General features: G+C 61.2%; 40 protein-coding genes, 1 tRNA gene and 1 pseudogene (1 of these 42 running past the window's edge). 17 read left to right on the top strand and 25 right to left on the bottom strand.

Translation table 11 applies throughout. The features are described from left to right. The 3 genes from rpoD to OQE62_RS09720 all read left to right on the top strand — a co-directional run. Positions 1 to 666: the end of an RNA polymerase sigma factor RpoD gene (gene rpoD / locus OQE62_RS09730; RefSeq protein WP_265721835.1), read on the top strand. It extends 1,197 nt beyond the left edge of the window; only the last 666 of its 1,863 coding nucleotides appear in the window; its start codon lies off the left edge, out of view; it ends in the stop codon at positions 664 to 666. Positions 667 to 773: 107 nt separating this feature from the next. Next, complete coding sequence (locus tag OQE62_RS09725; protein WP_265721834.1) at positions 774 to 1,160, top strand: diacylglycerol kinase; 387 nt, start codon at positions 774 to 776, stop codon at positions 1,158 to 1,160. Positions 1,161 to 1,426: 266 nt separating this feature from the next. After that, positions 1,427 to 1,503, top strand: a tRNA-Ile gene (locus tag OQE62_RS09720). A gap of 269 nt (positions 1,504 to 1,772) precedes the next feature. On the opposite strand, the gene OQE62_RS09715 is transcribed toward OQE62_RS09720, so the two are convergent. Then, positions 1,773 to 1,973 (bottom strand): DUF2061 domain-containing protein, encoded by a 201-nt coding sequence (locus tag OQE62_RS09715; protein WP_265721833.1) that lies wholly within the window; start codon positions 1,971 to 1,973, stop codon positions 1,773 to 1,775. A 240-nt stretch (positions 1,974 to 2,213) separates the two neighbouring features. Here OQE62_RS09715 and betT point away from each other — a divergent pair, with 240 nt between their 5' ends. After that, complete coding sequence (gene betT, locus OQE62_RS09710; protein ID WP_265721832.1) at positions 2,214 to 4,277, top strand: choline BCCT transporter BetT; 2,064 nt, start codon at positions 2,214 to 2,216, stop codon at positions 4,275 to 4,277. Continuing rightward, the gene (gene betA, locus OQE62_RS09705) at positions 4,277 to 5,974 is read left to right on the top strand and encodes a choline dehydrogenase (protein WP_265721831.1); all 1,698 of its coding nucleotides are present in this window, start codon (positions 4,277 to 4,279) and stop codon (positions 5,972 to 5,974) included. The genes betT and betA overlap by 1 nt, the downstream gene beginning before the upstream one ends. A gap of 195 nt (positions 5,975 to 6,169) precedes the next feature. Here betA and betB read toward each other — a convergent pair whose 3' ends face one another. Next, positions 6,170 to 7,633 carry a betaine-aldehyde dehydrogenase gene (gene betB, locus OQE62_RS09700; RefSeq protein ID WP_265721830.1) on the bottom strand — a complete coding sequence of 488 codons (1,464 nt, stop codon included), beginning with the start codon at positions 7,631 to 7,633 and terminating at the stop codon, positions 6,170 to 6,172. Between the two features lie 65 nt (positions 7,634 to 7,698). Continuing rightward, positions 7,699 to 8,235, bottom strand: a complete 537-nt coding sequence (locus OQE62_RS09695; RefSeq protein ID WP_265721829.1) for a Dps family protein — start codon at positions 8,233 to 8,235, stop codon at positions 7,699 to 7,701. Positions 8,236 to 8,666: 431 nt separating this feature from the next. Between OQE62_RS09695 and OQE62_RS09690 the strand changes: the two genes are divergently transcribed. The 7 genes from OQE62_RS09690 to OQE62_RS09660 all read left to right on the top strand — a co-directional run bounded on the left by OQE62_RS09690 (position 8,667) and on the right by OQE62_RS09660 (position 24,798). Continuing rightward, positions 8,667 to 12,344 (top strand): pectate lyase family protein, encoded by a 3,678-nt coding sequence (locus OQE62_RS09690; RefSeq protein ID WP_265721828.1) that lies wholly within the window; start codon positions 8,667 to 8,669, stop codon positions 12,342 to 12,344. Positions 12,345 to 12,676: 332 nt separating this feature from the next. Continuing rightward, entirely contained in the window at positions 12,677 to 15,331 is a 2,655-nt protein-coding gene (locus tag OQE62_RS09685; protein ID WP_265721827.1) for a pectinesterase family protein, read from the top strand. A 446-nt stretch (positions 15,332 to 15,777) separates the two neighbouring features. Then, positions 15,778 to 18,417 carry a hypothetical protein gene (locus tag OQE62_RS09680; RefSeq protein ID WP_265721826.1) on the top strand — a complete coding sequence of 880 codons (2,640 nt, stop codon included), beginning with the start codon at positions 15,778 to 15,780 and terminating at the stop codon, positions 18,415 to 18,417. A 60-nt stretch (positions 18,418 to 18,477) separates the two neighbouring features. Further along, positions 18,478 to 21,465, top strand: a complete 2,988-nt coding sequence (locus OQE62_RS09675; protein WP_265721825.1) for a TonB-dependent receptor — start codon at positions 18,478 to 18,480, stop codon at positions 21,463 to 21,465. Positions 21,466 to 21,582: 117 nt separating this feature from the next. Continuing rightward, positions 21,583 to 22,803 (top strand): pectate lyase, encoded by a 1,221-nt coding sequence (gene pelA / locus OQE62_RS09670; protein WP_265721824.1) that lies wholly within the window; start codon positions 21,583 to 21,585, stop codon positions 22,801 to 22,803. A 63-nt stretch (positions 22,804 to 22,866) separates the two neighbouring features. Then, the gene (locus OQE62_RS09665; RefSeq protein ID WP_265721823.1) at positions 22,867 to 23,619 is read left to right on the top strand and encodes a rhamnogalacturonan acetylesterase; all 753 of its coding nucleotides are present in this window, start codon (positions 22,867 to 22,869) and stop codon (positions 23,617 to 23,619) included. Between the two features lie 87 nt (positions 23,620 to 23,706). Then, the gene (locus OQE62_RS09660) at positions 23,707 to 24,798 is read left to right on the top strand and encodes a pectinesterase family protein (protein ID WP_265721822.1); all 1,092 of its coding nucleotides are present in this window, start codon (positions 23,707 to 23,709) and stop codon (positions 24,796 to 24,798) included. Between the two features lie 18 nt (positions 24,799 to 24,816). On the opposite strand, the gene OQE62_RS09655 is transcribed toward OQE62_RS09660, so the two are convergent. From OQE62_RS09655 to OQE62_RS09635, 5 genes are all read right to left on the bottom strand, one after another. Further along, the gene (locus OQE62_RS09655; RefSeq protein WP_265721821.1) at positions 24,817 to 25,806 is read right to left on the bottom strand and encodes a family 43 glycosylhydrolase; all 990 of its coding nucleotides are present in this window, start codon (positions 25,804 to 25,806) and stop codon (positions 24,817 to 24,819) included. Between the two features lie 94 nt (positions 25,807 to 25,900). After that, positions 25,901 to 27,202 carry a TRAP transporter large permease gene (locus tag OQE62_RS09650; protein ID WP_265721820.1) on the bottom strand — a complete coding sequence of 434 codons (1,302 nt, stop codon included), beginning with the start codon at positions 27,200 to 27,202 and terminating at the stop codon, positions 25,901 to 25,903. Between the two features lie 9 nt (positions 27,203 to 27,211). Beyond that, positions 27,212 to 27,739 (bottom strand): TRAP transporter small permease, encoded by a 528-nt coding sequence (locus tag OQE62_RS09645; RefSeq protein WP_265721819.1) that lies wholly within the window; start codon positions 27,737 to 27,739, stop codon positions 27,212 to 27,214. A 99-nt stretch (positions 27,740 to 27,838) separates the two neighbouring features. Beyond that, positions 27,839 to 28,819 carry a TRAP transporter substrate-binding protein gene (locus OQE62_RS09640; protein ID WP_265721818.1) on the bottom strand — a complete coding sequence of 327 codons (981 nt, stop codon included), beginning with the start codon at positions 28,817 to 28,819 and terminating at the stop codon, positions 27,839 to 27,841. A gap of 159 nt (positions 28,820 to 28,978) precedes the next feature. Next, positions 28,979 to 29,938 (bottom strand): sugar kinase, encoded by a 960-nt coding sequence (locus OQE62_RS09635; RefSeq protein WP_265721817.1) that lies wholly within the window; start codon positions 29,936 to 29,938, stop codon positions 28,979 to 28,981. Positions 29,939 to 30,187: 249 nt separating this feature from the next. On the opposite strand from OQE62_RS09635, the gene uxaC reads away from it, so the two are divergent. Both uxaC and OQE62_RS09625 read left to right on the top strand, forming a co-directional pair. Then, the gene (uxaC, locus tag OQE62_RS09630) at positions 30,188 to 31,603 is read left to right on the top strand and encodes a glucuronate isomerase (protein WP_265721816.1); all 1,416 of its coding nucleotides are present in this window, start codon (positions 30,188 to 30,190) and stop codon (positions 31,601 to 31,603) included. A gap of 142 nt (positions 31,604 to 31,745) precedes the next feature. Continuing rightward, positions 31,746 to 33,239, top strand: a complete 1,494-nt coding sequence (locus tag OQE62_RS09625) for a mannitol dehydrogenase family protein (protein ID WP_265721815.1) — start codon at positions 31,746 to 31,748, stop codon at positions 33,237 to 33,239. A gap of 403 nt (positions 33,240 to 33,642) precedes the next feature. Here OQE62_RS09625 and OQE62_RS09620 read toward each other — a convergent pair whose 3' ends face one another. The 7 genes from OQE62_RS09620 to OQE62_RS09590 form a co-directional block, all read right to left on the bottom strand. Next, on the bottom strand, positions 33,643 to 36,474 hold the full coding sequence (locus tag OQE62_RS09620) for a TonB-dependent receptor (RefSeq protein ID WP_265721814.1): 2,832 nt from the start codon (positions 36,472 to 36,474) through the stop codon (positions 33,643 to 33,645). A gap of 67 nt (positions 36,475 to 36,541) precedes the next feature. Beyond that, positions 36,542 to 37,906, bottom strand: a complete 1,365-nt coding sequence (locus OQE62_RS09615; RefSeq protein ID WP_265721813.1) for a glycoside hydrolase family 28 protein — start codon at positions 37,904 to 37,906, stop codon at positions 36,542 to 36,544. 85 nt (positions 37,907 to 37,991) lie between these two features. Continuing rightward, complete coding sequence (locus OQE62_RS09610) at positions 37,992 to 38,783, bottom strand: gluconate 5-dehydrogenase (protein WP_265721812.1); 792 nt, start codon at positions 38,781 to 38,783, stop codon at positions 37,992 to 37,994. A 98-nt stretch (positions 38,784 to 38,881) separates the two neighbouring features. After that, on the bottom strand, positions 38,882 to 39,724 hold the full coding sequence (gene kduI / locus OQE62_RS09605) for a 5-dehydro-4-deoxy-D-glucuronate isomerase (protein WP_265721811.1): 843 nt from the start codon (positions 39,722 to 39,724) through the stop codon (positions 38,882 to 38,884). 23 nt (positions 39,725 to 39,747) lie between these two features. Next, the gene (locus tag OQE62_RS09600; RefSeq protein ID WP_407665942.1) at positions 39,748 to 42,246 is read right to left on the bottom strand and encodes a DUF4861 family protein; all 2,499 of its coding nucleotides are present in this window, start codon (positions 42,244 to 42,246) and stop codon (positions 39,748 to 39,750) included. 185 nt (positions 42,247 to 42,431) lie between these two features. After that, the gene (locus OQE62_RS09595; protein WP_265721809.1) at positions 42,432 to 43,847 is read right to left on the bottom strand and encodes a glycoside hydrolase family 28 protein; all 1,416 of its coding nucleotides are present in this window, start codon (positions 43,845 to 43,847) and stop codon (positions 42,432 to 42,434) included. Positions 43,848 to 44,055: 208 nt separating this feature from the next. Then, entirely contained in the window at positions 44,056 to 44,793 is a 738-nt protein-coding gene (locus OQE62_RS09590) for a FadR/GntR family transcriptional regulator (RefSeq protein ID WP_265721808.1), read from the bottom strand. Positions 44,794 to 45,084: 291 nt separating this feature from the next. On the opposite strand from OQE62_RS09590, the gene OQE62_RS09585 reads away from it, so the two are divergent. Continuing rightward, the gene (locus OQE62_RS09585; RefSeq protein ID WP_265721807.1) at positions 45,085 to 46,608 is read left to right on the top strand and encodes a UxaA family hydrolase; all 1,524 of its coding nucleotides are present in this window, start codon (positions 45,085 to 45,087) and stop codon (positions 46,606 to 46,608) included. Between the two features lie 110 nt (positions 46,609 to 46,718). Here OQE62_RS09585 and OQE62_RS09580 read toward each other — a convergent pair whose 3' ends face one another. From OQE62_RS09580 to pepB, 4 genes are all read right to left on the bottom strand, one after another. Beyond that, positions 46,719 to 46,895, bottom strand: coding sequence for a periplasmic nitrate reductase, NapE protein (locus OQE62_RS09580; protein ID WP_377535382.1), 177 nt, complete (start codon positions 46,893 to 46,895; stop codon positions 46,719 to 46,721). A gap of 106 nt (positions 46,896 to 47,001) precedes the next feature. Continuing rightward, the gene (locus OQE62_RS09575) at positions 47,002 to 48,147 is read right to left on the bottom strand and encodes a DUF3667 domain-containing protein (RefSeq protein ID WP_265721806.1); all 1,146 of its coding nucleotides are present in this window, start codon (positions 48,145 to 48,147) and stop codon (positions 47,002 to 47,004) included. 42 nt (positions 48,148 to 48,189) lie between these two features. Continuing rightward, complete coding sequence (locus tag OQE62_RS09570; RefSeq protein ID WP_265721805.1) at positions 48,190 to 49,875, bottom strand: hydrogenase maturation protein; 1,686 nt, start codon at positions 49,873 to 49,875, stop codon at positions 48,190 to 48,192. Between the two features lie 188 nt (positions 49,876 to 50,063). Further along, complete coding sequence (pepB, locus tag OQE62_RS09565; RefSeq protein WP_265721804.1) at positions 50,064 to 51,356, bottom strand: aminopeptidase PepB; 1,293 nt, start codon at positions 51,354 to 51,356, stop codon at positions 50,064 to 50,066. Between the two features lie 328 nt (positions 51,357 to 51,684). On the opposite strand from pepB, the gene OQE62_RS09560 reads away from it, so the two are divergent. Together OQE62_RS09560 and OQE62_RS09555 are read left to right on the top strand one after the other, a co-directional pair. Beyond that, the gene (locus OQE62_RS09560; RefSeq protein ID WP_265721803.1) at positions 51,685 to 53,103 is read left to right on the top strand and encodes a tetratricopeptide repeat protein; all 1,419 of its coding nucleotides are present in this window, start codon (positions 51,685 to 51,687) and stop codon (positions 53,101 to 53,103) included. Between the two features lie 24 nt (positions 53,104 to 53,127). Next, complete coding sequence (locus OQE62_RS09555; RefSeq protein ID WP_265721802.1) at positions 53,128 to 53,667, top strand: demethoxyubiquinone hydroxylase family protein; 540 nt, start codon at positions 53,128 to 53,130, stop codon at positions 53,665 to 53,667. Between the two features lie 129 nt (positions 53,668 to 53,796). Here the strand turns inward: OQE62_RS09555 and OQE62_RS09550 are convergent, their stop codons facing one another. From OQE62_RS09550 to OQE62_RS09535, 6 genes and pseudogenes are all read right to left on the bottom strand, one after another. Further along, a complete protein-coding gene (locus OQE62_RS09550; protein ID WP_265721801.1) occupies positions 53,797 to 55,557 on the bottom strand; it encodes a hypothetical protein in 1,761 nt (586 codons plus the stop codon). Positions 55,558 to 55,593: 36 nt separating this feature from the next. Continuing rightward, a complete protein-coding gene (locus OQE62_RS09545; protein WP_265721800.1) occupies positions 55,594 to 56,019 on the bottom strand; it encodes a hypothetical protein in 426 nt (141 codons plus the stop codon). Between the two features lie 210 nt (positions 56,020 to 56,229). Continuing rightward, a pseudogene (locus OQE62_RS19495) lies at positions 56,230 to 56,574 on the bottom strand (helix-turn-helix domain-containing protein); the annotation flags it as partial. Between the two features lie 24 nt (positions 56,575 to 56,598). Next, entirely contained in the window at positions 56,599 to 56,862 is a 264-nt protein-coding gene (locus OQE62_RS19490; protein ID WP_377535381.1) for a transposase, read from the bottom strand. 210 nt (positions 56,863 to 57,072) lie between these two features. Beyond that, positions 57,073 to 57,306, bottom strand: a complete 234-nt coding sequence (locus OQE62_RS09540) for a hypothetical protein (RefSeq protein ID WP_265721799.1) — start codon at positions 57,304 to 57,306, stop codon at positions 57,073 to 57,075. Beyond that, positions 57,299 to 57,671, bottom strand: a 373-nt coding sequence (locus OQE62_RS09535; protein WP_265721798.1) for a hypothetical protein, incomplete at its 5' end; no start/stop codon positions are given. The genes OQE62_RS09540 and OQE62_RS09535, both read right to left, overlap by 8 nt.

Below are 57,671 nucleotides of genomic sequence, written 5' to 3'. Positions count from 1 at the left end.
ACCAACCGCGGCCTGCAGTTCCTGGACCTGATCCAGGAGGGCAACATCGGCCTGATGAAGGCGGTGGACAAGTTCGAATACCGCCGCGGCTACAAGTTCTCGACTTACGCCACCTGGTGGATCCGCCAGGCGATCACCCGCTCCATCGCGGACCAGGCGCGCACCATCCGCATCCCGGTGCACATGATCGAGACCATCAACAAGCTCAACCGCATCAGCCGCCAGATGCTGCAGGAAATGGGCCGCGAGCCGACCCCGGAAGAGCTGGGCGAGCGCATGGAAATGCCGGAAGACAAGGTGCGCAAGGTACTCAAGATCGCCAAGGAACCCATCTCCATGGAGACCCCCATCGGCGACGACGAGGACTCCCACCTGGGCGACTTCATCGAGGACGGCAACCAGGACTCGCCGGTGGATACCGCCACCCAGACCGGCCTGCACGACGCCACCCGCTCCGTGCTAGGCGGCCTGACCGCGCGCGAGGCCAAAGTGCTGCGCATGCGTTTCGGTATCGACATGAACACCGATCACACCCTGGAAGAGGTGGGCAAGCAGTTCGATGTCACCCGCGAGCGCATCCGCCAGATAGAGGCCAAGGCGCTGCGCAAGCTGCGCCACCCATCGCGCTCGGAGCACCTCCGCAGCTTCCTCGACGAGGGCAGCTAAGCGCTATACTGAAAGCCCGGCAACGCCGGGCTTTTTTATGTGACAGTGAAATGACAGCCCACCCACTGCGGGACCGGGCAAGCAAAATCCGCCACAAGAAACACACCATGCAGGAAGAATTTGTCAACAAACCGGGCAAGACCGGCCTCTCCCGCCTGATCGACGCCACCAGCTACTCTTGGCACGGCCTCCTGGCCACCTGGCGCAACGAGGCCGCCTTCCGCCAGGAAGTGACCCTCGCCATTTTCCTGATACCGCTGGCGCTGTGGCTGGGCGAGAGTGGCATCGAGCGGGCAATCCTGATCGGCGCCACCCTGCTGGTGATGATTGTCGAGCTGCTCAACAGCGCCGTGGAAGCCGCAATCGACCGTATCAGCCCGGAAAAACACCCGCTGTCGAAAATCGCCAAGGACACCGGCTCCGCCGCCGTCTCCATCTCCCTGCTGCTGTGGCTTATTACCTGGGGCTGCATCCTGCTGCCGCGCTGGATCTGACGGTGCAAACACAACCCCTTCCTCAACGACCTGTTTCTCAGACCTGATCGCGACCTTCCGACCCGGAGATGGGGCGCCCCTCCCACCGCACCGGGCGCCGGCGCCAACCTGGACCTCGATCTCAACTGTTGACGCATCATCCCCCTCTCCCACTCGGTAGAGCGTTTGTGAGAGAGAGCCATAGGCACCCGGGAAGCCGTTGATTCCCAAGGAGAAATCGGGTACTTTGCGCTACCGACTGCGGCTTCCCGCTGTCGCCTGTCTTTGGGCCTTTAGCTCAGTTGGTTAGAGCAATCGACTCATAATCGATTGGTCGCTGGTTCAAGTCCAGCAAGGCCCACCATTCTTTCCCCGTTTGTCCGAAGTGTGCCAGCAGGCGATTCCAGTTGACCCGCGAAGATCAGGTCCGAAAATTCCACCCGCTCCCCTGGAGCGCACACGACAGGAATGCAATTCCCTCCCTGCTGCACGAAGATGTCACCTTTTGCGGCTCTCTAAGGCCTCGAAGAACAGTCGATTGAGAACAGGCGCTGACCGGAATTGCGCAGTGTGCACCGAACACTCCGGAGCCTGTGCCGATCCCGCCCCGGTGCGCACGGCGCCCCCTGCCTGTTATGCCGGCACGGCACTGTCGTGAACCCGCCGGCTGTCCAGCCGCTTCCAGACCTTTTCGTGGAAGTAGTAGGCCACGGTGTTGCACAGTGGCTCCACCAGCGCCAGGGTACTGCCCACTAGGAGATCCCCGGTCATGACAAAACCGACGCCGAAGGCGACCGTCATGTGGACGATGGCGAAGCTGATTGTCTTGAGCATGGTACTGTCCCGCCCTGCTGAAACTTGCCACTATTATTGCGAACAGTTCTCATTTTCAGAAATCAAATAAACTCCTGAACTTCATAGCGACAGCCAATCATCCCGCTTTCAGCCACCACAGTGGTCCCCCGGTCACAGTGGGCCCATATCCCGGGGCGCAAAATACTTTTTGTCTATTCTGTTTGATATCAGAATTATTTTTCGCCAATTTCACCCCAAAACGGATTTCTGGAGTGCAGGATGCACGAAGCAAAACCCTCACAAGACGCTTCCAAAGCGACAGAGGCAGAGGCACATATCAAGCCTCTGGTCTTCTACGGTTCCATTATCGGCATCGCGCTGTTTTCACTGTGGGCGATGTTTTTTACCGAGGCGGCGGGCAAACTGATCAACGGCGTGCTGGCCTGGATTTCTTCCGGTTTTGGCTGGTTCTACTTCCTTGCGGTAGTCGCCTACCTGGTCTTCGTCATCGTCGTGGCCATCTCGAGATACGGCAACATCAAACTGGGGCCGGACCACGCCGAACCGGAATTCAACGTGGTCACCTGGGCGGCGATGCTGTTCAGTGCCGGCATCGGTATCGACCTGATTTTCTACTGTATCGTCGAGCCGCTGACGCAATTCATGGAACCGCCGGTGGGTGAAGGCGGTACCGTGGAGGCAGCGCGTCACGCGATGGAACTGACTTTCCTGCACTGGGGCTTGTCCGGTTGGGGGGTCTATACGCTGGTGGGGATGGCGTTGGCATTTTTCAGTTACCGCCACGGCCTGCCGCTGACCATCCGCTCGTCACTGTACTCACTGTTCGGCAAGCGTATCAACGGCCCGCTCGGGGATACCGTGGACATCGCCGCGGTGCTGGGCACCGTGTTCGGCGTGGCCACCAGCCTGGGCATCGGCATCATCCAGCTCAATTTCGGCCTCAAGTATATGTTCGGCGTCCCCGAGGGCACACTGACCCAGGCAGCGCTGGCGGTGTTTATCGTGATCTTCTCCGCCATCTCCGCTGCCACCGGGGTGGAGCGCGGCATCCGGCGGCTGTCGGAATTCAATATGTTGCTGGCGGTGCTGTTGATGTTGTTCGTGCTGGTCACCGGCCAGACGCGTTTCCTGCTGGATGCTTTCGTCACCAATCTCGGCGACTACCTGCAGAACTTTATCTCTCTATCCTTCAATACCTATGCCTTTGATCCGCCCACGGATTGGCTCAATGCCTGGACGCTGTTTTTCTGGGCCTGGTGGATCGCCTGGGGTCCGTTCGTGGGATTGTTCCTGGCGCGTATTTCCCGCGGGCGCACCATCCGCGCCTTTGTCACCGGCACACTGATCCTGCCGTTTACTTTCATGGCCGCATGGATGGCGACCATGGGAAACTCCGCCATCGATATGGTGATGGGGGGCGCAGTCGAATTCGGACAGCAGGCGGTGCAGAATCCGGGCTCGGCAATCTACACTTTCCTGGAGCAAATGCCCTGGACCTGGCTCACTACCATCGTGGTGACAATTCTCTCCATCGTCTTTTTCGTCACCTCCGGTGACTCCGGTTCACTGGTACTCTCCAACCTTACCAGCCGTATTGAGGACCCGAACCACGATGCGCCACCGTGGATGCGTATCGTGTGGGCGGCAATCATCGGCATCATCACCATCGCACTGCTGATGACCGGCGGCCTGTCGGCACTGCAGGGGGCGGTAGTGATCATGGGTTTGCCATTCACCTTCGTGCTGATCCTGATGATGATGAGCCTGCTGCGGGCGCTGCGCCTGGAAGGCATGAAAACCGACAGCATGCAGGACGCCCTCTCCGGTCACCTGTCCGGCCGCATGTCCCGCGAAGGCGCCAGCAACTGGACCCAGCGCCTGTCGCGCGCGATCCATTTCCCCACCGGCAAACAGGTGGATCAGTTTATCGAACGCACTGTGCGGCCCGCCTTCGAGGCGGTCAAAGAGAAACTCAGGGAAGAGGGCTACCCGGTGGAAATCAGCGGCGATACCGGCGACCAACTGCACCTGTCGCTGGATGTGGACCTGGGTGGCGAAGTGGATTTCACCTACCAGGTCTGGCCACGCCAGTGCAGCATGCCGGCATTTACCCTGCTCGCGGAGAAATCCCGCTCCAGTTATTACCGACTGGAACCACACCTGCGCGAGGGTGGCCTGACCTACGACCTGATGGGCTACAGCCGCGAACAGGTGATCGGCGATATCGTCGACCACTTTGAAGCACACCTCCAGTACCTGCATATGCGCCGGGAGATGAGCTCGCATACGCCGGGTGAAGAGGGACAGCCGGGAGCAAGCTGATGAGCACGGAAGAATACGACCAGACTTACGACTACATCATCGTTGGCGCCGGCTCCGCCGGTGCCGTGCTGGCCAACCGCCTCACCGATGGCACAAAATACAATGTGCTGTTACTGGAGTTCGGCGGCCGCGACAACTCCATCTATATCAAGATGCCGACGGCCTTTTCCATTCCGCTGAATATGCCCAAGTTCGACTGGGGCTTTCACACGGAACCGGAACCGGGACTGCACGGCCGGCGCATTCACCAGGCGAGAGGCAAGGTGATCGGCGGCTCCTCGTCGATCAACGGCATGGCCTACGTGCGCGGCTGTGCCGGGGATTTCGAGGAGTGGGAGGAACAGGGTGCGAGCGGCTGGAGCTACGCCGATGTACTGCCCTATTTCCGGCGTTCCGAGAACTGCGTCTACGGCGGCGATGAATACCGCGGCGCGGACGGCCCCACCACCACCTGCAACGGCAACAATATGGAAAACCCGCTCTACCGCGCCTTTATCGAGGCCGGCGAGCAGGCAGGCTACGGCTATACCGAAGACTACAACGGCTACCGCCAGGAGGGATTCGGGCGCATGGACATGACAGTGCGCGACGGCGTGCGTTGCTCCACTGCACTGGCCTACCTGAAACCCGCGCGCCTGCGCGACAACCTGGACCTGAAAATGCACGCGCTGACCACCCGCGTGATCATGGAGGGCAAAAAGGCCGTGGGCGTGGAATACCGACAGCACGGCAAGACTTTTCGCGCAAAGGCCAACAAGGAAGTCATCCTGTCGGCCAGTTCCTTCAATTCCCCAAAGCTTCTGATGCTGTCGGGTATCGGCCCGGAGGAACACCTGAAAGAGCACGGCATCCCGGTGGTGCACAACCTGCCCGGTGTGGGCCAGAATCTGCAGGACCACCTGGAGTGCTGGGTGCAGCAGGAATGCACACAGAAAATCACCCTCAACGGCACACTGGGACCACTATCCAAGGCCTGGATCGGCATCAACTGGCTGCTGTTCAAACGCGGCCTGGGGATCTCGAACCAGTTTGAATCCAACGGCTATATCCGCAGTCACGCGGGGTTGAAATACCCGGATATCCAGTACCACTTCCTTGCCGGCGCCATCGCCTACGACGGCTCCAGCGCAGTTAAGGGCCACGGCTTCCAGGCGCACCTGGGCGCGAACAAGCCGCTGAGCCGCGGCTGGGTGAAACTGAAGTCCGCCGATCCGGAGGATGCCCCGGAGATGGTCTTCAACTACCTGTCCCAAGAGGAAGACAAGCAGGCGTTCCGCGCCGGCCTGCATTTCACACGCGAGATTTTCGCCCAGCGGGCGATGGATCCCTATCGCGGGAAGGAGATTTCACCGGGGCCGGAAGTGCAGAGCGACGACGAGATCGACAACTGGCTCGCGGAAACCTGCGAAACTGCCTACCACCCCGCTGGCAGTTGCCGCATGGGCAACGACGACATGGCGGTGGTGGACCCGGAATGCCGGGTCCGTGGCGTGGAAAACCTGCGGGTAATCGACTCCTCGATAATGCCCACCCTCACCAACGGCAACCTGAATGCACCCACCATCATGATCGGCGAAAAGGGCGCGGACCATGTACTCGGCCGCGGAATGCTGCAGCCATCGACTGCAGAGAGTTATGCGGCGAAGGACTGGGAGAATTCGCAGCGGGAAGGGGAGCCGGACAAGCCGCTGGGGTGAAGGTTTTTATGCACTGTGGCGGACGTTAAGCACGGGGCCCGTCCTTCCCCCCTCCCCCGCCCCCTCTCCCGGTGGGATAGGGGAGCTCAGCCGGAGGCATTACAAGTCCGAAGATAGCCACCGGGCTCCATTGAAGCTCATACCAGTTCCCTCTCCCTCCGGGAGAGGGGGGCCTTCGCATTCCGTATTCCGTATTCAATAAGGCGCCTCCACATCCCCCTGCGCCACATAAACCGTTTTCAACCGCGCGTAGTGCTCGAACGCCCGACGGCTGTTCTCCTTGCCGATACCGGACTGCTTGAAACCGCCGAACGGCATTTCCACCGGTGTGATGTTGTAGTGGTTGATCCACACAATCCCCGCATCGATCCGATCGGCGACACGGTGTGCGCGTTGCACATCGCGGGTGAAAACACCGCCGGCGAGGCCGAACTCGGTATTGTTGGCCCGCTGCAGCACTTCCTTTTCGCCGCTGAAACTGAGCAGTGACAGCACCGGCCCGAAAATCTCCTCGCGCACGATGGCCATATCATCCTTGAGGCCATCGAACACCGTCGGCTGGACAAAATTGCCCTTTTCAAACCCCGGAACTTCCGCCCGGTCTCCCCCCACCAGTACCCGGCCGCCCTCCTGTTTGCCCTTTTCCAGGTAACCGAGCACATGCTGCAGGTGATCGGCACTCACCAATGGGCCCACGTCGGTATCCGGGTCCAGCGGATCGCCGAGTTTCATTTTTTCCACCCGCGCAACCAGCTTGTCGATAAATTGTTCCTTGATCGATTCGTGCAGGAATACCCGGGTGCTGTTGGTGCAGATCTGGCCCTGGGTATAGAAATTGCCGAGCATGGCCGCACTCACGGCGTTGTCCAGGTCGGCGTCGTCGAACACGATCAGCGGCGACTTGCCGCCCAGCTCCAGGGTCACGGATTTCAATGTGTCGGCGGCCGCGCGCATCACGGCCTTGCCGGTGCCCACCTCACCCGTGAGCGAAATCTTGGCGATCTGTGGGTGTCCAGTCATCGCCTGGCCGGTTTCAGCGAAGCCCTGTACCACATTGAAGACACCGTCCGGCAGCCCCGCCTCCTGGAACAACTCCGCCAGCCGCAGTGCAGTCAGCGGCGTCAGCTCCGCCGGCTTGAAAATCATCGCATTCCCTGCCGCCAGCGCCGGAGCGGATTTCCAGGCGGCGATCTGTATCGGGTAATTCCAGGCTCCGATACCGGCACAGATACCCAGCGGCTCCGGCCGGGTATAAAAGAAGCCGCCGGGCACCGGCTGGTACTCCCCCTGAAGGGAGGCCGCCTGGCCACCGAAAAATTCCAAGCAGTCCGCGGCAGAGCCCACGTCCGCCTCCGGTGTCTCCGCGATCGGTTTGCCGCCGTCGAGGGATTCCAGCCGCGCGACCTCATCGCAGTACTGGCGCAGAAGCCGGGCGGTGCGCGTCAGTACGCGGCCCCGCTCGGCACCGCTCATGGCCGCCCATTCCGCCTGGCCGATTTTTGCCGCCGACACCGCTTTGTCCACATCGTTGGCACTGGCTTTCGCCACCCGGCAGATCACCTCTCCGGTGGCGGGATTGACGGTATCGAAAAAAGCCTCTCCTTCGGCGGCGACATACTGTCCGCCGATCCAGAGCAGGCGATCGTCCAGTTGAGCCATGGTGCTCTCCTATCGCTGGCCCGCCGGCTGTTGACGATGGGATTCCAGCGGTTTGTACAGTGAAGTCAGTGCATGGTGCCGCTGCTGCGGCTGGCCTCGAACAGGAACCAGGCGCGTTTTTCCGCCTGGTCGATAAATTCTTCGAGTATCGAGGCGGTGCCCACATCTCGATGTTCATCGCACAGGTCATGGGTTTCACGCATACGCGCCAGTAGCTCCCGGTTGTCCTCCCGCAGTTCCGCCAGCATATCCTGCGGATCCACATATTCGGCGTCGTTGTCGGAAGAGCGCTGCAATCGGGAGATATGCCCGATGGATCGCAACGTCGAACCGCCGAGCCGGCGCACCCGCTCGGCGAGTTCGTCGGTCATGTTAAAAATCTGCGCAGCCTGCTCGTCGAACAGCAGATGGTAGTCGCGAAAATGCGGGCCACTGACATGCCAGTGAAAATTCTTGGTTTTCATGTACAGGGAGAAGGTATCCGCCAGCAGGGCATTTACCGCTCCGGAAATATCCTCGCGCGCGCGTTCGCCCAGGTCGGTGGGCGTATTGATGCGCGCGCGCTCACTGCTGCGCACTTCTGACTTGGCAGTCTTGCTCATGGTGATCCTCTCGAATTAAAGCGGAAGCATTTCTCGGGCGGGCAGAAATACGCGCCACACTATCCAGCCTAGACAGAGGTTGCCCGACGCGCCATTGCAGCCCCTCACTTCCACTGACCCACCGGCCCACCGGGGCGCCTGAAAGCACGTATTTGCGCGACTCAGTCCACATCCGGCCCGCAACTCCTGTTCCATTGCAAGGTGTGACCCGCTTATAGGCTTTACAAGAAACCGCATCCTGACTAACCTCTTTCTGACTTTTGGTATTGCCAATTTAATTAACGGCAGACCAAAAGCCCCGCCCCAGAAGCTGTCGGGCTGCGGGACAGCTGTTCAGCGATGATGATTGGCCGGCTGCGCCCTCGCAGTATCCGGGCCAGCCGCAGCACTGATCATCTTTCCACTAATAATCAATAACGATGGAAAGTCCTATGAAAACGAGAGTGAAAATACCGGTAATGCTAGGCGCATTGCTGGGCAGTCTGCTGGTGCCCGCCTGGGCGTCGGCACAGGCGGACGGTTACGCCACATTGAATGGTGGCACTACCGGTGGTGCGGGCGGCGATGTGGTCTACGCCACCAGCGGCACCGAAATTCACGCGGCGCTGTGCGACCGCCCCTCCAGCGACACCCCCATCGTCATCCAGGTTGAGGGCACCATCAATCACGGCAACACCAGTAAGGTTTCCGGTGACAGTTGCAATACCGATGACGACCGGATCGAGATCAAGGAAGTCAGCAATGTCTCGATCATCGGCGTAGGCAACGGTGCGCTGTTCGACGAACTGGGTATTCACCTGCGCAGCTCGTCCAACATCATTCTGCAGAACCTGCATGTGCGCAATGTGAAAAAGTCCGGCTCGCCCACTTCCAACGGTGGCGATGCCATCGGCATGGAGAGCGGTGTCTACAACGTCTGGGCCGATCACCTGACCCTGGAAGCCTCCGGCGGCGAGGACGACGGCTACGACGCGCTCTTCGATATCAAGAACGACACCAAGTATGTAACCCTTTCCTACAGCATCCTGCGCAATTCCGGGCGCGGCGGCCTGGTGGGTTCCAGCAGCGGGGATACCGGCAACGGCCCCATAACTTTTCACCACAACCTGTATGAAAACATCGGCTCCCGCACGCCGCTGTTGCGCGGCGGCACCGGGCATGCGTACAACAACCACTATACCGGTATTTACAAATCCGGCATGAACCCTCGCGTGGGCGGGCAGATAAAGGCGGAGAACAACTACTTCGAAAACTCCAAGGACCCCCTGGGCACCTTCTACACCAACGATATGGGCTCCTGGGATATCAGCGGCAATATCTGGTCCAATATCACCTGGACAGCGGATGACGACGACAACCATCCGGCCGGCCCCAACCCGGTGTCCACCACGTCCATCAGCATTCCCTACGGTTACGCACTGGACGACGCCGGCTGCGTACCGCAGATAGTGCTGGCCACCGCCGGCGCCGACACCGGCCTGCTGGTATCCGACGGCAACTGCCAGAGCCAGGGCGGCTCCTCCAGCAGTTCTTCCAGCAGCAGCTCCTCCAGTAGTTCCAGTTCCTCCAGCAGCTCTTCGAGCAGTTCCTCCTCGAGCGGCGGCGCCCCCGGCGAACTGGGTCCGAACCTGGCGCTGTCCGGCGATGCGGACGGTAGCAGCAAGGGCAACGGCACCAGCTACGGCAACGCGGTCGACGGCGATACCGACAGCTACTGGCAACCAGATTCGGCCAGCGGCGAGCGGATTTCGGCGAAGCGGTTCGGGGGCAACTTCAACACCGTGATCATTCGCGAGATCGGCAGTGCAGTCCAGAACTGGCGCCTGGTCAACCACGACAACGGCGACGAACTGGCATCTGGTACCGGCATCGGCCCGGCCATGCAGGTCTGGCTCGGCGATGTGAACATGGAGAAGATCGACCTGATGATCGACAGCGCCAGCAGCGCGCCGCAGATTGCCGAATTCGAGGTGTACGATGCGAGCGGCAGCGGTTCCTCGTCGAGTAGTTCTTCTTCCAGCAGCAGCTCCAGTTCCTCGTCGAGCAGCAGTTCCAGCTCCAGTTCCTCCAGCAGCGGCGGCGACAGCCAGTACACGCTGACGCTCGAGGAAAACGCGGCGGGCTTCTGTTCCGTGGACGGCGATGTGGAAAGTGAACACGCCGGCTTCAGCGGCAGCGGTTACGCCAATACCATCAACGAAGACGGCATGGCGGTAGAGTGGTCCGTGGTGGTGCCGGAAGCCGGTATCTATACACTGCAGTGGCGCTTCGCCAACGGTTCCAGTGATCGCGGGGCCCAAGTGATCGTCAACGGCAATAACGACACCTCCGTCAATATGGCGGGCACCGGCGACTGGACCAACTACGTCGACAGCAACGCCATCACCGTTGCGCTGGCGGCCGGTCACAACACCCTGCGCCTGGAGGCCTCCGGCGGCTCCGGCCTGGCGAATATCGACCGGCTGGAAATCACCGGTATCGACCCCGTGGCCGGCGACTGCAACGGCGGCAGCGACGGCGGTTCTTCCAGCTCATCCAGCAGCTCTTCGTCCAGCAGTTCCTCGACCGGTAGCAGCGGCGGTTCCGGCAGCTCTTCATCCAGTAGCTCGTCCAGCTCCAGCAGCTCATCCAGCTCCGGTGGCAGCAGCTCCGGCTCCTCCTCCGGCGGGGGCAGCGGTGGTATCAGCAACGCCTGCTACACCCTCGCCACGGACCCGAACGTCAACTGGCGCGATTCCGCCGAGCTGGATACCGATCAGGAAATCATCGAGTGCCTGCACGACACCCTCGGCAGCCCGGTAGGTTACGGTGAAGACGCCGACGGCGGCTACGACCCCAACGGCAACAGCAACCTGGTGGTGATCAAGAAGAACCAGACCCAATCTGTTGAACAGCAGATCCTCGATGCCATCGACAGCGATGCACACAACTGGATCGTGTTCGACAAGTTCGATTTCGCCTCTGTTGGTGGAGGGGAAAACGAAGTGGCCATGTACCGCACCCACTGCGGCGATTCCGAAGTGCAGTCCGCCATCGGCGGCACCGAAGCCCAGTGCGTGGACTACCGTCAGTGGTGCTCCAGCAACGGCTACGGTTCCGGCGAATCCTGCCTGCAGGAGTTCTTCAACAACCGCCTGAACGACAACGACCTGCCCATCCGCAACCCGGCGATCGGTGCCAACACCACCATCGATGGCCGCATGAGCGATGCCTACTTCCGCTTCAGCGGCTTCAAGATTGGCGCGGACAGCTCCGGCCAGCCGACGCGGACTTCGGACAATGTGATCCTCACCCACCTGGATTTCCGCGGTGCGGGCCACACCGAAGACCACGGCCTGGACCCGGACATGATCCGCGCCACCGGCGCCTCGCGGGATATCTGGATTCACAAGAACGTCTTCGATACCACCGGTGATTCGGCCTTCGACGTGAAGGTGGGCGCACACCACATCACCATTTCCTTCAACCGGGTGAAGAATGTGAAGCGCGCTTCCCTGCACGGTTCCAGCGACAGCCGCGAGATCAACGCGCAGATTCGCACCACCATGCACCACAACGCCTTCGTCACCACCGATGACCACTACTTCGACCTGGGCAATACCCTGCGACGCATCCCGCTGATCCGCCGCGGCACCTCGCATATGTTCAACAACTTCTTCATGAACTATCGCAAGGACATCCTCAGCGTGCGCGTGGGAGCCAGTGTGCTCTGGGAGGACAACGCCATGATGATCAACCGCGAATTCCAGGAGAAGGACGACCCGGACGCGGCCCTGGACGAGCGGCAGGAGACGCTGGCCCGCGACTTCCGCAGCGACACCAGCTTCCGCTCGGAAGGCTCCTGGCTGTGGTTCTCCGATGCCCAGTGCAACCTGGACCCGAATTTCGCCCGCGAAATCACCGCCTCCGCGGGCTCGGTGGGCGACCTGAGCATGGATTACAGCCAGGCCTCCCGCGACACCATCCTCGACAACTGGCTGCCCGCCGGCCAGGACCTGGCGGATTACGTCAGCGCCACCGCGGGCAAGAACGGGGAAATGCCGTTCAACTCGCCACTGGCCCACGACATCAACTATGTACTGGGACTGGGCCAGGCGGCCTGTCAGTAATCCCGGAAACGCCGAGCCCAGCTCGGCAAAGCGGGCCAAAGGCCCGTTTCCCGGGAACGCGGAGCTATTTTCAGGAGCGCTGAAGGCTCCAGCTCCGCAGGGTGGGCCAGGGGCCCGCCTCCCAAATCAACACATCCACTCAGGCAGGCGCCCCCGGGGCGCCTTTTTCTTTCAGACCTGCCCACTTAGACCTTAGTCCAAATTTGGCATACCAAACTGGACTGTCCAAATATCAAAATGTATTCTTTCCCGGCAATTTGGCCGGACCAATAATCATAAACCGACCTGAGGTATTGCTCTCGAGAAAAATAAAGGATGAGAGGAGCATAACCATGAGACGATCCCCCCTGTGCGCGCTGCTGCTGATCAGCGGCATCCTCGGCGCCTGCAGCGACAGCGACGACACCCCCACGCCCCTCCCGGATCCGGTCGAACAGTNCCCCACGCCCCTCCCGGATCCGGTCGAACAGTCAGACCCAGACCCAGACCCAGACCCAGACCCAGACCCAGACCCAGACCCAGACCCAGACCCAGAACCAGAACCGGAACCCGGGCCCGAGCCGGAACCGAGCAGCGTCTTTACCTGCCCCGAAGACGGCAGCCTCTATTTCTGCGACGACTTCGAAGACGGCGAATTTGCCAGCACCTGGAACGCCATCATCGAGGACTACGGTCTCCCCGACCCCGGCCACTTCGATATCCTCGACGAGGGTGAAGCGGGCAAGTCCCTGCGTTTTACCGCCGGCACCCGCGGCGAAAACCTCAACCAGGGGGAGCTGATCCTGGTAAAGGAGAGCGCCTTCAACGTCTCCACCCCGGACTACTTCGTGGAGTACCGCATACGCCCGCGGGACAACAGCAACACCGGCAATAAATACCTCTACGGTATCGGCCGCTACCAGGGCCCGCTCGCCTGGTACTTCGGCGGTCTCAACATGCAGAGCAGCCCGGAATCCACCCGGGTGGAAACCGGCCTCGCCACCAGCGGCGGCATCGACCGCCAGGTACAGGGGAACAAGCCTCTCTACCTGGGCAGCGAGGGCGGTACCGACGGTACCTGGTACACGGTGCGCTACGACCTGCTGGGCCCCGACCTCACTGTCTACCTGGACGGCGAAGAAATCGGCAGCTTCACCGACGACAGCGCCCTCTACCAGAGCGCCGGCACTATCGGCTTCTTCACCTACAACCGCTCCTTCGAAGTGGACTATGTGAAAGTGGGCGACCCCGCCACCAAGCCGGTACAGCTCACCCTCGACTACGCCGAATCCGACTGGAGCACCACCGCCGGAGACCCGGCCCTGGAAATCGAGGTCACCGCCATCCAGAGCGATGGCGTCACCGCCGACAGCTTCAGCGCCGTCTCCAGCGACGACGCCGTGGTCCCGGTAGCGGTGGACGGCAACACCGTCAGCCTCACCCCGCTGACCCGGGGCGAGGCCACCGTCACCTTCACCAGCGGCTCCGATCCCAGCCTGCAGCGCCGTATCGACGTGAGCGTGGCCAAGGCGTTTGAAATGCCTACCGCCACCTACGGCGACCTGACTACGGTGACGCCCGCCGTCGGCGCCACCGGCACCCGGGAGGACACCCGCCTCGCGATCGAATTCGACAGCGAACCGACCCTGGGCGAACTCGGTTCGGTGCGACTCTTCCGCACCGACAACGACGAGGAAGTGGACACCATCCGCCCCGGCGGCGAAACCGATACCATCGGCACCGAGAGCGACCACCGCATCCTCAACGTCAATCCGTTCGAGATCGCCGGCAATACCCTCTTCATCTCCCCGCACAGCGGCGTACTGGAGCAGGGCGTGGAATACTACGTGGCCATCGGCAGTGGCTTCGTCACCGGTGCGAAGCTGAACGGTAAAGACTTCACCGGCCTCGGCAAAAACGCCGGCTGGACCTTCACCACCCGCGCCGCCGCCCCCGCGGCCACCGACATGACCGTGGACTCGAGCGGCGGCGGGGATTTCAACACGGTGCAGGGCGCCCTCAACCATGTGATGGAAAACAGCGCCCACGGCGCCACCATCACCGTCAATGGCGGTTTCTACCGCGAACCCCTCTACCTCAGCGGTATCGACGAGCTGACCATCCTCGGCAACGGCGATCCCGTCATCCACTACCGGAACTACGAGGGACTCAACGGCGGTACCGAGGGGCGCGCCCTCTTCCTGGTGAAAGATGCCGACCTGCTCACCCTGGACGGCATCACCATCGAGAACACCCACTTGCGTACCGGTGGCGGCGACCAGGCGGAAACCCTCTATTTCAACAGCAGTGGCCGGCTGGTGGTGAAGAATTCCATCTTCCGCTCCGAGCAGGACACACTGCTGCTGAAAGGCTACAACTGGTTCTACGACTCGCTTGTCGCCGGCAATGTGGACTTTATCTGGGGCTACAGCAACGCCACCGTGTTCGAGAACTCCGAAATCCGCTCCCTGGGCGATTCCAAGAGCGACACCGGCACCAGCAGCGGCGGCTATGTGCTGCAGGCCCGCACCCCCAGCGAAAGCAACCCCGGTTTCGTGTTCCTCAACGCCACCCTCACCCAGGGTGCCAGCACCACCGGTGTCACTATCGAACCGGGCAGCACGCACCTGGCGCGCAGCGGCGGCAGCGCCAGCTACTACGACAACGTCACCTTCATCAACACCAGGATGGACAGCCACCTTGCCGATATCGGCTGGGCCTACGAGGGTATCAACGACCAGCCCGCTCCCAACCCCGCCACCGCCAGTGCCGACGCCGGTTGGCGTGAGTACAACAGCATGGACCTGAGCGGCGGCGCCCTGGATATGTCCAGCCGCTGCGGCAACAGCGGCAACTGCTACCAGCTCACCGAAGCGGAATATATGGAACGCTTCTGCTCCCGCGCACAGATCTTCGCCGGCTGGAACGGCGGAGAGGGCTGGGATCCCTATCCGGAAGACACCGCCGACGACAGCTGCCCGGCGCCGGAGGCTCCGGACGGGACCTGAAGCGGCAACGGCCGACCCGGGCGACTCCACCGCCACCCTGGCCAGCGGCAGCATCGACGCGCAGACCGACACCGCCGTCACCTTCACCGGCCTGTCGGAGACGCTACAGGTGGGCTCCTTAGTCTTCCGGAGCTCCAGCTCCGCAGGCGGACCGCAGAGCCCGCCATCCCGGCCTTTGCAATTCACCGGCAATACCCCGGCCTCCCGAATTCGGGAAATTGCACACCTTTTCCGGGAAGCATATTAGTTATTATGGTAATACAAAAATGAGAAATGAACTGACAACCAGATCTCGATCACAGGGTTTGACCAAATCCACAAACATATTGCAATGGTCAAACCAATTTATTTAAACTGCCTATCCAATAATAAAAGGTTCCGGACTGAGCCTCTGTGTACTCGAAGCTCAATAACAATAACTAGCGATGACAAAGAGAGGACGAGCCATGAGACCCTGGCACCACAAAGCCACATCTTTAATTCTGCTTTCCAGCCTGAGTGTCCTGACCGCCTGTAGCGGCGGTGGCGCCGATTCCAACAACGAAGGCGATATCATCGCCATGGATCCACCGGCGGAAGAGCCGCCGTCGGAGGAGCCCAGCGGCATCGCCAACACGCCGCTGCCCTTTCACGAGGATTTCGGCGACAACCTGCTCAATAACTTCGACCAGGAAGACACCAAGTACTTTTTCAGCCCCGAGTACAAGAGCCTGGCCACGGCGGAGGAAAACGCGGAATACGAAGATCCCTACCCCGCCTTCTGGTACCCCACCTGCTGCTTTTTCGGCGACGACTACAACCCGGATCCCGCCGATATCACCGTGGATCACGAGAACCGCCTGGGGATCGCCAGCGACGATGGCAATCCCTCCCTGCTGATCAGCAACGCGCGGGTCAGTATCGGCCAGACGCGCTCCGAGCTGGCCGACCCCAAGGCCAAGACGGCGGAAAACACCGACCCGAAAAAAGACTCCAGCGCCGGCAGCGCCACCCGCGATAACGGCAGTTGGGGGGAGCTGGATCTGAGCCAGCCCTACCGGGTGTCCTTCTGCGTGAAGGCGGTGCGCGGCGGCGCCGGCAGTATGTTCATCTATGTGGACAGCAACCACAGCAACACCAATACCGGAACCTCCATCCACTCCAGCCCGCTGATTCTCAACGCCGGCACCCCCAGCCTGACAGCGGGCGAGCGGGTCGAGATCAATGTGCCGGGCGATACCACCTTCGCCCCGGGCGGCGAGGTCAAAAACCAGTTCGTCGACCAGATCGGCAGCGCCACCTCCTTCCTGCAGTTCCGCGTACCCAGCGACGGCGGCGCCCAGGTGATCATCGACGACCTGCTGATCGAGCCCCAGAGCGAAGACGGCCAGGCCGACCTGCCCGCCTGCAACACCTTCAAGGACGCCACACCGCCGGATGCGCCGGAGGCCGGCCCCACCCTGGTCTCCCGCGACGGCGCCCTGTCCGCGAGCTGGGACAGCCTGCCCAGTGCCGTGACTTACGACCTGGCGGTGAACACCAGCAACACGGCGGAAGGTGCGCGCCTGATCGAAGGCATCGACGGCACCAGCAAACTGATCGAAGAACTGGAAAACGGCAGCGACTATTACGTCTTCCTGCGCGGCGCCAACTCCGCCGGACCGGGGGACTGGAGTCCGGCGAGCTCCGACACGCCGGAAGAGCCCGCCGGTTGTTCGGCCATTACGACGGTGGACAGCACCATCAATTGGGGCGTCTGGGATGGCTGCCTGGTACCAAACGAAGCCGGAGCGGTAGTCGTCAACGGTAGTGATACCACCCAGACCTTCGATCTCGATCCGGAAGAGGAAGCGCCTTACTTCACCGCTCATAACAACGGCTCGACTACTCTGGATACCACCAGCGACCCGGGTCTCAATGCGACCGCAGATCTGTCCGGCGCGGCGATAATCAATAATACCAGCAGTTATCCCCGTCACTTCACATGGATCGGCCGCTTGAAGAGTCCAATTCCCTCAAGCCCCCAGAAGCCTTCCTACCGCGGTTTCGAGGTGGAAATTTCCTTCGGCGAAACAGATGGACGCCGAGTGAAAACCATTCTGCGCCCGGACCAGGGAGATAGCGGCAATCTGCAGTTGGAGAAGTTCACCGACGGCGACAACACCGCGGAAGCGGAAATGGTCATGAATGATGATTATCACATCTACCACGTAGCCCTGACCCTGAATGGCCAATCAGACATCACCGCACGTATCTACCGCGACGGTGAGAATGTTTCCGGGCTCTTTGTCGAAGACACCACCGTAACGGAAATCACCGGCACCGGCCGCGACGGCGGCAGCAGTTCAGCGCGCCTGCGTATCGGCGAGGGCAGCAGCAGTGCCTACAAGTCGAATGTGGACTGGCTAATCTGGAGCGACGATGCCACCACCGCCGCACTCGAACCCGCGGATCTGGTGGGCGAACTGCCCTCCAGGATCGGCAAGCTCGGCAGCTACCGCGGCGAGGGCCAGGATGAAGGCACCGACTCCGGTGAAATCCTGGTCGAGGACTTCGATGCTGCCAGCGAAGGCGACGCCAGTGAGAGCGACTTCTTCACCGCCGACTACAAGGCCAACTCCGGCGGTGATCCCTTCTACAACGTCACCGGCGGCGGCTCGCGCATCGAACTAAAGGACGGACAGATCAGCTACCGGGACGCCCGCTTCACTGCTGGCGAAACGGCGCCGGGTACAGAGACCACCGGGGATGACGAGGCCTCCATGGGCGACCTGGATCTCAGCAAGCCGTACATCATCACCTTCAATGTACTAACTAACGAGAATGCGTTGGACGGGGATGAAACCGGAAAGTGCCAAGTGTATGTGGACAATAACACCAGCAGCAGTTCCAGCAATTCCGTCCACGGCGGTGATTCGAAAGTATTCGAGAAACTCGCCCCGGAAATGGCCGACGGAGCCCAGCCCACCGGCCCGGTCACCATCGCAATAAACGAAGATGAGGAAGGCAACCTCGTGGGTACCGAGAACTCCTTCCTGCAATTCCGCTGCGACAGTCGCACGGAAGCACCAATCACCATCGACAACCTGGTCGTCAAATATCAGTAAAGGACCGGCGCGGCCGCCCGGCGGCCGCGCACAACAATAAGAGAGATGGGAGAAAGAATAATGAAATACCAAAGCAAGAAAATCCTGCCCCTGGCCATCGCCCTGGCCAGCAGCGCGGCCTTTGCCCAACAGGACAATGAAAACGAAGAAACCGACTACGACGCCAGCCTGGAAGAAGTCTATGTGGAGGGGGTGCGCAACGCGGAACTGAACGCCCGCGCGGCAGAGAGAAACAAGGACAACTTCAGCTCCATCGTCACCCAGGACGACGCCGGCAACTTCTCCGACCAGAACGCCGCGGAACTGCTGCGCCGCATGCCCGGTATTACGCTGCAGAAGAGCGAGGGCGAAGGCAAATTCGTTTCGCTGCGCGGCCTGGGGCCGGGCATGGTGAGTGTGCGCATGGACGGCGGTGTCATGGCCAACGCCGGTGGCGGCAGCAACGGCGACCTGGAAAACCGCGCCTTTTCACTGGACGGTCTGCCCACCGACGTGCTGCAGTCCATCGAGGTCAACAAGTCCCTGACTCCGGACATGGACCTGGACGCCATCGGCGGCTCCATCAATGTGAAAACCCTGTCCGCACTGGATCGCGGCGAAGACAGCATCAAGTTGCGCGCACAGAACTACGTGCAGGACCAGGCCGAGGAAAACTCCCCCAAGCTCACGCTGCAGGGATCCAATATCCTGATGGACGACAAGCTGGGCGTTGCCTATACCGCCTCTTGGGAAGAGCGCACCACACAGGGTTACGAAACCCGACACCATTCCAGCACCCTGCCCAACTATGTGGAAACGGATGGAACCCGGATGCTGGTGCCCTGGGAGTTCGAGACCCGCCAGGAAAACGCCGAGCGCGAGCGCGTCGCGGCACTGGTCAACCTCGAGTACGAGCCCGATGACGGCAGCCGCTACCGCCTGAAACTGAATCACACCAGCTACGAAGACGTGGACGTGGCCCTGCGCGAATACTACCGCTTCAACCTCTCCGACAACGAGAATGTCTACTATCTGGATCCCGCCAAGGGTGTCTTCGGCGGCACCAGTGTGGACCTGCAGCACCAGTACTTTATCCAGGAATCCAAGGTCACCACCAACACCTTCGCCTTCAGTGGTGAAAACCGCTTCGGCGACGGCTGGGAAGCGCAGTACGAAATCACCTCTTCCCACAGTGAAAACGAAAAGCCGGACGGCCGCCGCGTACAGTTCCGCGTGCGTGAGCTGGCCGCGCTGGGTCGCTCCGACAGCGGCTTCGTCAACGGCCAGATCGTGGACCCGGACTGGCTGGCGGACGCGGCCGGCGTGGATTCCATTGCCGGGGCCGGCGGCCACAGCGGTGCCGGCTACCAGATGGGGGAGGCATCCCAGCGGTACATGAAATACGACAACCTGTTTATGGAAAACAGTCTGCGAGAGGACTCGGTGGACCAGTTCACCTTCGACCTGCGCAAGGACTTCCAGACCGGTTTCGTCAATTACTTCAAGACCGGCGTCAATATCCGCCAGCGTGAACGCAACTTCGACAAGAACCGCGCGAGTATCGTGCCGGAGGACAAATCCGGGCTCGGCTGTGACGATCTCGAGTGCGTGGATATGGCCAGCTCCACCCTCGGGGACTACCCCACCTTCATTCCCGAGAACGGCAACTTCGACCACGCCTTCATCACCAACGGCGCCGCGGAACAGTTGATCGCCGGCACCCGCGCCATCGGCGACAACTACGACCCGGGGGAGAGCGAAGTGGAAAGCACCCGCCGGGACTACGACCTGAGTGAGGACGCGTCCGCGATCTACGCCATGGCCGAGTTCCAGGTACTGCCGGACGCCACGCTGATCGCCGGTGCCCGCTACACGCAGACCAAGTTCGACTCAACCGGTTACTTTTCCATCCGCAACGATCGCAACGAGTCGGACGAGACCCTCAACTCCTTTGATATCGGCCTGCCGCTGGAGGATGTCTCCAACGAGTACGGCAACTTCCTGCCGGCGCTGCACTACCGCCACGAGCTGTCGGAGCGGCTGCTGGGACGCGCCGCACTCTGGACCAGTTACAGCCGCCCGGACTTCGGCAAGAGCCGCGCCTTCTTCGAGGTACGCGATCGGGTGATCTTCTGTAACACCGATCCGGAATCCGAATTCAACGGCGAGTGTAACGAGGATCCCTCCGATATCGGCTCGGAACGCGGGGACCTGGAGTACCAGCAGCAGTACTTCACCATGTCCGAAGACAACACGGTGCGCATCGGCAATCCGTCCCTGGACCCGATGCAATCCACCAACCTGGATATGTCGCTCTCCTGGTACGGGGACTACACCTTCCTGGAGGCAGCACTCTTCTACAAGGACATCAGCGACTTCATCGTCTCCGCCTCCGGGGTGAATATCACCATCAGCGAACTGGGCTTCGACGTACCGGTGGAGCAGGTGGATCTATTCCATATCGATCCCGACCTCACCGTCACCAACGCCGAGACCTACCTCAACGGCAACAAGGCGAAAGTCTACGGTACCGAGCTCAGTTTCAGTCACTACTTCGACGGCACCTGGGAGCATCACAAGGTCGGCCGCTGGCTGGACAATATCTTTGTACAGGCCAACGCCACCCTGCAGCAGAGTGACGGCGACGTGGGCGAGACGGTACGCGTCGACAGCATCCAGCTTCCGGAACAGGCCGACACCGCCGCCAATCTGACCCTGGGTTGGGAGAACGACAGCCTCTCCGTGCGCATGATTGCCAACTATACCGGCGAGATCCTCAAGCGCATCGGCAGCTGTACCGCCGCCGACATGGAAGCGGATGCCGCCCTGGGTTACGCCGACAACTGTGTCGCCTGGGCCGATGTCTACCAGGACCAGTCCACCACCTTCGATATCAAGGCCACCTATCGCGTGAACGACAGCACTCAGGTATACCTGGATGCCATCAACATCACCGACAGCGTGGACGAGTATTTCTTCGCCGGCAATGAAGATTCCGGTGGTGCCATGCTGTTCGATGTAGAGCAATATGGCCCCGGCTACCAACTGGGCCTGACCATGGATTTCTGAGAAGGCAGATTCCCTATGCCCTTGCTTCGCCCCGCGAATACGCGGGGCTTTTTTCCGATATGACCTGCATTCCGCTGGCTTACACAGAACAACTTGCGCACTATTGAGGGTTTACCCATGAAGCTTTCAGCCCTGTCGCTGACCCTGTCCGCACTGCTACTCGCTGCCTGCAGCGGTAGCGACTCGCCGGAAACCATACCGCCTGCGAACGAGAGCAACTCCTCTTCCTCGTCGAGTTCCTCCTCATCGAGTTCGTCTTCGAGTTCATCGTCCTCCAGCTCCTCTTCCGGTGGTGATGCCGAGATGCTGTCGCAAAACGGCAACCCGATTTACGGCGAGCTGGACAACTACAAATCCTGGATCAGCAGCGACCTCGAAGCCGACAAGACCCTGGCCGACAACATGATCACCTGGCAGATGGACCACGGCGGCTTCTACAAATACGGCAAGGACAAATACACCTCGCCTTGGGATGGCACCAGTGAGCGCTCCGGCTGGACCGGCGAAGACGGCGTCGAGCTGGGCACCATCGACAACGATGCCACCGTTACCGAGCTACTGTTCCTGGCCGATGTCTACCAGCGCAGTAGCGATACCAAATACCGCGAGGCCGCGCACAATGCCCTGGAATTCCTGTTGACCATGCAGTACGAATCCGGCGGCTGGCCACAGGTTTACCCCGAGCGCACCGGCACCACCTATTCCAACTACGTCACCTTCAACGACGGCGCCATGGCGCGGGTGTTGATCCTGCTCGACCGGGCAGTGCGCCAGGAAGCGCCCCTGGACGGCGATCTGTTCAGCGATGAACAGCGCACGCAGATGGCCGCCGCCATCGACAAGGGCGTAGACTTCATACTCAATGCACAGATAGTGCAGGCCGATGCCAAAACTGTCTGGTGCGCCCAGCACGACCCGGAGACCTACGAACCACGCCCGGCACGCTCCTACGAGCTCGCCTCCAAGAGTGGCAAGGAATCCATGCTGGTGACCGCCTTCCTGATGTCGCGGCCGCAGACCGACGAAGTGGAAGCCGCCGTACGCGCCGCCCTGACCTGGTACCGCAGCCCCGTGGTGCAGGAGGCGGACACCGCCTACATCAAACGCTCCAGCAGCAGCGACGACGACAGCTACAACCCCATCCAGGAAAAGGAAGGTAGCACCATGTGGTACCGCTTCTACGACCTGCAACAGGACGTCGGCTTCTTCAGTGGCCGCGACGGAATCAAGCAGTACGACATCATGGCCATCGAGGCAGAGCGCCGCTACGGCTACGAGTGGGGCGGTAACTACGGCAGCAAGCTGATCGACTATGCCGACAGCGTCGGCTACCACTGACAAGCACTACGGCAGGAGCCTGCTTGCAGGCTCCTGCAAAGTGCAAACCAAAGAGGCACAAAAGTGAAAAAGTTACTCTGTCTGCTCCCACTCCTGATCGCCACCGCCGTCCAGGCGGAAACCATCTACATGGCCGGCGATTCCACCATGGCCATCAAGCATGTAAAGGACTACCCCGAGACCGGCTGGGGCGTGCCCTTCCAGTACTTCTTCGACGACGATATAGCGGTGGACAACCGCGCGAAGAACGGCCGCAGCACCCGCACCTTTATCGAGGAAGGCCGCTGGGGTAGCATCGAAAAGTCCCTAAAGAAGGGCGACTACGTCATCATCCAGTTCGGCCACAACGACGAAGTGGAAAGCAAGGTCGACCGCTACACGGCACCGGACCAGTACAGGGCCAACCTGAGCCGCTTTATCCGCGAAACCCGCGCAAAGGACGCCACGCCGCTACTGATGACGCCGGTGACCCGTCGTTACTTTGCCGGGCCCAACAAGATCGAACACACCCACCCCTACGCCGATCTCGCGCGCGAAGTGGCGGCGTCGGAAGAAGTGGGCTTTATCGATATGGAAAAAGTTACCCGCGAGTACTTCCAGGAAATGGGTGATGAAACGTCCGCGCTGCGCTTTATGCATATCCCACCGAATACGCACCCGAACTATCCGGTGGGCGTGCGCGACGATACCCATTTCAATCACCTGGGAGCGCGGGAAGTGGCCCAACTGGTGTTGGAAGAACTGAAGGAAATGAATCACCCGCTGGCACAGCGGCTGCGCAAGCCGGATCCCAAACACCTGGCGCTGGAATACTGATCCCGGCTGGTAAAACCCTCTCCGTAGGGTGCGCCGTGCGCACCCTGCAACGACCGATGAATTGCCATTTTTGCCGACTGGAAAGCCATGCGATCACTGATTATCTTACTCTCCGTCCTGCTCTTCAGTAGCGCCCGGGCGACACCGGAATACCAGGCCCTGGTAGACCCCCGAACCCCCATTGTCGAAAATGTCTACCACACCGTCAGCGAGGCGGTGACCGCGGCCCCGGCGGACTCCGACAGCCCTCATATTATCTATATCCGCAACGGCCGCTACCGCGAAAAACTGACTGTCACCAAGCCCAATATCAATCTGGTGGGGGAGTCCCGGGACGGAGTGGTGTTGACCTACGATGCCTACGCCGGCCAGAAAATACCCGGCTCGGAGGAAACCTGGGGCACCTTCCGCTCTGCCACTCTCACGGTGCTGGCGCCGGACTTTCGTGCGGAGAGCCTGACGGTGGAGAACGCCTTCGATTTCCTGCGCAACGATGCGCTGGACAAGCAGGCGACCGAGCGGGTCGGCGGCACCCAGGCGGTGGCCCTGGCCATCAACGGACGCGCCGACCGCAGCGCTTTTCGCGACGTGAAGCTATCCGGCTACCAGGACACCCTGTATGTGAACACCGGCCGCAGCTATTTTCTCGACAGCGTGATCGAAGGCAATGTGGATTTCATCTTCGGCGCAGGCACGGCGCTGTTCGAGAAGAGCGATATCGTCAATCGCAAACGCGCACGGGATATGCAGACCACCGGCTATGTAACGGCACCCAGTACCGACATTGCCAATGACTTCGGCCTGGTATTCCTGAATTGCCGCCTGCTGAAGGAAGAGGCGGTGCCCGCGGATTCTGTGCCACTGGGACGCCCGTGGCACCCCACCACCACCTTTGAGGACGGCCGCTACGCCGATCCGGACGCGATCGGGGCCAGTGTCTTTATCAACACCTGGATGGACGATCATATCGCCCGCGATGGCTGGGACTCGATGAATGGTACCGCGCGGGATGGCAGCAAGAGCGCGGTTTTCACGCCGGAGAGCTCCCGTTTCTTCGAATACAAAAGCCGCGGCCCGGGCGCCGCAGTCAATCCGGAACGGCGTCAACTGGATGAAGAAGAGGCGGGGAACTACAACCGGGAGAAAATTCTGGATGGCTGGGAGCCGGGCTTTCTATAGTGGGTGCGTCAGCGCACCCTACTCAGCGTTCGCAATTGTCGCGGGGAAGTCACCGACACCTTCAGCAGTGCGCTCGACCTTTTGAATGGTGCCGTCTTCGTTGAAATGGAGATACTCGGCGGCGACATGTCGCTGCCGCTTGTGACAGCCGGTCTCCGGCGTTTCCAGCCAGCGGTGATAGAACAGCAGCCACTGCCCCCTGTACTCCACAATCGAATGGTGGTTGTTGCTCTGGTGCTCCTGTTCCATGAACACGCCTTGGTACTCCCAGGGTCCTCTTGGAGAGTCGCTCATGTAGTAGCTCAACACCCGGTTGTTTTCCGGCATGGTGAAGTAGTACTTGCCATTCCGCTTGAACACCCAGGGGCCTTCCATCTTCGGCTCGTAGCCGCCCATATCCATTTTCTGGAAATCGCCTTTTACACTCAGCAGGTCGTCGGCCATTTCCGCTACATAGTAGTCGTGGTCCTTGCCGTGGAAGTAGAGATAGGCCTTGCCGTCGTCGTCGACAAACAGGCTGGGATCGTTGGCGTAGGGCTCGCGCCACAGGGGTTCGCCGATGGCGTCCTCGAAGGGGCCGGTGGGCGAATCGCTGACAGCCACGCCGATGCCCATCCACTTGGTGCTGTTTTCCGGATTCTCGCGATCCTTGAAGCCGGTGCCGGCCGGAAACACCAGATAGTATTTTCCGTTCCTGTAGGCGGCATCCGGGGCCCAGGCGAAGTTGTCGGCCCAGGATAGATCGTCTACCTTCAGCAGCGGGCCGTGTTTTTCCCAGTTGACCAGGTCGTCCGAGGAAAACGCATACCAGTCCTTCATCCAGAAATCTTTCTGGCACTCCTGATCGTGAGAGGTGTAAAGGTACATTCTGCCGTCCGGCCAGACATGGCCGGACGGGTCGGCGGTTCTGATGTTGCCGCCGAAATCGAGTGGATTCTGGGCAGCGCATATTGGTGCCGCCGACACCATTGCCCCCAGAATCAGTTTGAAAGAAAAGGCTCGCTTCATTGTATTGCTCTCCAGGAAACAGCGCCCGGGCCCCAAGCCCCTTCTGGACTCCGGCCTTCGCCGGAGTGACGATTGCGGGGAGGGGCCCGCCCGCTTATTCGATCAGGCCCAGCGCCCGCGGCAGAAATTCGCTGATGGCCGGTACATAGGTCACCAGGATCAGTACCAGGAACATCACCGCGTACATGGGCAATAGTGGCTTTATCAGTTTGGTGATGGAGGTCTTTCCGATACTGGCACCGACGAACAGCACACTCCCCACCGGCGGCGTACACAGCCCGATACACAGGTTGAGGATCATCACGATACCGAAATGCAGCGGCGACATGCCCAGCTCGGTGACTACCGGCAGGAAGATCGGGGTAAAGATCAGTACCGCCGGTGTCATATCCATGAAAGCGCCCACTGCCAGCAGGATCAGGTTGATGGTCAACAGGATCAGCAGCGGGTTGTCGCTGATGGTGATCAGGGCCTGGCTGATGGTCTGGGGAATATTCTCGTAGGAGAGAATCCAGGACATGGCAGAGGAGGCGGCGATCAGGAACATCACGATGGCCGTGGTCTCCACCGCTTTCACCAGGATTGCCGGCAGCTGGTCGACCTTGATTTCGCGATAGATCAACACCGACAGCAGCAGCGAGTAGAGCACCGCGATGGCACTGGCCTCGGTGGCGGTAAAGAAGCCACTGATGATGCCGCCGATCACCAGCACGATCAGGAACAGGCTGGGAATGGCATCCAGGGAAATCTTCAGCGCCTCGCGCCAGGGAGTGATTTCACCCACCGGGTAACCCTTGGCCTTGGCCCAGACACCGCACACCATCATCAGCCCCAGGGCCATCAGCAGGCCCGGCAGATAGCCAGCGATAAACAGTGCGGCAATGGAGACGCCGCCGCTGGCCAGCGAGAAGACGATCAGGATATTGCTGGGCGGAATCAGCAGGCCGGTGGTGGACGAAGCCACGGTCACCGCGGTATTGAAACTCTTGTCGTAGCCCTCCCTGTTCATGGATGGAATCATGAAACCGCCCACGGCCGAGGTGGCCGCCACCGCGGAGCCGGAAATGGAACCGAACAGGGTGCAGCTGATGATATTCACGAAGGCAAGACCGCCCGGCAGCATGCCCACCAGTACCCGCGCAAAGGCGATGATACGCCGCGCGATACCGCCGCCACCCATCAACAGGCCGGACAGGATAAAAAACGGAATCGCCAGCAACGCAAAACTGTCGATCCCCGAGGCCATGCGCTGGGCCATGGTGATCAGCGCCGGCAGCGGGTCGATGGTCACCAGCATGGTAAGCAGCGTGGCCACACCAATGCTGATGGAAATGGGTACGTTCAACGCCAGGAGTACCAGGAAACTGACAAGCAGTACGGCAATAGAAACTTCCACGGTGCTCTCCTATGCTTGCGCCGAAGCGGCTTCTGCGGGTTGATCGTCGGGCTGCTGCACGGTATCAGCGCTGCCCGGCTCGCGGCCCAACACTTCCAGGGCCTGGCTCACAGCGAAAACACAGATCAGCGTGCCGGACAGGGGAATCACGCTGTAGACGTAGCCCATGGGAATATTCAGTGCCGCGGACAACTGGTTCAGCTCGAAGGTGAGCAATACAAGCTGAATGCCGCCGAACACCAGCACCGTCGCTGAAAATGCAAAACACACCCCGACAATAAACAACTGCGCAATCTTGCGGGGCCCGGGCGGCAGATTGCCGACAAGCAGGTCGATACCGATATGGGATTTTTTGCGGTAGGCGTAGGCGGCACCGAGGATACCGATCCAAACCAGCAGGTAGCGCGCCAGCTCCTCGGTATAGGAACTGGGACTCATGGGCAGAAAACGCGTCAGGATCTGCCAGGTAACGTCGAGCACCATCAGTGCCAGCAGGCTGCCCAGGGTTATTTCGAGCAGCCGGTCCACTCTCTTCATGATCATCTCTGCGTACCTTTTATATTTATTTTCTGATGCCTCTCCCCCAGCCCCAATCCCGGCGGGAAAGGACTGGGGGAGAGGGCCGGGGAGAGGGGTCTACATACTGGCAATATCGTCCAGCAGTTCGCCCACTTCCGTGCCGTCATAGCTCGCGTGCAACGGCTGCACCGCCTCGATAAACGGTTGTTTGTCGGGGCGTATCACTTCGACGCCGGCGGCCTTCACCGCGGCCAGGGATTCGCGGGTGGATTCCCGCCACAACTTTCTCTGGTACTCGACGGACTCGTCCACCGCCTGCTGCAGCCAGGCCTGCTGCTGGCTGTCGAGCTTTTTCCACACCTCGGTGCTGATCAGCAGCATGTCCGGCACATAGGTGTGCTCGTCCAGGGTGTAGTAGCGGGAGACTTCGTAGTGTTTGGAGAGATAGAAACTGGGGGGATTGTTTTCCGCGCCCTGCACCACGCCCTGCTGCAGCGCGGTATAGAGTTCGCCCCAGCTCACCGGCGTGGCCGCGCCACCGAGGCTGTTGACCATCTTGATGGCGGTCTGGCTGTTCTGTACGCGAATCTTCAGGCCATCCAGGTCCGCCGGGGTGCGGATGGGTTTGTCGTTGGCGTAGAAACTGCGGCTGCCGGCATCGTAGTAGCCCAGGCCGCGCAGGCGCGCCACCTCGCCGGCGACCAGCAGTTCGCGACCGATATCGCTCTGGAGCACTTTCCAGTAGTGATCGGAATCGCGGAAAACATAGGGAATATTGAAGATTTTCATCTCCGGCACAAAGCCCTCCATGGGGCTGGCGGAGACCTTGGTCATGGCCAGGGTGCCGATCTGCAGCAGCTCGATCAGCTCCCGCTCGCCACCCAGCTGACCACCGGAATAGATATCCACTCGCATGCTGCCGCCGGACAGCTCGCGCAGCCGCTTGTCCATAACCAACATGGCGCGGTGCACCGAGTGTTGCTGGTCGAGGGTGTGCGCCAGCTTCAGTACCGTCTGCGAGTCGTCAAAACCACAACTCCCGAGGACGAGCGCCAGCGCCACGACTGCGGATCGCAGCAGCGGGATTCTCTTCATCATCTTGTACACCTGCTATCTATTGTTATTACTACAGGTCAATTTTTAAGCCGCCGCGCGGCTGATCGGCAGACCAAACTGGTCTTACCATTCTATGCACAGAAGCATCGTCGATGCAACGCGCTTGAAAACGAAATTGATAGCGCTACCATATCGCCATACTCAGGCGCGCGCCAGACCGCCGGCCGGCATCTCACGCTCGGGGAGATAGTCCGCGGCGGGGATGATGGCGCCGCGGTGGCGGATCACCTGGGCCGCGCAACGGTTGCCGGCGGCCACCGCCAGCTCCGGCTCCACCCGCTTGAGGCGCGCCGCCAGGTAGCCGGCATTGAAGGCGTCGCCGGCGCCGGTGGTATCGACGATGTCGCGCACCGCCGGCACATCCAGCGCCGTCAGTTCGCCGTCGTACTGCAACAGCACCGGCTCGGGGCCGCGCTTCAGCACCAGTTCTTCCAGGTGGTGTCGGGCGTTGCGGTCTAGGCACTTGCCGGCGCTGCGATCGCCCCACAGCAACTGCTCATCCTCCAGGGTCAGCAGGGCGATATCCGACTGTTGCAGAAAGCCGCCCACCGCTTCGCGGGCGGCCTCTTTCGAGGCCCACAGACGCGGGCGGTAATTGCTGTCGAAGGCCACGCGGCCGCCGTCCCGGCGGAAGCTGTCGAGAAAGGTGAGTAAGTGCTCGCGCGCCTCGGGCGCCATGATTGCCAGGGTGATACCGGAAAGGTAGAGGCAGTCCATCTGCCGCAGATGATCCTGCAGCCGCGCCCGGCACCGCTCATCGAGGAACAGCTCGCGCGCCGGCGACTCGCCGCGCCAGTAGGTGAACTGGCGCTCGCCGTCGGCGCTGTTCTGGATGGTGTAGAGCCCCGGGCAGCGGCCCGGCAACCGCTCGATGGCGTCGGTATCGAGGCCCTCGGCGCCCATGGCCTGCAGCATGCGCTCGCTGTAGGGATCGTCGCCGAGCAGGGTCGCGTAGCTGACCTGGATGCCGTTGCGGGCAATGTAGATAGAGGTGTTGTAGGTGTCCCCGGCGAAGGACAGCGCAAACAGCGGCGCGGCCCCGCCCCGCCCCTGTTGCGGCGCGAACTCCACCATGACTTCTCCCAGTGCTGCCAGCTTCAAAGCGACCCCCTTTATGTATTGGTCAATGTTGCGATGGCCATTCAGGCCTTACCATGATAGTTGACTGGTATAACCAATTTTTGGCAAGATGACAATACCAGCCAAATGCTGCTGGGTTTCTCCACGCCTGGTGCGGCCTGTCCGAGTGCCGCACGATTTCCCGCCCCGCGGTAATGAGGGGCGGGCCTTTTCCCGGCGTGGTCCACCGCATTATGCTTCAGGAAAACCCATAACAAGAGCCATGCCCCTATGACACGCCCTCTGCAATTGCACCCGGACCGCCTGTTTCCCGCTGACAAGACCAGCCGGGATATCGCGCGCAGGCTCTACGAAAGCGTCGTGAACCTGCCGATCATCAGCCCCCACGGGCACACGGACCCGTCCTGGTTCGCCGACAACCAGCCGTTCGGCAACCCGGCGGACCTGCTGATCAAACCGGATCACTATGTCTTCCGCATGCTCTACAGCCAGGGCGTGCCGCTGCAGAGCCTGGGCATTCCCGGCCGCGAGGGCACCCCGGCGGAAACCGACCCGCGCGCCATCTGGCAGAAATTCGCCGAACACTATTATCTGTTCCGCGGCACACCGTCGCGCATGTGGCTGGATACCGTCTTCCACGATGTGTTCGAACTGGACGTGGCACTGGACGGCGATACCGCCGAGCTCTACTACGAGCGCATCGACAGCTGGCTGAAAAAACCGGAATTCACGCCCCGCGCCCTGTTCGAGCGCTTCAATATCGAAGTGATCGCCACCACCGAATCGCCGCTGGACCAGCTGCCTCACCACCAGAAGATTCTCGACAGCGGCTGGGGCGGCCGCGTGATCACCGCCTACCGCCCGGACCCGGTGCTGGACCCGGAGTTCGAGGGCTTTGCCGACAACCTGCGTAAGCTGGCGGAAATCACCGGCGAGGACACCGGCAATTACGCCGGCTACCTGGCCGCGCTACGCAACCGGCGCGCCTACTTCAAGAAGTTCGGTGCCACCTCCACCGACCACGGCCACGCCACGGCGACCACCGCCAATCTGAGCCGCAGTGAAGCCGAGGCGCTGTTCAATCGCGTTGCCGGCGGCGACGCCTCCGCCGAAGACGCCGAGCTGTTCCGCGGCCAGATGCTGACGGAAATGGCGCGCATGAGTATCGAAGACGGCCTGGTGATGCAGATTCACCCGGGCTCGGTGCGCAACCACAACGCCTGGCTGTTCGACCACTACGGCCGCGACAAGGGCGCCGATATCCCGTCGCGCACCGACTATGTCCACGCGCTGCAGCCGCTGCTGGACGCGGTGGGCAACGAGCCGGACCTGACCATTATCCTGTTCACCCTGGACGAGACCAGCTACAGCCGCGAACTGGCGCCGCTGGCCGGCCACTACCCGGCGCTGAAACTGGGCCCGGCCTGGTGGTTCCACGACAGCCCCGAGGGCATGCGCCGCTTCCGCGAACAGATCACCGAGACCGCCGGCTTCTACAACACCGTCGGCTTCAACGACGACACCCGCGCCTTCCTGTCCATCCCCGCCCGCCACGATGTGGCCCGGCGCATGGACTGCAACTGGCTGGCACAACTGGTGACCGAACACCGCCTGCCGGAAGACGAGGCCTTCGAGGTGGCGCAGGACCTGAGTTACAACCTGGCGAAGAAGGCCTACAAGCTCTGAGAAGTTCGGGACTCGGGACCCGGGCAAGAGTATTCAACCCACCTCAACAGTCCAAAAATGTCGCCCCCCTCTCCCGCTGGGAGAGGGGCCGGGGGAGAGGGCGCCCGCCGACCCCCTCGGCCAAAAAACATCCGGTAATGTCATGACTCAAGAAACTCTGAACAACCAGACACTCCCTCAACTCCCCGCGTCGGTAACAAAACCCGGCTACAACCGCACCGCCGTCACCCCTGGCATAGTCCACCTGGGCACCGGCGCCTTCCACCGCGCCCACCAGGCCCGCTACACCGAAGAAGTACTGGAAAACGGCGAAAGCGACTGGGGCATTATCGGTTCCAGCCTGCGCTCACCCACCGTGCGCGATCAACTGGCGCCGCAGAACTACCTCTACTCGCTGGTGGAAAAAAGCAACGACGGCGAGCAGATCCGCGTAATCGGCTGCCTCCGGGATCTGCACGTGGCCCCGGAAAGCCCGCGCGCCCTGCTGGACGCCCTGACCCGCGAGGAAATCCGCATCGTCTCCCTGACGATTACCGAAAAGGGTTACTGTCATGATCCCGCTACCGGCAACCTCAACCTGAACCACCCGGATATCCGCCACGACCTCGCCAACCCGCAGGCGCCCAAAAGCGCACTGGGCTTTATCGTCTACGCGTTGCGCGAGCGGAAGGAAAAGGGCCTGCCCGGCTTCACCCTGCTCTCCTGCGACAACCTGCCCAATAACGGTAGGCTGCTGCGACAGATGGTGTCCGAATTCGCCCGCGCCGTGGATGCAGACCTGGCCGAGTGGGTGGAAGAAAATACCAGCTGCCCCTGCACCATGATCGACCGTATCGTGCCGGCCACCACCGATGCCGACCGCGATGCGCTGGAAAACGCCCTGGGTGTGCGCGACAACGCCGCGGTAATGGCCGAGCCTTTCACCCAATGGGTGGTGGAAGACAATTTCGTGCGCGGCCGCCCGGCCTGGGAAAAAGCCGGCGCGACCTTTGTCGAGGATGTGGAGCCCTACGAACTGATCAAACTGCGCCTGCTGAACGGCTGCCACTCGCTGCTCGCCTACAGCGGCTATCTGGCCGGTTTCGAAACCGTCGCCGACGTCATGGCCGAGCCGGCCTTCGCCGCACTGGCGAAGCAGTTTCTCGCCAGTGAGGCCAGCAATGCGGTGAAGATTCCCGAGGGGTTCGATCTGGAAAAATACCGGCAGCAACTGCTGGAGCGGTTTTCCAACCGCGCCCTGCGCCACCGCACCTGGCAGATCGCCATGGACGGCTCGCAGAAAATCCCGCAGCGCTGGCTGGGCACCCTGCACCACCAGTTGGACAATGGCGGCGCCATCGACCTGCTGACCTTCGCGCTGGCCTGCTGGATCCGCTATGTGGGCGCCGTGGACGATGCCGGCAAAGCGATCGAGGTATCCGACCCGCTGGCAAAAGAACTGAAAGCCCTCTGCGACAAACACCGCGACAACCCGCGCGAACTGGCCGGCGTCTTCCTGCAGTTTACGCCGGTATTCGGCGACGACCTGCAGCACAACCAGCGCCTGCAACAGGCACTGGCCACCTGGCTGACCAGCCTCGACAAGCACGGCGTCCTGAATGGCGTGCGTATGCAGATGGAAACCACCGAGGCCTGACTGCCCCGCCCGGGAAAGCTGAACCATATTAAAGCGTTACAGATTCCGCTTCCGCCTCCCCTGGGAACGCCGAGCTCGGGAGCGCCCGCCGCCAGCTCGGCTCGCGGGCCGCAGGCCCGCTCTTACCCCAACATCAACTCAACAGTACGAGTAGGTTGGAGTGAGCTCCGAGAACTCCAACAATTACCGCAATCGACTACCAGCCTGTAGCTGCGAATTTCCAGACCCGACATTTGGAAGCCCTTCTCTTTCGCCTGCAAGCAGGCTCCTACAACTGCCTCCGGCGTTTTCCACGCATAAAAAAGGCGGACTCAGGAGCCCGCCAAAGGATTCACGACCAAGAAGTTTGAGCAAACAAACACTCCCCTCCACTATCGCAGAAGGGAGCCCATTTATTGCCGGATCAGAAGTTGGCCCTCAGGCCCAGCAGGATTTCCCGACCGGTGGTGTTGTATTCACGCACCAGGTTCATATTTCCCATGGGGCCGGTGGTGTAGAGTCGCTCGGTCTCGTTGGTGAGGTTGATCCCCTCCAGCGTGATCTGCATATAGTCGGTCACATTGTAGAAGGCTGACATGTCCACACGGGTCGGGCCGGTGGTGCCGTGGGAGGCGTTGCCGTTGGAGCCGGTCTGGTCGGTGACATAGTCGTCGCGACCGTTGACCATCACGCGACCGCCGAACAGATCGGTTTCATAGTAGAGACCGAAGTTGTAGCTGTTCTCCGACAGGCCCTCCAGGGAACCGCGCACGCCGTTGCCGAAGTCCGCGCGGGATTTCACGTGGGTGAAGTTGGCCAGCACACCGAAGTTGCTCGCCCAGCCCGGCAGGAAGCGCAGCGGCTGTTGATAGCCGATTTCGTAGCCTTCCAGATCGGCACCTTCGCCGTTGACGCTGGTGCTGATATTCCAGCCCTCTGCGTCCGGGTTGATTGCGTTCGGTTCGTATATCGGGCTATCCGGGTCATACTCCGGACGCGCGGCAACCATGGCACGGATATCCGCCGGCAGGGCCTGGTTTTCCAGGGTCTCGCCGGTGATAAAGCTCTCGATCTGCTTGTGGAACAGGGTGAAAGCCAGCACCGATTCGTCGGCGAAGTACCACTCCAGCCCCAGGTCGGCGGCATTGGCCCGCACCGGCTCCAGGTCAGGATTGCCGACGCTGACGTTGCCGTTGATCGGCGTCACATTCACGGTGCCGGCGAGACTGCCCAGCCCCGGGCGGGACATATTGCGGGTCAGCCCCAGGCGCAGAAGCAGGTCTTCCTCGAGCTCCAACACGAAGTTACTGGAAGGCAGGATTTCGGTATAGCTGCCCTCGCGTTCGGTGGGCACAAAGTTACCCTGCCCGTCGCTGGCAACGCCGCGCGATGTCACCGAGGTATCCACCACGCGCACACCAGCATTGACGGTAAACGGCAAGCCCAGCAGCTGGGTTTCCACATTGCCTTCGACATAACCGCCGAGGGATTCCTCCTCGATATCATAGGTGCTGGAATCTTCCGGATTCAGCTCCCAGTCGCCCACGCCCCAGGCGTCGGCGGCCCGATCGTAATCTGCCACCAACCAGCTGGTGGGGTAACCGGAAGGCGCATCAATACCGTCAGCGTAATCGCCGACGATATTGCCGAGTTCTGCAGACAGATTGCCATCCACCACCTCGCCGTTCAGATCGGTGACATTGATGGCATCCCAGCGTTGCGACTGGATCTTGCGGGAATTCCAGATAAGGCCGGTCTTGATATTGGAGGTGTCACCCTCGATGTTGAAATCCGCGCGGAAAGTATCGTTGTCGCGCTCGACGATATCCCGGCGCAACACGGGGCCGGTCCATACATAATTCGACGGATCGAGTGTGTCGAAATCGTAGGACATCTCGGCAATGTTGCTGTCCTTTTCGAAAGAGTACGAGAATCCGTGCCCCTCACGGGCAGTCTGGTTGAAGCGCAATTGATCCTCGGTATGCTCGGACACCGCGTTGCCGTACATCAGGTCCAGGGTCACACTGTCGCTCAGGTCGAATGCACCGGACAGTACCACCTGACGGAAATCCGTCTCACTGAACTGGCCACGGCTCTCCGAGCGCGGCGTGACATTGTCGAACTCACCGGCAACGATATAGCGACCACTGTCGTCCAGTGTCACGCTGTTCGGCACTATCTGGTCATAGGTATTGCGGAACTGGGCGAAATAGTTGTAAGAGGTCACATCCGCTGACAGGTTGGAAGTCAGCACGTCCAGGGTGAACTCCATCGAATCCGTGGGCCGGAACTGCAGCGAGCTGCTCAGCCCCAGGCGTTCCTGATCGCGGTTGAAAGAGTCCATCCGCGGCAGGCGCGGAGTCCACATATAGTCCAGCGGCACGCGATCGCCGGCGACCGAGTCCCCGAGGGCAGACGGGTTGGGCGTACCGTTGATTGTGGTATCCACGGTCTCATTGCGAACATAACCGGTAATCTTTTCCGGATCATCGGCATCTTCATACAGGGCGGTACAGTCCCAGCACATGCCGTTGGCATCCGGGCTGGTCCAACGTACGGAACCGAAACCTTCCTGACGGACACTGCGCTCTGAGTAAGAGGCACTTACCAGGACACCGAACCTGTCATCCATAAAGGTGTTGCTGTACAGACCGGTCATGCGCGGATTCGAATCGTCGGCAAAGCTGTCGACCATAAACTGGCCACCGAAGTGCACCTGCTGCCCCGGATTGTCGAAGGGTTTGGCGGTATCCAGTTCCACGGTAGAGGCAAGACCGCCCTCTTCCACCGAGGCGATGGCTGACTTATGAATGGTGATGCGGTTGAACAGCTCCGAGGCAAAAACGTTGAAGTCGAAGCTGCGGCCGCGGTTGACACCACCTGACGAGTCCAGGCCGCCGGTGCTGGCCGGCACTTCCATACCATTCAGGGTGGTGCGGGAGAAACCCGGCCCCAGACCGCGCACGGTAATGTTGCGGCCCTCACCCCCCTCACGGGTAATGGCCACACCCGGCACCCGCTGCAGGGATTCCGCCAGGTTGAGGTCCGGCATCTTGCCGATATCCTCGGCGATGATGCTGTCGGTGTTGTTGGCGCTCATGCGCTTGGTGTCGAGTGCGCGCTCCAGGGACTGGCGGAAACCGGTAACGGTAATTTCCTCCAGTGTGGCCTCTCCGGGCGCTGCCTGATCTTGTGCCATTACCGGCGTGGTCACCGCCATGGCCAGTACGAGCGGTTTGAGTTGGTATCTCATCATCCGATCTCCTTCTCTCATTTAGGTAGGACTTTTAATGCTTTTTTCTCGTTGCCCTTACATCAGCAGATTATTGTTGTTTTTCTCGCCAGCTCAGTACTCCATCAATCTGCTGGCTACCCAACCGGACTCGGTCAAAAGTCAGGTTTACCGCGTTTTCGACAATCAGCGGATTCTCCACCCGCTCGACGCGGATATCCCGGAACTGCACATCCCGTAGTGGCGCGCCCGCCGGTGCGTGCACCTCCAGAAAGGTATCAACCTCCCGGACCTGAATATTCTCGAACACGATTTCCCGATAGGTGGACGGAAAGAAGCCGCCCAGTTCACCGGGATAATTCAGCTGGAACCAGAAAAGGTTGTCGAAGGATTCCACCTGCAAGTTGCGCAAGTGGATATTCTCTACGAGGCCGCCGCGATCCAGGTTTGCCTTGAAGCGGAATGCGGACTTGCCCTCGCGAAGAATATTGTCGGTAAAGAAGACGTCGCGGATACCACCGGACATTTCACTACCCAGGGCAATGCCGTCTTCTCCACCCATATCATTGTTGCGAACGACGATGCGCTCGCTGGGGATGCCGATCTCACGGCCGTCCAGGTCGCGCCCGGACTTGACCACTACCGAATCGTCACCGGTGCGAAACCAGTTGTCTTCCACCAGCACCTTACTGCTGGACTCGATATCCACGCCATCGTTGTTGGGAAAGTGGCTCTCCACGCGCAGGCCGCGCACGGTGGCGTCCTCGGTGTAGACCAGATGATTGATCCAGAAGGGGGAGTTGAGGGCGGTGTAATTTTCCAGCAACACCCGCTCGGCGCGGAAGAACTGCACCAGGGGTGGGCGCAGGAAGGTACCCTCACCGAATACGCGTTCCTCTACCGGCACGCCGGCGGCGCCCATCTCGCGCAATTTCTGCACATCCTTGTCCGCCTTCTCATACCAGGGCAGGAACTGGCTGTCGCCATTACCGTCGATCACACCCTTACCGGTAATCGCCACATCCTCGACATTGCTGGCGTAGATCAGCGGCGAATAACTGTAGACCTCGGTTCCCTCCCAGCGGGTCTTGACCACCGGCAGGTAATCCTCGGCATCGGGTGAAAACAGCAGCCTGGCGCCCTCGGCCAAGTGGAGCTCGATGCGGCTCTGCAGTACCACCGGGCCCTCACTGCGCCAGGTACCGGCCGGCACCAGCACGCGGCCGCCACCGTCCTGCGCGGCGGCCTCGATGGCGGCAAGGATCGCCGGGCGCGCGTCGGCATCCCCGGAGGCGCCGAACTCGGTGATCGGATAGACATTTTCGGGAATATCCGGCAGGCGGATATCCTCGACGATGCGATCGGCCAGCACCCAGTCGTCCGCGATGGCGGGCAAGGTGGCGCACAGCAGTATTGCCGCCCAGAGGATCGGCTTGTGAATACCCCGTTTTTTCATCGCAGTTTCCCTGATTTGGGATCGTTATTATTCTGTCGAGTACTACTGCTTTCTCGCTCCGCCTCTCGCCGGCGGAGAATCGGTTTTATTCGTTAGCGGGCTTGCCAATTGTCGCCAGAATACCGCCGTCCACATAGACGATCTGTCCGGTTACAAAGTTGCTGGCCTCGCTGGCCAGAAACACTGCCGTTCCCTGCAGGTCTTCCGGGTTGCCCCAGCGGCCCGCGGGCGTGCGACCGATGATGAACTCGTTCATCGGGTGGCCGTCCACGCGGATCGGCGCCGTCTGGCTGGTGGCGAAGTAACCCGGGCCGATACCGTTTACCTGCACATTGTGTTTCGCCCATTCGGTGGCCATATTGCGGGTCAGCATTTTCAGGCCGCCCTTGGCCGCGGCGTAGGCGGACACGGAATCGCGCCCCAGTTCGCTCATCATGGAGCAGATATTGATGACCTTGCCGGCGCCGCGCTCGATCATCCGCTTGACCACCGGGCGGCTCATGGTGAAGACGCCGGTGAGGTTGGTGTCGATCACCTGCTGCCACTCACCCAGGTCCATCTCCAGCATCGGCACCCTTTTGATGATGCCGGCGTTGTTGACCAGGATATCGATGGGTGCCACTTCGCGCTCGATCTGACCCACCGCATCGGCGACCTGCGCCTCGTCGGTGACATCGAACAGAGTGCCGTGAGCATCGATCCCTTTGTCGCGCAGCGCGGCGACGGCGGCGTCGACTTTCTCCCGCGAGGAGTGGCCGGTAATCACGAGTTTCGCCCCGGCATTGCCCAGGCCCTCGGCCATGGCCATACCCAGGCCGTGAGTGGCGCCGGTTACCAGTGCCAGTTTTCCGTTCAGATCGAACAGTGAGTTCGCCATTTCAAAACCTCAAATTTTCTCTACATAGCGGCTACGGGGCTTGGTCCTTTGCGCAGCTGGAGCTACGCGTTCCCAGGGTTCCGAGTCCCGCCAATTATTCACCGCAGTTCATAGGGCTGCACAAAATCCATATCACTGTAATCCTGGTTTTCCCCCGCCATACCCCAGATAAAGGTGTAGTTGCAGGTACCGACGCCGGAATGCAGCGACCAGGTGGGTGAGATCACCGCCTGTTCGTTGGCCATCCAGATATTGCGGGTTTGCTGCGGCGGGCCCATGAAGTGGCACACGGCCTGGTCTTCCGGCAGGTTGAAATACAGGTAGGCTTCCATGCGCCGGCTGTGGGTATGGGCCGGCATGGTGTTCCAGACACTACCGGGGGCAATCTCGGTCATGCCCATCTGCAACTGGCAGGTCTCCAGCACATCGCTGACCAGCAGCTTGCGCAGGGTGCGCTGGTTGCAGGTTTCGCCGCTGCCCAGCTCGATCACCTGGGCGTCGCCCTGCCCCACTTTCTTCGTGGTGTACTCGCGGTGTGCGGTGGTGGAGTTCAGGTAGAACTTGGCCGGTGCCGCGCTGCTGTTGCTACTGAATTTCACCTCGCGCGCGCCGCGGGTGACATACAGCGCTTCCTTGGTGCCCACCTCGAACACCTCGCCGTCCACTTCGATACAGCCGGGCCCGCCGATATTGATCGCGCCCAGCTCGCGGCGCCTGAGGAAATACTCCGCCTTCAGCGGCGCAATTGCCTCCAGCGGCAGGGCCTTTTCTACCGGCATGGCGCCGCCGATGATGATGCGGTCGATGTGGGTGTAGGTCAGGCAGATCCGATCCTGCTCGAAGACTTTCGGCACCAGGAATTCCTCGCGCAGGCGATCCGTGTCGTAGTGCACGTAGTCCCGCGGGTGTACTGCATAGCGCTCTTCGTAAACGGTGGTCATGGCCAGCCCCACTTGTCGATTGATCAGTTGTATTGACTCAGCATCTTGTGCATTTCCACACCGGCCATGATGAATGGGCCGGTGCCTTTCGGGTCGTCGGTGAAAACCGGTTCGCTCATGTAGTAGCGATAGCTCCCATCGCGGCCGTAGCCGAGCCCGGCCACCTGGCACATATTGGTGATACTGACAGTGCCCTCGGCATGGACCTGCACAAATTCATCCAGCAGGCCACGATAGGCTTTCTTCGCGGTGCCGACGTAATCTTCCGGCAGGTAGCCGTTATTGATGGCCTTGGCGTAAAAATAGGTGAACATGGTGCTGCCGGTGGACTCGGGGTAGTTGCCCCGCCCTTCCGGCATATCGATGATCTGGTACCAGGTGCCGCTTTCCGCATCCTGGTATTCCTGCAGCACCGGCGCCAGGTCGGCAATCATCTCCAACAGGTACTGGCGGTCTTCGGTATTTTCTTCCGGAATGAATTCCAGTACATCCACCAGCGCCATTGCCAGCCAGCCCATGCCGCGCGACCAGTGATAGCCGGAGAGGCCGGTCTCCGCGTCTGCCCACTCCTGCTGGCGCATTTCATCCCAGGCGTGATAGAAGAGCCCGGTTTCCGGATCGCGCAGTTTTTCGTTGACTACCTTGAATTCCGCCAGCACCTCGTCGAAATCCGGCTCCTCGTGCATCAACTGCTCGTAGTGGGCGAGGAACGGAATCCCCATGTAGACACCGTCCAGCCAGACCTGTCCCGGGTAGCGTTTCTTGTGCCAGAAGGCTCCGGCGGAAGTGCGCGGGTGATCCTCGAGCTGCCGGTAGAGTGTATCCACCGCGGCCTTGAAGTCCGGGTCCCGGTTGCGCTCGAACAGTCGCAACAGCATCTTGCCGGCGTTGATGCTGTCGATATTGTATTTCGACTGGACATAGCCGTTGACGGTGCCGTCTTCACCGACGAAGGATCCCATGACCTGTTCCACTGCGTCGGCATAGCGGGGATCCGGTGCCACCTGGTTGAGGTCGTCGTAGGCCTGCATCAGCAGACCGGTGGTGTACTCGAAATAGGACGGGCGCTTGCGGATCGGGTCGAAACCGCCGAAAGCGTAATCCAGGGTCTTGCGCTCCAGTTCGGAGTCCGCCACCCGCTGGCTCCACTGCAGGGCTGAGCCGGCAGTGAGCGGCTGCTCGGTCAGCGCCTCGCTGGCCGACGTGGTCAGATGGCGGCGCAGCGGCATGGTGAGCTTTTCCGCTTCCTGTTTCAGGTAGGTGCGGAATTGCTCGATACCGGTGATCGGGCCGTGCTCGCTGGGGGTTTCCTTCTCCCAGGCGGCGGTGAAGTAATAGTTGATTTCGTTGGCTTTGGGCTCGAGCACCAGCAGGTGGTTGTGCTCGTCTTCGGCGACCTCCTCGATCGCCTTGCGCTTGGCCAGCAGCCCCATCCCCAGCTTGCTGCCGTCCAGGCTCTGCTCGCCGTAGGTGCCGATGTAGGTCCACTCGCTACCGCCGATATCCAGGTTGCCGACGATCCGTTCGGTACCGGGGTGCTTGACCAGGCCGGCCACCATGGGGCCGATTTCGGAAGCCGTTTTTGCGGTGACTTTCACCAGGCGGCTGCCGGCGTGCATGGATAACACGGTGTCCAGATCGGTCTGCTTTTCCGCCTCGGGTTTCCAGCCGGCGTACTGCAGTGCAAACGAGGAATAGAGATCGCCGTTGTCGACAATTTCCGCCGTCCAGTCCTGCACGTCGCTGACCCGCACGGCCTTTTCGCCGTCCCAGTAGCCGTAGCCGCCGATGCCCAGCGCGCTGCCGACCTTGAGAATATCCATCCCCCAGTCGGCCATTTCGTGATAGGAGTCGAACCCGTCCTGGCCCACATCCTGCAGCACCGGCTCCCGCGTGCGCTTGCCGAAAATATCGAAGCCGTTGCGCCAGTCCAGGTAGACGCGGTAACCCACCAGGTCCGATTCGATGCCCGGCCCTTCGTAGCGAATGAAGTAGGAGTGGTCCGTGTGTTCGGCGGGCACATCCAGCGCATCGACGTTCTGGAAACGACCGCCCTTGTATTCGCGCTCGACCCACTGGCCGCCGGTCTTGTGGGAGATTTCCGCCTGGGTACGTTTGGCACCGTCCCCGGCCGCTCCCTCGGTAATGCGGAGATCCAGCCGCTCGTCCACGGCCACATCGACGGTAAAGAGAATGCCGTCATTGCTGCCGTCGGCATCCCGGTCGATCGACTGCACCGGTATCTTCTGTTGCTGCTGCCATACGGCCAGCGGCGCACTGTAATCCCGCTGCAGACCCAGCTCGTGATAGCTGAGGTAGACCGCTTCATCGAGCCGTTTGAAATTCGACGGGTTGGCGAGCTCCAGGCGCGCGATTTCCCCGGGTTCGGACTCCGACGCCGACCTCTCGGCCGCGGGGTCCGACACGGCGTCGCCGGCCGGCTTCTTCGCTTCGCCACAGGCAGCGAGGGCCGCAATCGCCATGGAAATCAGACTGAGTTGGCTGAACAGTTTCACAGACATCTCCGCTGTTATCTTATTTTGGTAACCCAGGCGGTAATACCACTTATTCTTATGTCGAGTTGATAATCGCATAAGGATGACCAACTCACAACATTTTGGGCTGACCAATCCTAGAATGGCGCCAATTTTCCTGCCAGAAAGATGAATTAAGCGCCTCTACTCCAGAAGTGGCCGGCCTGCCCGGATCAACCGGGGCGGAATACCTCCCCGTTGATATCGACACGGCTGACGGTCAGGCCAGTTACCTCCTCGATCACCCCGAGGGAATCGGCCTGTTCGATGGCGCTGTCGGAGAGATGCAGCCCGCGAATCGGGGCACGGGCGAAACCGCGGATATGGAAAGCGCGCTCCGCCTGGTCGCAGCGCAGGTTGTCCACGAAGATGTTGTAGACCTCGGGATCGAACTTTCCCTGATCCCCCTCTTCGTAAAAGAAGTTGATCACGATCACATCCCGCACCTGGCCGATGCTGACGTTGCGCACATGGATATCGTGGATCTCGCCCCCGCGCATGGCGTTGGTCTTGATACGCAGGCCGCGCTTCAGGTTGGGGCTGCTCATGATGCAGTTTTCCAGGAACACATTGCGTACACCGCCGGAGATCTCGCTGCCCATCACCAGGCCGCCGTGACCATCGCGCATCTGGCAGTTGCGGATCACGATATTCTCGCTGGGCGCGGCCAGGCGCCGGCCGTCGGCATTGCGGCCGGACTTGATGGCGATACAGTCGTCGCCGTTGTCGAACAGGCAGTCCTCGATCAGCACATTGCGACAGGATTCCGGGTCACAGCCATCGGAGTTGGGGCCGTGGCTGTGGGCGGTGATGCCGCGCACAGTGACGCTGTCGCAGAGCACCGGGTGCACCAGCCAGAAGGGGGAGTTCTCCAGGGTCACGTTCTCCACCAGCACATTGCTGCACTGGTAGAACTGCACCAGCGGCGGTCGCAGGTAGGCGCCATCGGCGTAGAGCCGCTCCGCCACCGGCACACCGTTTTCCGCGTCGGTGAACAGGGCGGTGCGGCCGGATTTCTGGGTCGGGCTCTCCACGAACTCGCACTTGGAGTTTTTGCCCTTCCAGGGCCACCAGGTATCGCAGTCGGCGCCGCCATCGATACGGCCCTTGCCGGTGAGGGCAATATTCTCGCAATCGTGAGCGTAGATCAGCGGCGAATAGCCCATCAGCTCCACGCCCTCCCAACGGGTCTTCACCGCCGGCAGGTAGCGCTCGGGCTCGGGGATAAAGCGCAGCGTCGCGCCCTCTTCGAGGTGCAGCTCGGTATTGGATACCAGGTGGATGGGACCGCTGCGATACTCCCCCGCCGGCACCCGGATGCGGCCGCCACCGGCCTTACCACAGGCGGTCAGCGCCGCCGCAAAGGCCGCGCTGTCGTCCGCCGCACCGTCGCCTTTGGCGCCAAACGCGCGGATATCGAAATCCCGCGCCGGGATCCGCGGCAGCCGGATACTGTCCAGGATTTCCGGTACCCGGCCCCAGGGACCGCTGTAGTCCGCTTCGGGTGGACGGCTCATGGCCCGCGGCAACACCGGTATAGCGGCCGCCGCCAGTCCGGACGCCAGGAAACTGCGCCTGCTGAATCTCATCTGTTTGCCCCCTGAAAGTTATTCTTTTGCTGCAAAGCCTCGCCCCGCCAAAGCGGCAAGACCAGAGAAGAGGTTTGGATGAGTCTGTCATACCAATTTTGGCATGGCAACCGCTGGGCGGCAGGTGGTTAGGGGGATGAGAGGAAGGGAGGGGCAGCGGTGAGCAGCCGGTCACAGGCCGCTCGCCGCCGATTTCTCAGCACACCGGTTACGGCATGGCGAAGCGCTCGCGCGCCGCATTCACTTCGCGGCGGGCGGCCTCCAGGGCTTCGGCTTCGGTGGCGTCGAGCAACTGCTGCACCACCCGTTGCAAGTGGTCGCGCATGGCGTTGCGCGCGGCGTCGGCATCGCGGTTCTTGACGGCGTTGAGGATGTTGAGGTGCTCCTCGATGCGCGGCTTGGAGCCGGCCTGACGCACCTTTTCCAGGATGCGCGCGGAGACGGTGGAGCTGTTGCGCAGTTGCCACAGGTGCTCGCAGACGGAAACCACCGCGTCGTTGTGGGTGCCGCGGGCGATATGCAGGTGGAATTTCTCATCCGCCACTTCCGCCGTGGCTTGCGTGGCGTTCTCGGCGATCATCTCCTGCAGAATCTGCTCCAGTTCGGCGACCTCCTCATCGGACATCTGCCGGGCAGCGAGACCGGCGGCCTCGCCCTCGAACATGATGCGCGCCTGCAGGATCTCGAAGGGGCCGATATCGGAATCTGCGGCCTTGAAGGAACCCGCCTCGGCGTCCACCACATAGACCCCGGAGCCACCCTTCACCTCCACGCAGCCCGCCAGTTCCAGCGCGATGATCGCCTCGCGTACCGTCGGCCGGCTGACCTCGAAACGCTCGGCCAGCTTGCGCTCCGCCGGCAGGCGTGTGCCGGGGGGATAATCCCCGTCGGCAATGGCGGCGGCCAGCTGCTCCGCCACCTGTTGATAGAGTCGCGCACCCTGCATGAGGTGTCTCTCCCTTTAGGGTAGTTACAGTGTCGGGCGAGTTTAGCAGATGGGGTTAAACCGCCACAACAGATCATCTGCCAGTACAGTCTTACCAAAATCTTGCAAACTCAAGATTGCGGCCTTACCAATATAGTGATAGATTGCGGCCATTCACAGAGTTAACGGTTTGCCTCGATACCGGGCCAGAGGCTCGAAGCCCGCAACCGGTTGGCGGCACACAAGAACAATAAGATTTCCAGCCGCCGGCAACGCCCTGGACCGCCGGCCCGGTACGGAGTCAGTGCAGAGATGGATCTAGTTCATATACACGAAAGCGACAATGTGGCCCTGTGCCGGGCCCGGCTGCCCGCCGGGGCCCTGGTGAACTGGCGCGGCTCCATGCTGGAGCTGGTATCCGCGGTGCCCGCCATGCACAAGGTGGCAGTGCGCCCGGTCGCCGCCGGCGAGCCGGTGCTGAAGTACGGCCAGGTCATCGGCTTCGCCAGTTGTGCCATCGCCGCCGGCGAACACGTGCACGAGCACAATATGGCGGCCAGGGCCCACCATGCAGACTACGCTTTCTGCAGCGAGGTCACCCCCACCGATTATGTCGCCGACAGCGAGCGCGCCACTTTCAGGGGCTATCGCCGCGCCAACGGTCGCGCCGGCACGCGCAATTTCCTCGCCATCGTCTCCACGGTCAACTGTTCGGTGACCGTATCCCGCGCCGTTGCCGCACATTTCCAGCACAGCGGCAAACTGCGCGATTTCCCCAATGTGGACGGCGTGGTGGCCCTGGGCCACGACAGTGGTTGCGGCATGTCGTCCGACGACGAGGGCTACCGCACATTGATGCGCACCCTGAACGGCTATATCGGCCACCCGAATTTCGCCGGCGTCCTGATGATCGGCCTCGGCTGCGAGGCGATGCAGGTCAACAGCGTGCTCAAGGAAAACGGCCTGGAAACCGGCCCGCTGTTCCAGACACTGACCATCCAGCAGCAGGGCGGCACCCGCGCCGCAGTGGAGGCCGGTATCGAAAAACTGACCGAAATGCTGCCGGCGGCGGACGCCTGCCGGCGCGAACCGGTGCCAGCGTCGGAGCTGACGCTGGCGGTGCAGTGCGGCGGCAGCGATGCCTATTCCGGCATCACCGCCAACTCCGCGCTGGGTGCGGCTTCGGACCTGCTGGTGCGCCACGGCGGCACGGTGATCTATTCGGAAACGCCGGAAATCTACGGCGCCGAACACCTGCTGACGCGCCGCTCGGCGAGCCCGGAAATCGCCCAGAAACTGGTGGACCGGATTCACTGGTGGGAGCACTACACTGAGATCAACGGCGTGGCCCTGAACAACAATCCGTCGCCGGGCAACAAGGCCGGCGGCCTGACGACCATCGCGGAAAAATCCCTCGGCGCCCAGGCCAAGGGCGGCACCACCACATTGCAGGGAGTTTACCTCTACGCGGAACCGGTGCGCAGCAAGGGGCTGGTGTTCATGGACAGCCCCGGCTTCGACCCGGTGTCGGTTACCGGCCAGATCGCCTCCGGCGCCAATGTGGTCTGCTTTACCACCGGCCGCGGTTCCGCCTTCGGCGCCAAGCCGGTGCCGAGCATCAAGCTGGCCAGCAACTCGGACCTGTACCGGCGCATGAGCGAGGATATGGATATCGACTGCGGCGGCATTCTCGAGGGCGAATACACGGTGGCCGAGCGCGGCGAGTTTATTTTCCGGCGCATACTGGCCATCGCCTCCGGCGAGCAGAGCGCCAGCGAAAAACTCGACTACGGCGACAACGAGTTTGCGCCCTGGCGAATCGGCGCGGTGATCTGATTTCCAGCGGTGTCTCACGCCGCAGTCACTGTTCAAAGAGCGCCCTCTGCGACGGCCGCACATAGAGGATCAGGCTGGCGATGTGCAGGGTGTCAGTCACGGAAACGGCCTCAGTGCCCCGGGGGGCCGGGCGGGCCGAAGATCATCTGCAGCATCCACATGGCAAAGCCGTAGCCGCCGACAATGGCGATGGCCAGCAGGGGAAACAGGAATACGAGGATAGCGGCCACGAGCCGTTTCTCGCGTTTTTTGCGAAGCGCGATCTGTTCCGCCGTTTCCTCTGTCACCTCATCGCCTCCCGCAAAAACGTTGTGCCCGAAAAGCAGATCAGTTCAGGTGGGGGCTATTTCCATTGGAAAGAACGGGTATTCGGGCGGGGATTGCATCCGGTAATCACAGGATGGCCAGGTTAACCACCATGGTCAGGGGTATGACCATACCGAGCAGCACCGCGTAGCAGCAGCCGAGAAGCAAGTATTTTGCCAGTGTCATCGGCCAGCCCTGGTCGTAGACCCGCTTCTGCATCAACAGCAGGTACAGGGGCATCCACAGCAACAGGATTGCGGTGGTCGCGTCACAGATTGTGGCGAGGACCCTGTCCGGTCCCAGCCAGGCGCGCACACCTCCCAGCAGGATCGCCACCATCAGCACCAGGCACAGGGCCGCGTGGCTGTGCAGGGCCACGATCAGGTGCTCCATATAGAGTCGCCGCTCGAAAAGGTAGAGCAACCGCAGCAACAGCGCGAAAATCGGCAACAGGATAAACAACGCCGTGGGGATGGCGCCAAACAGCAGCTCTTTCATCCGCTCGGGATCACTGCGAATTGAAGCCCAGTTGCCATCGAGGTTCACGGCCTGTTCGGTCAGCCAGCGGTTGGTGGCCGGCGGAATACCGTCGATGTCCAACGGCGATTCCCGCGGGTCCCAGCCGGTTGTTTCCAGAGGCGGCAGATCGCCAGCTTCCGCGCCCCCCAGGGCCACGATGCGCTGTTGTGCCTGCCGGTGCAGCTCCTGTTCCGCTTCGGAAAGTGCAAGCAGGATGGCCGGGGACCCGGCCAACTCCCTCCTTGTCTGCTCCAGTTCCGCCAGCGATGCCTCGAGGTGCTGGCGCACCTCCGCGGGACTGTCCGCAGCGCGGAAATTATCGGTCACCTCCCCCGCCCCGCTATTCAGCTTTGCGAAAAAGAAGGCGCTCAGGCACAGGAAGATAAACAGCCGCACCGGGCTCACATAGCGCACCCGCCGCCCGGCGAAATACTCGCGTGTCAGGAACCCCGGGCGGGCAAAGAGTGGCCAGAGGGTGCGCACGATGCGGGAATCAAGGGCCAGCAGTGTATCGAAGAGGTCGCCGACGATACTGGAGAGGTGCCGCACCATACCCCTGACCGGTTGGCCGCAGGCGTAGCAGTGCGGCCCCAGCAACCCGGTGCCGCAGTTGGCGCAGGTTTCCCGCTGCACCGGGCCGGGTTCGGCACACTCATGCGGTTGCCGGTCCGTTTCGGGTTGCGATATCGGCGCTTGCGTTTCCGTTGTCTGCATGGGGATTCACTCACTGATCGGGAAAGGCCGGCGGGCTCGCGGTCAGGAAAATACCAGCCGCTGCCAGAGGGGTGCCTTCTTGCGCAGGTGCGCCGGCGTCTCCACAGCCGCTTTTCTGTAGACAAAATCGCGGCGGGCGCGGTGGTATCGGGCCTGCGGGTCGAAAAAAATCGCGGACATTTCCTCCAGTTCCTCGTCCCGGTATTGCCGCAGCGGTTTGCGTTTTTCGTCCTCCTTGCGCATGGCCGCCTTGGCCTGCAGTTGTGCGCCCAGATCGGCGCTTCGCGCTATCGACTGGCAGAAGCGGTCCAGCTCGCGTCGGTAGATATCCCAGTCCTCATCGAACACCTCGTCGCCAAAGCCGATCTGCAGCGCCTCACTGGCGAGTAGCGGCAGGCAATTGCGCACCAGCGTCGCAGCCTGCTTCGCGCCCACGCGCCGAGGCAGCAGGTAGGTCCAGTATTCGGAGCCGTAGAGCCCCATGGTCCGGTAGTGGGGGTTGAGCACCACCCCCTCGCGCAACATGACATGGTCGCAGGCCAGCGCCATGATGGCGCCGCCGGCACCGGCATTGTTGCGCAGCGCGGCGACAGTGATCTTGTCGGTGGTGTCGATCAGCGCCTCGACGAAATCGTCGATCGCATTGAGATTCTGCCAGGATTCCTGTGCGGGGTCCTCGGAACTTTCTATCCGGTTCAGGTGAATGCCGTTGCTCCAGAACTCCTCGCCCCCCATCAGCACGATTACCGCGGCATCGCCTGAGCGCAGCGCCCGGTAGTGATCCAGCAGGCGCCTGCACTGGTGGGTGTCCATGGCGCCGCCGGCAAAATCGAAATGGAGATAGGCCACATCCCCGCGGTGTTCGCTCCATATATCTTCGGCGGCGGCGGGGACCGCTTCCAGCTCCCCCGGGGCCTCATCCAGCAGTGGCAACAGCACTTCCGCGGCGGGCAGCTTGATCCCGTCGGCGGCGCGCGCCTGCATTATCCACACGGCACCGTCGACAGTGGCGCGGCAGACAGCGCCATTGCTGTGGGCGACAAACTCGCCGGGCGTCCCGGTGAGCGATTGCTCCCTGCGAACACCGTAGAGGTAGACACACTGGCCACCGATCTCCTCCCGCACACCCGGTGCGCTGTCGGCGGCGCGCAGGCGCGAAATCACGGTATCGGTGCTATCCCGCTGCCAGTCGATGGCGCGGTCCGCCTGGGTCATGGCCGGCAACAGCTGGCCGGGAGCGGTAGCCGGGTCCAGCGGGCGCGGGCGGAATGTCGGATCGTCCAGGGCGGCGATGGCTTTCTTGACCAGGGAGGCGGCGGCGGCCGTCACCTCGCGGCGGTAGAGTCCCGACTTGCCCGCCGCGCGCAGGGGAAAGACGGCGCTGCCCCAGATATCCCCGGCATCCATTGCCTCGTCGGCCTGTACCAGTGTGACGCCCCACTCGGTGCGATTGTATTCGATGGCCCAGTCCAGCGAAGAGGGCCCGCGGTCGCCCTCGATACCGGGGTGTACGATCAGGCAGGGAAGCTTTTTCCAGATAGCGGCGGGAATACGCCGGGTCAGGAAGGGACAGACGACCAGGCGCGGGCGGAAATCCGCCACCGCCCTTTCCATTTCGGCGGAGCCGGTAGCCAATTGCAGCGAGACACTGCAACCGAGCAGATGCAGTTCGCGGTGAATCCGCTGGCTCAAGCCGTTGAAGGCACTGCACAACAGCAGAATACGCATTGAGTGACGCTCCCTGTTACTTTTTATACTTTATTGTCGGCCCGGGCGCGCCCCCGCTCCTTGCAGTTGCCGTCGCCCGCCGCCGGCAGCGGCAAACCCTCGCCACTGCCCGGCTATTGCAAAAAATTCAAGCAGGAACTGTGCCCGTTTTTGGTACACAGTTCCAGAGCCGGTTTCCGAAGGAATATTCAGCTTTTCTGCAGGAAGCGGGCGATGGTTCTCAGACCGTGGCCCTTGGCCCCCTGTGCCCAGAGATCGCCGGCGCCCGGCTGGTAGGAGCCGGACAGGTCCATATGCACCCAGCCGCGGCCTTCCTCGCGCACAAAGCGGGCCAGGAAAGCGGCAGCGGTGGAGGCGCCGGGCGTACCGTCGGCACCGACATTGGCGATATCGGCAAATCCGGACGGGGTCTGTTCCAGGTGGAATTTCTCCAGCGGCAGGCGCCAGGCCTTTTCGTTTTCCGCACTGGCGGCGTCCAGTACCTTCTGCGCGGTTTCGTCCTCGAAGCTGAGCACCGAATTGTAATCGCGGCCCACCGCCACCTTGGCGGCGCCGGTCAGGGTGGCCGCATCGAGAATCCAGCGCGGCTCCTGTTCCGAGGCGGCAATCAGGCCGTCCGCCAGCACCAGGCGCCCCTCGGCGTCGGTATTGAGAATCTCCGCGGTGACGCCGTTCTTGTAGCGGATGATGTCGCCGAGCTTGAAGGCGTGGCCGGACACCAGGTTTTCCGCGCAGCACAGATACAGGCGCACGCGTTTATTGAGCTCGCCGCGGGCGATCGCCAGCGCCAGGCCGCCGGTGACCATGGCGGCGCCGCCCATATCGGATTTCATCGTCGCCATACCGGCGGAGGGCTTGAGGCTGTAGCCGCCGGAGTCGAAGGTGATGCCCTTGCCCACCAGGCAGGTGTCCACCGGCGCGCTGTCGTCGCCGGCGGGGTTGTAGTCCAGCTGCAGCATCGCCGGTGGGCGCACGCTGCCGCGGCCGACATTGTGGATCCCCACGAACTCCTCTTTGAGCAGGTCGTCGCCGGCTATGATCCGGTAGCTGACCGCATCCGGTGCCAGTTCCTGCAGCAGGTCGGCAGCGCTCTGTGCCAGCACCTGCGGCGATACGTCTTCCGGCGTGCCGTTGGTGATCTCGCGCACCCAGCGGGCAGCCTTCTCGCGGGCCTCCAGCTCTTTAAGCTCGGTTGCGTCGTCGGTGCCCCAGTCCAGTGAATTGTCGCGCGTGGGGTTGAAATAGCCGGCGCGGAAGGCCCAGCGGCTCTCCAGATCCCAGCCGTCGCCGACCAGCTTCACCGCCGGCACACCCATGCCGTCGAGGCGGCGCGCGGCGCGCTGGGCCGCCACCAGGGGACCGCCGGCGGCCTCGATGGCGTGGATCGTCGCGCCGTTTTCAGCAAAACTGATCAGCGCCTTGTCGCCCCAGGTTTCCGCCGCGGCGGTCTCTACCAGCTGCACCTGCATTGCGTTCGTCATACTGCAATCCTGTTGTTCGCTCATGGTTCGGGTTTTGCCCGTGAATCGGGCGCTATTTTAACAGCTGTTCCGGCAGCGCAGGCGGTGGTGGAGGTTTGCGCCGCCGCAACGGCCGCCGCTAAACTGCCGCCAGGGAATAACTCAAGTTTCGGGGTTCGAGACGGCACCAGCCGGGGCGGGGGGCGCCCTTCTGGGACTGTCTGTGAGAGGGACCTCGCAGACAAGCCCCCATGGATGGGTTAACGGCGTGTCCCAGAAGGGCGCTCCGGCTCCTGGAACTGAGCCCCGAAAACTTGAGGGAATAACAATAATCGACAGGGAAAGACGTATGACCGAATCCTGCAACTACCACTCGGGCCGAGACGCCGCCTGGCAGTGCGAGCCCTGCCGGCGTCATTACTGCGGCCGTTGTATCCCCGGCGCCGCCGCCAACTATCCCACCGGCCGGCCCGACTGCCCACTGTGCCGCCAACCGCTGGACTTTATCGGAGCCAGCAACAGCGCCCGGCCCTTCTGGCAGATGGGGCTCTTCTATTTCCGCTACGCGCTGCAGCCCGGCCCCCTGACCGTGCTGGCGCTGGCCTCGGCGGTGAGCCTGATGATTTCCGGGCTTGGCCTTCTCTCGCTGGTGATCCTGGTGGCGGGAATCGCACTGGTGAGCCGCTACAACCTACTGGTGATCGAGAGCCTGGCGCGGGGCAAACTGGAAGCACCCGGATTCGGCGACGCACTGGACGGCAACAGCGCACCGCTGTTCCTGAAGGTGATCGGCATGACACTGATCGCCGGTTTTGTCGGCTTTCAGGTGGCGAAGATGGGTCAGGGCCCGCTGCAACTCTACTCCATCGCGCTGTCGCTGCTGGCACCGGCGGCGATGATCGTACTGGCGCTGGAAGGCAGCCTGCGCGCGGCCATCAACCCGCTGAAGCTGCTGCAGTTCACGCTGATCATCGGCTGGCCCTACTGGCTGCTGTGGCTGGCCACCAGTGCCGTCTCCTCGGCCCCCGGCTACCTGCTGCAGATCGTCGCCAGCAAACTGCCTCCCTGGGCCCTGATCCCGGTGGTGGCGGCCAGCACCAGCTACTTCTATATCGTCACCAGTGCCATGATGGGCTATATCTGCCTGTCGAAGCAGCGGCGCCTGGGGATCGCCGCCGAACGGGACGACGATGGCGACTACCTGGAAGAGCCGGAATTCAACCGCGCCCGCGCCCTGGCGGACACGCAGATACTGATGCGCGAGGGCGACTTCAAGGCCGCACGGCGTACCCTGGTGGACATCCTGCGCCGCCACCCGGACGACCCGGCCCTGAACGAGCGCTACTACCGGTTGCTGCTGGCCACTCAGGATAAAAAGGCCCTGCGCGAACTGGGCCCGCACCTGCTGGATAAATTTATCCGCATGAACCGCTCCCACAAGGCGGCAGAACTCTACCTGGCCACAGACCCGCTGCCCACCATCGACAGATCCCACCTGCGCCACGGCCTGGCGGAGGCGCTCTTCCGGCAGCAGAAATACGGGCCGGCGGCACGGCTGCTGGTCAACCTGCACAAGGACGACAGCGACTACGGGCGGCTGGATGCGGCCTACCTCCTGCTGGCACAGATCTACCTGGACGGATTCAACCGGGAGGATCTGGCGAAGAAACTGCTGGCATTTGTACGGCAGAAGTTTCCCGACAGCGGGTTGCAGGGAGAAATCACCACCTTGCAGAAGGTGCTCGACGGTGCAGCGGTTCCCGGGTAAGGGCGATACGCAAAGGTACGGCCCATGGAATACAAAGACAGCAAGGGGCTCCTGGACACCCCCAGAAAAATCCTCAAAGTGAACCATGCCGGCGAGTTCGGGGCGATCAACATATACCGCTCCCAACTATTTATCGCCCGGCTGTTCATGCGCGATCTGGTACCGCTGCTCGAATCCTTTCTGGCGGACGAAAAAAGACACCTGCAGATATTCTGGGATGAAATCCGCTCCCGCAACGGTATCAAGTGCAAAAGCTTCTGGCTCTGTGGGCTGGGGGGTTATTTTATGGGAGCGGTATCCGCCCTGCTGGGCAGAAAGGGTATAATGGCCTGCACCTGGGCGGTGGAATCCGTGGTGGTCAACCACCTGCACACACAACTCTCCTATCTGGAAAGCAAATCCGACCGCGCCGCCTACGACACCGTCGCCGCCATACTCGAAGACGAGCAGAATCACCGGGATATCGGCAGCCGGCACGGTGGCGCCGACAATATCTGGTACGGCCCGCTGAGGAACGCCATCAGCCTTTTTACCGAGGCGGTGATCCGGTTTGGGATGCGCTGACCGCGGCGAATACCGCCGGCCCCCGCTGGCGACGGACCTCCAACACTTTCCACCCGACGCAGGAGCCGGCCCTGCCGGCGCTTAATAGGGTACCGGTCCCGCTACGGAAATCGCCTGCAAGACAGGTTCCTACAAGCGGCGCGCGGAATCATCGGCGCCACCGACGACCCTGTCTCCCTCCGCATAGATCCTGCAGGGTGCCTCCACATCGGATTCGGTGCGGCGGGATTCGCAGGCGGCCAGCGCCCGGTCATTGGCGGCGTCCTGGTCGGGCGAGTCGAATACATAGCCGAGCGCATAAGCCCCCTTGTAATCGAACGCCACCGCGAGCGCCTTGTGGGCCGAGTAGCCCCGGTATTTGGCGAAGGTAGCGCCCAATGTCTCTCCGGCCCGCCGTGCCGCTGGCGCACCGTCGACCGACAGGTCCGCCAGCATGGACTGCAACTGTTCGCGGTACGCCTGCCCATCGATCTGCATCAGCAGCGGCCGCGTCACATAGGCAAAGCGCTCGGCGTCCCGGTCCAGGTAGAGTTCATGGGCATACCACCAGGCAATCTCCCGCTCCCGCGGCGCGCGCAGATAGGCCTGCTCCAGCATCTCCAGGTATTTTTCCCGGAGGTAGCCCAACTTCTGCATGGCGACGGCCAGGCCGTACCAGTGGGCCGCCACCTCGTCGTTGTCGTTGACCAGGGAAACGAACCTGTCCCGCACCGCCGCCATCTGTTCGGGATCGCTCTCCGCCCCCTTCTGCAGCTCCCGATCCATCCACAGCCAGGCCTCGGCACCGCGGTACCACAGTTCGCCGTGCAGATCGGCGGGAATGGTCGCGAGCATTTCCTTCGCCCGCTCAAAGTCACCGGCCTGCGCCTCGGCGACCGCCATCACCGACGTCAGCTCGTGGCTGTCCGCCCTCTCGGTGCGCGCATACTGCACCAGCTCCTTCAGGGGTTCCGACTGGCGCCCGGACATCACCATAAAGCGGGCGATTTCGGCCACCGCTTGTCGCTGTGGCATGGGTTGGGGTTGCGGGTCCACGGGCCGGTAATCGTCGGGCAACTGCCCCTTGCGCCGCGGGAACTTGCCCCTCGCCTGTTTCAGGTAGGCCCGCTCCAGATCCTCAAAGGGCATACCCAGGGCCCCGGTCAGTGCATCTACCGGATCGGCACCGCGGTTGTAGGCATCGATATACTCCCCTATCCGGTCTATTCTGTCGCTGTTCATAATCAACCAGTGAGTCAGCATCCAGCCCCCGGCATAGACTTTGAGGCGCTGATCCCTGTCCACCGTTGCCGGTGTCGCCCGCAACAGGTCCTCCAGCGGCATGGGGCGATCATTGACCAGGGAGCTGCCTCGATCTACGGGAATATCGCCGAATACATAGGAACCGTCGTCGGGGAACCTCACCGTCGAGAAAAACTCCGCAAAGCCCTCGCTGTACCAGAAGGGATATTGCACCGGGCTGCTGCCATAGGTGAGAAAGTGCGTGTACTCGTGGAACAGGAACTCCCGGGCCGGGTGCTCGCGCATAAACCGGTAGCGCTCCAGATTGACCAGTGCAAAGCTGCCATAGCTGGTGTGATGGAACATCCCGCCGGTGTGTCTCGACTGCTTCTCACCCACGATCCCGGCGTAGCTCATTCTATTGGCCAACGCAAAGACCGTCAGCCGCTGCTGGTCCCTGCGCACCCGCAACAGCTGGGAAGTGGCCGCGCGAAACCGCTCCAGGTCCCGCGCCAGTTCCTCCACCATCGCCGGCCTGCCATTGGTCACGATGCGGAAATGGGGCGTTTCCACCTGATACCAGTCCGCATCCACCAGGCTCGCCGGGGCGCTGCACCCGGCGGCCAGTATTGCAAGTAGGGAGAGCAGCCTGAGGAATGTGGTTTTCATTCTTCGGTTACACACTCGTATTCATTCCCACAATTTTCATCCGCCTGTTCCTCCATCTCCCTTTAGTCCAATGCAATCCGAATGAGTTATTTTATCCTTAATGGATGCAACTTTGTTAATGCCAATTCTCGGCGTCAAACCCTTTATTCGGACCAAGCCAAAAACCCCAACAATCTCAACATACTTATTTTTGCATGAGGATTTGTTTGTCTTCATTCTCTCTTTTTCCGACAAGTTCAAAAGCAAGGAAGAGCTGGTGTCATCTACCTTCGCATGCTCCTCTGTCAAATATAAATCACTTCCTCGCCCTAGAAAACCGACCACAGCGACCCTTTTTCCTCCAAATTTTTCAGGGTCTCCAAGCAATGCCGACATAGGAACAAGAAGTGCAGACTCTTCTTTTCCACATGAAGAAATAACAAGCGAAGAAGAAAAAATAATTGTAAATAGCAGCCACTTCATATTTCTAACATCCCGTAGAAGAGGTGATCTTGCCCACCAACGACGGACACAGCACCAAGGCATTGTCCGGCGGGTCCATATACAAACCAACGATATCCACCACTTTCTCGGCAAACTGCTGATCTTGAAGGTTCTGAGTCGGTGTAGCTTCAGATCTGCAGCGTTCCAGATTTGCCTAGCCTGCCATGTGGTAACACCGGCGTACTTCGCCATCAGCGAGACACTCCAGTGAGTGGACTCATGAGAAATGCGGCTCGTCGTCAATGTGAGAACACGGTTCACGATCTCGGCATCAATTACCGACGGTCGCCCTGGCCTTGTCTGGTCAAGCAAACCCTCCGGGCCCGATTCGATAAAGCGCGTCTTCCACTTGTGAACTGTCTTGCGAGACACGCGCTGGGCCGCAGCCACGTCCATCACTGGCACGCCTTCCGACAGAGCCAGAATAATCTTCGCTCGAGTAATCTGACCCTGCGGAAGCGAGGTGCTGCGAACCCAGCTCTCCAAGGTCGCTGCATCATGAGCGGTAATTGTAAAAACGTCAGGAGCATCCATAAGGTGAGTATACGCGAACTCAAGTCATGTAACCTTATTTTCCGCACGGCCCACTAGCCCATAAATACGCTGGCACAACATATCTCGCAGGCTATGCTGACAGCGCCAGGCCACCCGATCATCGGGTAATCGCTTTGCCAACTGGTCGGTCAGTCCGAGACGACGGTCGACGAGGCGAAGGAGGTGTGCACCGGCATCGGAGGTTAAATGACTACCTCCAAACTCAATGCGGATCCTGCGGCGTTTTACAGCTGGCAAGTTGATGGATTCTTGGCACAATTTCGTCACGGCGGTTCTTTCTTATGCTCTTGTGTAGGAGCTTGAATTATAAGGCAAAAAGGACCGCCGTTCTTATTTTGATGAAAAATTCAGGTTAGCCGCGCGGGCGCGCCAGCGCCCCGCCGCCGAAAGGCGGCTAAAGCGGAGGGGCGTTTGCCCCTCCTGATTGCCGCTAGAACGGCGGTGCGGCGGCTTCCATGGTTTCTATAGAGCCCGCCCTTACTTTTTACGTTTTTTCCTGAAATAGTTTTCCAGACCAGAAGCAATACCCCATAAAGCCAGCAATGGAGCAACGTATTTCATTACGCTAAGCAGTGATGAAGCGCTGAAACTTTCAACATCAAAACCAATGTGAAAAAGATGAATGATTAAGGAGGCTACTCCACCCCCTAACAACCCCATTATTAGGATTCCAAAGATAAAAATCTCGCAAATAAGCTCTTTCTTATTCACGTCCACCCCCGCCTTCCAGAATTAGAAGCATAGCCTCATCCCGATGTTCTTGTCTCTCTTGCGGGGTATATAGTTCATTTAGTTGACGCTCTACCTCTCTATCAACCGCTATTACGTTACTAATAAGAACCCCAATCGCAGCACCAGCGGTCATCTTCGCAAAGGTTCCATGATACATTTTGTCAGTACCTGACCCAATTACGAATACCACTAAAGTATCCCGTAAGTTCTCCACAGCAACTTTAAGAACCAAATCGTGGTCGATTTCTACCATGCCTGCCTGTTCCTTCGCCTTCTCCGTATCCCTCGCCTTCTTCTCCTCACGTTGCTTCTTTCTTTCCCTAGACTCAGGAGTAGAACCCATA

Origin of the sequence: Microbulbifer halophilus, assembly GCF_026183675.1 — a bacterium.
GTDB classification, from domain to species: Bacteria; Pseudomonadota; Gammaproteobacteria; order Pseudomonadales; family Cellvibrionaceae; genus Microbulbifer; species Microbulbifer halophilus.
This window is presented reverse-complemented; position numbering and strand designations above follow the sequence as displayed.

Bases quoted from the DNA above. Each gene is read 5' to 3' on its own strand.
- OQE62_RS09725 (WP_265721834.1), top strand. From the start codon at position 774: ATGCAGGAAGAATTTGTCAACAAACCGGGCAAGACCGGCCTCTCCCGC.
- OQE62_RS09715 (WP_265721833.1), bottom strand. From the start codon at position 1,973: ATGCTCAAGACAATCAGCTTCGCCATCGTCCACATGACGGTCGCCTTC.
- betT (WP_265721832.1), top strand. From the start codon at position 2,214: ATGCACGAAGCAAAACCCTCACAAGACGCTTCCAAAGCGACAGAGGCA.
- betA (WP_265721831.1), top strand. From the start codon at position 4,277: ATGAGCACGGAAGAATACGACCAGACTTACGACTACATCATCGTTGGC.
- betB (WP_265721830.1), bottom strand. From the start codon at position 7,633: ATGGCTCAACTGGACGATCGCCTGCTCTGGATCGGCGGACAGTATGTC.
- OQE62_RS09695 (WP_265721829.1), bottom strand. From the start codon at position 8,235: ATGAGCAAGACTGCCAAGTCAGAAGTGCGCAGCAGTGAGCGCGCGCGC.
- OQE62_RS09690 (WP_265721828.1), top strand. From the start codon at position 8,667: ATGAAAACGAGAGTGAAAATACCGGTAATGCTAGGCGCATTGCTGGGC.
- OQE62_RS09680 (WP_265721826.1), top strand. From the start codon at position 15,778: ATGAGACCCTGGCACCACAAAGCCACATCTTTAATTCTGCTTTCCAGC.
- OQE62_RS09675 (WP_265721825.1), top strand. From the start codon at position 18,478: ATGAAATACCAAAGCAAGAAAATCCTGCCCCTGGCCATCGCCCTGGCC.
- pelA (WP_265721824.1), top strand. From the start codon at position 21,583: ATGAAGCTTTCAGCCCTGTCGCTGACCCTGTCCGCACTGCTACTCGCT.
- OQE62_RS09660 (WP_265721822.1), top strand. From the start codon at position 23,707: ATGCGATCACTGATTATCTTACTCTCCGTCCTGCTCTTCAGTAGCGCC.
- OQE62_RS09655 (WP_265721821.1), bottom strand. From the start codon at position 25,806: ATGAAGCGAGCCTTTTCTTTCAAACTGATTCTGGGGGCAATGGTGTCG.
- OQE62_RS09645 (WP_265721819.1), bottom strand. From the start codon at position 27,739: ATGAAGAGAGTGGACCGGCTGCTCGAAATAACCCTGGGCAGCCTGCTG.
- OQE62_RS09640 (WP_265721818.1), bottom strand. From the start codon at position 28,819: ATGATGAAGAGAATCCCGCTGCTGCGATCCGCAGTCGTGGCGCTGGCG.
- uxaC (WP_265721816.1), top strand. From the start codon at position 30,188: ATGACACGCCCTCTGCAATTGCACCCGGACCGCCTGTTTCCCGCTGAC.
- OQE62_RS09625 (WP_265721815.1), top strand. From the start codon at position 31,746: ATGACTCAAGAAACTCTGAACAACCAGACACTCCCTCAACTCCCCGCG.
- OQE62_RS09620 (WP_265721814.1), bottom strand. From the start codon at position 36,474: ATGATGAGATACCAACTCAAACCGCTCGTACTGGCCATGGCGGTGACC.
- OQE62_RS09615 (WP_265721813.1), bottom strand. From the start codon at position 37,906: ATGAAAAAACGGGGTATTCACAAGCCGATCCTCTGGGCGGCAATACTG.
- OQE62_RS09610 (WP_265721812.1), bottom strand. From the start codon at position 38,783: ATGGCGAACTCACTGTTCGATCTGAACGGAAAACTGGCACTGGTAACC.
- kduI (WP_265721811.1), bottom strand. From the start codon at position 39,724: ATGACCACCGTTTACGAAGAGCGCTATGCAGTACACCCGCGGGACTAC.
- OQE62_RS09600 (WP_407665942.1), bottom strand. From the start codon at position 42,246: ATGTCTGTGAAACTGTTCAGCCAACTCAGTCTGATTTCCATGGCGATT.
- OQE62_RS09595 (WP_265721809.1), bottom strand. From the start codon at position 43,847: ATGAGATTCAGCAGGCGCAGTTTCCTGGCGTCCGGACTGGCGGCGGCC.
- OQE62_RS09590 (WP_265721808.1), bottom strand. From the start codon at position 44,793: ATGCAGGGTGCGCGACTCTATCAACAGGTGGCGGAGCAGCTGGCCGCC.
- OQE62_RS09585 (WP_265721807.1), top strand. From the start codon at position 45,085: ATGGATCTAGTTCATATACACGAAAGCGACAATGTGGCCCTGTGCCGG.
- OQE62_RS09575 (WP_265721806.1), bottom strand. From the start codon at position 48,147: ATGCAGACAACGGAAACGCAAGCGCCGATATCGCAACCCGAAACGGAC.
- OQE62_RS09570 (WP_265721805.1), bottom strand. From the start codon at position 49,875: ATGCGTATTCTGCTGTTGTGCAGTGCCTTCAACGGCTTGAGCCAGCGG.
- pepB (WP_265721804.1), bottom strand. From the start codon at position 51,356: ATGACGAACGCAATGCAGGTGCAGCTGGTAGAGACCGCCGCGGCGGAA.
- OQE62_RS09560 (WP_265721803.1), top strand. From the start codon at position 51,685: ATGACCGAATCCTGCAACTACCACTCGGGCCGAGACGCCGCCTGGCAG.
- OQE62_RS09555 (WP_265721802.1), top strand. From the start codon at position 53,128: ATGGAATACAAAGACAGCAAGGGGCTCCTGGACACCCCCAGAAAAATC.
- OQE62_RS09550 (WP_265721801.1), bottom strand. From the start codon at position 55,557: ATGAAAACCACATTCCTCAGGCTGCTCTCCCTACTTGCAATACTGGCC.
- OQE62_RS09545 (WP_265721800.1), bottom strand. From the start codon at position 56,019: ATGAAGTGGCTGCTATTTACAATTATTTTTTCTTCTTCGCTTGTTATT.